This window comes from Acinetobacter sp. YH12068_T, from assembly GCF_024606005.1.
Taxonomy (GTDB): Bacteria; Pseudomonadota; Gammaproteobacteria; order Pseudomonadales; family Moraxellaceae; genus Acinetobacter; species Acinetobacter amyesii.
On sequence record NZ_CP094555.1, the window covers coordinates 1,035,845 to 1,092,808 of the forward strand.

Here is a 56,964-nt window from a genome sequence, read left to right on the forward strand (position 1 = left end):
TGCATCAAGCAATGCAATTCTGACTCTTAAGAATACCGCGAAAAACACCAACTCCTCTTCTAGCGGCGGTGGCTCAATGGGAGTATTTGGACTGTTGGCATTGATTGGTTTAGGTGTGTATCGTCAGCGTCGGTTGAGCAAGTAATACAATAAAAAAGCCTCGATAAGAGGCTTTTTTATGGCTTAACTAATGGATTTGATTTTTCGCAACATGCTGCTGTTTTAGATTAGTGAGCGACAGCGATAGGCTGTAAATATTTGTTGATATATTCATCGCGAATAGCAGGTCTTTCATCAGGACTAGCTTTTTGCATACGTGTCGCGAGTTCTTTACGTTCTAAAGTACTCATTTTTTGCCATGTTTCGCGCATACGCTGCTTTTCACTATCTGGAAGTTGGGTGAACCAATCCATGCGCTGTTGCAAGCTGACACGTTGATCTGCAGGAATCTCTTTGAGAGCCTGATACTTTTTAATTAAAGCCTGTTGTTCTGCTTCAGATAGCGAATCCCAAGTTTCATTGACTTGAGTATCTGCATCTTTTGAAAATATCCAAAAGCGATCAAAGCCAGCAAAACTGGTTTGCAAAAAACTAAAAGCACAGAATGCAATTGCTAATTTTTTAGCTGCCATGTGGAACTTTGTCCTCACCCAGAACCATCAACATTTCAAGATCTTCCACCATTTGAGGGGAGAGCTTAGGGGTTGAAATCACCTGATTTTGTGGTTTGTCATCCAGTACAGTCGCATTCGGTAAAATGACAAAACCTGCAATTGCTGCTGCAAGTGCAAAGCCAGACATTTTCCAGAAACCATAACGAGAAGTTTCGCGCTGATGAATATCTTCAAGCACGTTATTCATGACAGTTGCTTTGTCTTTATGGTGCTGTGCGAGTCCATCAAGTTTGGAAGTTACTTGCTTTAAGAAATCATCTTGTTTCATTCGGATGATCCTCCCATATGTGGATTCAAATGTGCCAAAGCGGTACGTAAACCTTGAATGGCACGGTGGTAATGTGTTTTCACACTGCCTTCGGAACAATTCATAATTTCTGCAGTTGTATGCGTATCAAAGCCTTCCCAAGCTCGCAACATAAATGCTTGTTGCTGGCGGACTGGAAGTTCTGCGATAGCATCTTGTATTTCCTCTGCAGTGACAGCCTGATCCAGAAAGTCGAAAGGGTTTGGTGTAGTTTCATCTACCACATCCTGTATCTCGACATCGTCGTCATCTAGGCTGACTTTTCTAAATAGGGAAAACGGCTGTGAACGACGTGCTTCTTTTCGACGCCAGTCTTGCAGCTTGTTATTTAAAATGGTGTAAAACAGGGGATACCATTCCTCTGTGGACTTTTCAGCATAAGCTTTATGTAAGGAAATAAAGGCTTCTTGCACCAAGTCCATGGCAATGCCATGTTGACCGTGCGTTGCACTTTCCATCATTACTAAAGCACGCCCCGTCACTTCATTCATGAAGTTTTTCAGGCGAGACTCAGCCGTGCTTTTTAAAACACTGCTGTCTTGCGTCTCGGACTTTTTGGGTGCTAAATCCATAGAGATGGAAAATCCTGTCATCGGATACCCACCATTATTTCCATATTCATATACAAATAACGATGGAAATAACGGTTAGGTTGACAAAAAGAATTATTATTTTTTCTAGTGTAGTCTATTTTTTTCAGGCTTAAGCGCTAAATACAATAAAATAACGATTTTACTGACGCTGACGTACCATTTCAAAAAAACAGATCGAGCCAGCAATGGCTACGTTTAATGATTCTTGACCACCCGGTTGAGGAATCGCAACGGCTTCTGCATGTTGTAATGCATATTCAGAAACACCTTGACCTTCATTGCCTAAAATCCACACACATTGTTTGCGTAAATTTTTGCTATATAGGTTTTCAGACTGATGTGAGCTTGTTGCATACACTGGAATTTTGAATTTCGTCAAAATATCTTCAAGGGCAATATTTTCAAAGGTATTTAATGAAAAATGTGCGCCCATACCTGCGCGTAATACACGCGGTGACCAGAGCGATGCAGAGCCTTTGGTACAAACAACTTGCTCAATACCCGCTGCGGCAGCAGAACGGAGTAGGGTGCCTACATTACCGGGGTCTTGAATGTTGTCTAAAATTAAGGTGTCTTCACTGAAGTTAAGCGCTTCACTTGAACTTGGTAAATCCACAATCGCTAAGCAAGCAATAGATGTTCCAAGTGTACTGATATCTTTATATAAAGATTCACTTAGAATGAACACCGCACCTTGATATTGTTCCGCAATGCGGTCGAAATCAGCATGGTTAATTGCTTGTTCAGTGGTGAAAATCGATTTGATTGGACGTTTTGAGTCTAACCATGACAACACCAAGTGTGTGCCTTCCAAAACAGTTTGACCTTGTTTTTTACGGTAGGCATTTTGTTCGATTAAGCCACGAAGGTGCTTAATTTTTGGGTTGTCTTTTGATTCGAGATAAATCAGAGCCATGAGGGAGATATCCACGAAAGTCAGCAAAAATACTGACTTTCGTTATAAGAAATTAATTATGGTATGACGTAACTAGGTCAACTTCGTTTTTAGAACCAATAATCACAGGTACACGTTGATGAAGTTCTGTAGGTTGGATGTCTAGAATGCGGACACGGCCTGTTGTAGACGCACCGCCAGCTTGTTCCATCAACATACTCATTGGGTTTGCTTCGTACATTAAACGTAGACGACCTGCTTTTTTCGGATCTTTGAAGTCGTATGGATACATGAAGATACCGCTACGGCAAAGAATACGATGAATATCACCCACCATACATGCGACCCAACGCATATTGAAGTCTTTTTCACGCGGGCCAGTTTTACCTGCAAGAAGTTCGTCGATATAACGTTTTACAGGTTCTTCCCAGTGACGTTGGTTCGATGCATTAATTGCATATTCTTTAGTGTCTGCTGCAACCGCAATCGCATCTTTAGTTAATAAGAATTCTTTGCTTTCTGGATCAAAAGTAAAGAAGACTACGCCAGCACCGACAGTTAGAGCCATCATTGTTGATGGGCCATACAGTACATAACCTGCAGCCGCTTGGTTAACTCCCGCTTGCATGAAATCTTCAGCTTGCGTTACGGCATTTTTTGCAGGAAGAATTGAGAAAATTGTGCCAACACACATGTTGATATCGATGTTGCTTGAACCATCTAATGGGTCGAACAAGACAAGATAATCACCATTTTCTTGAGCTGGCGTGAATTCATCTAATTCTTCAGATGCCAGACCGCCGACATGTGGATGAACTTTTAATGCATCGATGAGGTAATCATTTGAAATGACATCAAGTTTCTTTTGTTCTTCACCTTGAACGTTTTCGTGTTGCGCGCTACCCAATACACCAGCCAAAGCACCTTTTTGTAAAAGAAGGTCGATGTCTTTGCATGTATTACCAATTGTTTCAATAACTTGTGCTAATGCAGGAGTAAGATTACCACTTTGTTGTTGTAGAAATTGGGAAAGGGTGAGATTTGACATAACCGGAAAACTCCAAATATTAATTTATCAAAAATGATAAAAATGTGATTGTGCAACATTTTAGATGAGAACGAAGGAAAAGAAAAATTAAACTAGACTATTTGTCGTGATTTTACCCTTGCAAGTCCTGAATAACATGCTATGTTGAATCTAATGTATAAATCGAAAGACAGGGAGCACAACAATGACCACACAAAAATTTGATGCGACTCCGACTGCAACTGAGGGATTGAATTTAGACGATATTTCTGCGGATACCGTAAAAGCTGCGTGGAGCAGTTACGAATCAAAAGCAGAGTATAAAAAGTTCAATAAACATGACCTCATTGAGTCGATGCAAACAGAAAAAGAAAATGCTGAACATCCAGAAGCAGAAGCGTAATGATTTGGATTGTTAAGCTAATTTTCTAGTTGGTAAAGCTAAGGATCTCGTTTTAAAAGTCGTTCATTTGCATTTTTAATTGGATATTTTCTTAAGTTCTAAAGCCGCTAATCGAATTTATCCTGAGTTAAAGGGCTAAATTGAGTTAAAGCAAAGAACGTTGAATAGAACGGTGCAAATGAAACGATATAAATTAAATGATACGGGTTAAATAAAAAAGCACTCATTAATGAGTGCTTTTTTTAGCTCAGACTTTTTCAAGTCTTATTTAAGTAGCGGAGGAACAGCTTCGTAGTTAATTTCTACGCGGCGGTTTTCTTTCCATGCATTTTCATCATGACCCGCATTGATTGGCATTTCTTTACCATAACTAACTGCTTCAAGCTGATTTGGACTTACACCCGTTGTAATCAGGAAGCTTTCAACAGCTTTGGCACGACGTTCACCAAGTGCCATGTTGTATTCACGAGTACCACGTTCATCGGTGTGACCTGTTAAAGCAACGCGTGAGTTTGCATTAGCAACAAGGAACTGTGCATGAGCTTGAAGGGTTTGTAAGTCTTCATTGCTTAGCTCTGTACTGTCGTAGTCAAAGTGTACTACGCGCTTCGCTAAAAATGCTTTATTCGCTTCAGTTACACCTTTAGATGATGCACCCGCTAGGTTTTGTGCATTGAGTGCTGCATCTTCACTTAAACCAGAAGTGTTTACAGTGGTTGAGCTATTTGGGTTTTGTCCTGCTTGTACGTCTGCTGTAGGTTTACGGCTGGCACAACCAGTCATTACTAATGCTGTAGCTAAAACAGGTAATGCAATCAGTTTCATCGCGTTCATATTGATCTCCATGACGGTTATTTATGATGTTTCATTAAAAAGTTATTGTTGAATAAATCATGCAGTGTTTATTTCGGTGCCCAAGCTGGTTCACGAACTTCACCTTGTTCACTTGGTAAGTTCATGCGGAAACGACCATCTAAAGACATGATCGAGAGCAAACCACGGTTTGCTTCACGTGTTGCATACACCACCATTTGACCATTTGGAGAGAAGCTTGGGGATTCATCTAAACTTGTTGGTGTTAAAATATTGGTTACACCAGAACCAATGTCTTGAACCGCAACTTTATAGTTACTACCGCTAGGACGATGCACCAAAGCTAATTTTTTACCATCAGCACTTAAAGTGCCACGGGCATTAAATGCACCACGGAAAGTTAAACGTTTTACACTTTCAGCACTTAAGTTGTAGGTATAAATTTGTGGAGAGCCACCACGGTCAGAGGTGAAAATAAATGATTTACCGTCAGGGGCATAACGAGCTTCTGTATCAATCGCTGTGTCATTGGTCATGCGTTTTAATTGGCGAGTCTGTAAATCCATTTGATAGATTTCAGGATTGCCATGCATTGAAGCGGTAAACAACATCGATTTACCATCAGGTGAGAAGCTTGGAGCACCATTTAAACCACGGAAACTTGCAACTTTTTCACGGCTACCAGTTGCTAAGTCTTGAATGTAAATTGCAGGGCGTTTGGTTTCAAAAGAAACATAAGCTAGCTTTTTAGCATCAGGTGTCCAAGCAGGGGAAAGGATTGGATCACGTGAAGTCAAAATGGTGCGTGGCTGCTCCCCATCTGTGTCGGCAATTTGTAGGGTATAGCGTTGATCTGGAGTTGCTGCATTACGCAATACATAGGCAATACGTCCGCTGAAGTCACCAGGAATGCCAGTTAAAGCTTGATAGATCGCATCACTGATCATATGCGCTGCTTGACGGTAACGTGAAGCAGGTACAGTGAGTAGTTCATTTAACAGGTATTGTTTTTTTTCAACATCATACAGTTGGTAATGAATTTCATAAGAGCCATCTGCAGTTGTTTTTGATGTACCTGTCACAACATAGGGTACGCCCGAAGCTTTCCATGCTTCTGCATTAGGTGAATTTATTGTTGCAGTTGCAGGTAAGTTTTTAGAGGCACTGGTAAATTTACCTGAGCGGTTCAAGTCATTTTCAACCACAGGATAAATATTTGAGTCATTACTAAAAGGCACGATCGCAATTTTAGGTGCCTCTTCAGGCGCCTTGGTGATTTCAAGATGAAGCTGTGCATGTGTTTGAGTGATTAAAACTGGACTCAAAGCGGTCATAATTGCTAAGCAAAGAAGATGTTTACGCGTCATTTCCATCATTCGCTAACTACTCTAAAAATGTGAGTTATTGTCTGTATTAGGTTGTGTCACATAATGGCATGATTTTGGATTATTAAAAGCATGAAAATATGACTGAACTGTTATAACACTGTGAAAAATGCAGAGATTTTATTCGAGTTCACTGAAGTTTATCTTAAAATTGGTGCAGACAACATCACATTTTGAATTTGAAATGATAATTCTATATAGTTGAAATTTAATTTTTGAATCAAATGTTTAGAAGAAATAAGTAGCTCTTAATTAGGCTGAGCTAGTAAAACTTATATATATGTCATTTTATGAAAAGTGTCGACCAAATAGAATTTGTTTCATTCAAAAAATCAGTGAATGAACCCATCTAATCAATAAATTTTCCAAAGTTTGCCATATTCAGAAGAAATATAAAAAAATCCCCGCAATCAATGCAGGGATTTATCAAACTTAATTTGAAGATCTAAATGTAGAGGTAAAGCTTTGTGCTTCACGTCTAGCATCAGGGTCGCTTGGCATTGGGTACGGTGCTGCAGCACGAACCGCGGCTTCAATACTGGCTTTCATATCAGGGTCACTAGAGTTCACAATAACTGATCGGACTGAACCACTTTCTGATAATGTCACCCGAGCAGTTGCCGATTTACCCGCAGAGTCAGAAGGTGTGTCCCATGCACGACGGATTTTATTTTCAAAATCTTTCTTTGCAGTAGATGCAATCTTCTTCGCTTCAGCCTTTTTCTGTGCGGCTTCTTCAGCTGCTTTTTTAGCTGATGAAGCTTTGGCTTCTTCGGCTGCACGTTCGCGTGCTTCGGCATCGGCTTTAGCCTTTGCATCTGCCTTGGCTTTTGCATCGGCATCTGCTTTACGTTTTGCAGCTTCTGCATTGGCCTTGGCTTTCGCATCAGCATCTGCTTTACGTTTTGCAGCTTCCGCATTGGCTTTAGCTTTTGCATCGGCGTCTGCTTTACGTTTTGCAGCTTCTGCATTGGCCTTAGCTTTTGCATCAGCATCTGCTTTACGTTTTGCAGCTTCTGCATTGGCCTTGGCTTTCGCATCAGCATCTGCTTTACGTTTTGCAGCTTCCGCATTGGCTTTAGCTTTCGCGTCTGCATCTGCTTTACGTTTTGTAGCATCCGCATTTGCCTTGGCTTTTGCCGTTGCTGCAGCTTTGGCTTTGTGAGCTTCTGCTTTTCTTAAAGCATCGGCACGGATTTTTTCAGCCTTGGTTTTGGCATCAGCATCTGCTTTACGTTTTGCTGCTTCAGCATTGGCTTTCGCCGTAGCATCTGCTTTTGCCTTAGTCGCATCCGCTTTGGCTTCTTGTTGTGCTTTTAGTTTTGCAGCTTCAGCCGCTTTAGCTTGTTCTTGAGCACGCTTTGCATTGTCCGCAGCTTTTTGTTCAGCAAGCTGCTGTGCTTTTGCCGCAGCGAGTGCCTGTTGAGCAGCAACCTGTGGATCTGCCTTAGGTGGTTCTGCTGGTTTAGGTGGTGCAGCCGTTGGAATCTCGGGTGCTGGTTCAACGCTAGGTTCTGCTGTTTGCGTGATTTGTTCAGCTACATTTTCATGCGCGGTTTCATCAAACTCTGTGACTTCACGAGTTACAGGTTTCAAATCTTCCGGTTTTACCAAAACAGTGGTTATTTTTTTAGGGGGCTCAGGTGGTTTACTCATGCCAAGATAAAGTAAGCCAACCACAGCGACGATATGAACACCTAGTGTGAAACCAATCGCAACGGCTTTTTGTTTAAAAGGCGGCTTGTTGAAATCTTTCATAAATTATTTTAATGGCTCAGTCAGTAAACCTACTTGTGTTAAACCTGCATCTTGAAGGGCAGACATGAGTTTCATGACTTCACCATAAGGACGAGATTCACTGCCGTTAATCAGGACACTCATTTGCTTTTTCTGTTTGTTCGCTTCATTTTGTGAAGCAGTTAAAACAGATTTTAGTTCATCAAGTGTGAGTACATCATTCTGATGATTTTTATCTTCGAGTTTGATCGTTCCATCCGCCTCAAGTGTAACAATCGCAGGGCGATCTTCCGCTTGCATAGGCGTGCCATTTGCCTGTGGTAAATCGACTTTGACACCTGTGGTGATCATAGGTGCCGTGACCATGAAAATCACCAAAAGAACTAACATGACATCAATATAAGGTACGACGTTCATGTCACTTTTTAATGGTTTTTTGATGCGCTCAAAGCGTCCAGAACGTTGAATAGCCATTAGTCATTGTCCTGAGTTGAACCTACAGACTGGCGTTGTAATAACGCAACCATTTCTTCGGCAAAAAGCGCACGATCGTTATAAACTGCTTCACCTTTGGCTGTGAAATGGTTAAATGCAAGTACAGCAGGAATTGCCGCAAAAAGACCAATGGCCGTTGCAATCAATGCTTCTGCAATACCCGGAGCAACCGTAGCAAGGGTAACTTGGTCAACATCTGCCAAACCAATAAAAGCGTTCATAATGCCCCAAACGGTACCGAATAAACCAACATAGGGTGCAACCGATCCAATACTCGCAAGCGCGCCTAAACCATTTTCTAAATGTCCTTGGTCACGGCTTAAACCTACGCGAAGAATACGTTCTGTACCTTCAATTGATTGTTCTGCGCTGGCATTACGTTTTTTAAGTTTGAAAAACTCGCCTAAACCTTGATAGAAGACATCTTCAAGGCCAACACGTTTCGAGTTGAGTTGAGCATTGTTGTATAAAGTGTTGAGTTCGGCGCCAGACCAAAAGATTTTTTGGAAATGTTCATCATCGGCCTGCGCTTTTTTATAACTCATGTGTAACTTGGCAATCAGATACCAACTGAATAACGAAGCTAAGAGCAGCAGGAGCATTACCAGTTGTACGACAGGACTTGCTTGTAAGATGAGGTCTGAAACTTTGAGTGTTGATTCTAGTTGAGTTGCCATAGTTACTACATGTGCCAAATAATTTTTTTAATCTTGTTCCAATTCTTTCAGAATCAGTTCACGTATTTCATCAGGAAGGCGACGGGGTTTCATCTCTGCACTGATACATGCCAATTCTACCTCACCTGATGCCAGCATAATATCACCACGATAAATATTTTGTTGCAACACAAATGACGTAGCCTTACACGAAACTACACTTGCTGTAACAGTAATCAGGTCATCCATTAATATAGGGCGTGAATATTTCACATTAATTTTATGAACAACAAAGTTGTAATCTTTTTGATGCCAATAATGGTCTACACCTGAAGCGCGTAGCCATTCTGTGCGGGTACGTTCCATAAAGCGAATATGATTTGCGTGGTAAACAATGCCACCTGCATCTGTATCTTCAATATATACACGAATGTTGAATTCGAATTTATTCGCCATGAGAGTGTTCCGTCTTTATAAAATCTGAAAAAATATTGTTCTGCACTTCAGCATAGAATTAGAGCATTTAAAAATGGCGATAATTCAATGATTCGTCAAGTGCTTCAATGACGGGCAGTTTAGCACCGTGAGTCATCAGTCCAATGGCACAAGGTTTCAACTCACGTAATTCTTTAACTTTCGTAGTTGTCATTATTGGTTAAAAAAGAGACTACTTTTAATTTGTTTGTTCATCTAATTTAAATTTTGCATCGACAAAATCCTGTAGATGAGCTGCTAAATATCCCGCAATATGAAAGTGAGTTTCTTCCATTTTCTTTTTTTGTTGCTTTGGGAGTAATGCCTTTAAAGATTCATACATATACGTTAAGCAGCAAAAGCCAAGGCCAATAACTAACATAAGTAAAAGTTTATTAGCTAGATCTATCCAGAAAAACACATAAACGAGTATGACTAAAGCAAAGAGTGAGAGGCTGAAATAAAATGTATTAATTTTTGCTGGCTTAAAGTTTTCCTTGACCAAAACTTGTACGTCGTCGTGATAGTACGTCCCAATAAAAATGAGGGCAGAAGTATAGTTGAAGCTCAGGTTTTTTATACGATATGCAGAAGGCGATTGTTTAATAGTTAAGATATTATCTTCACTTACTTCTATGGTTTCTTTGCTAAGAATGTTTTCACATTCGACAGTGATAAAATAATTGTATTCGGTGTGGAATAAGCTTTCAAAATCACTCATTTGTTTAGGGCTAAATGAACTGATGGGTTGTTCTCTGGGAATGTTTTCAATGGCACTGTCTAATGGAAGGTTTTGAATGTATTCGCTATTAATTTTGTTAATTATTCTATTCTCAAGATTTATCATTTTAGTTTGCTGTTTGTAGTGGATTGAATTTATTTAAAAATTTAAATAAACATTCAGGGAGAATTTAACTCCCTGAAGTCGTTCAGTGAATAATCGTCTATTTATCTTTCGGCTCTGGTGGTGTCATCCCAAACTGTAAATAAGCCATATTGGTGGCAATACGTCCACGTGCAGTACGCATGACATAACCTTGCTGAATGAGGTAAGGCTCGATCACATCTTCTAGCGTCCCTGAGTCTTCTGCCATAGCTGCAGCCAAAGCTTCAACACCTGCAGGGCCGCCGTCAAAACGTTCTAATAACATTGAAAGATAACGACGGTCTAAAGTGTCTAAACCATCTTTATCCACATTCAACATATCTAAAGCACGTTGCGCCATTTCTTGGGTCACTTCGCCTGTACCTTTGACTTGGGCATAATCTCGAACACGGCGTAATAAACGGTTGGCAATACGTGGCGTACCACGTGCACGACGTGCAACTTCCAGTGCGCCATCTTCAGTAATCGGTACATCCATTAAGTTGGCTGAACGAGTCACAATATGCGTTAAGTCTTTGACAGAATAAAACTCTAAACGTTGTACGATACCGAAACGGTCACGTAAAGGAGAGGTCAGTAGGCCTGCACGAGTCGTCGCTGCCACAAGGGTAAAAGGTGGTAAATCCAGTTTGATCGAACGGGCAGCAGGGCCTTCACCAATCATGATATCCAGTTGGTAATCCTCCATCGCTGGATAGAGAATTTCCTCGATGACAGGTGAAAGACGATGGATCTCATCAATAAATAAAACATCACCTTCTTCAAGGTTGGTCAGCATTGCAGCCAAATCGCCTGCACGCTCAAGGACTGGGCCTGATGTCGATTTTAAGTTGCCACCCATTTCACGGGCAATAATATTGGCTAGTGTGGTTTTACCTAAACCCGGAGGGCCAAAAATTAAGGTGTGATCCAGCGCTTCTTCACGGCCACGTGCAGCACCAATAAAGATTTCCATTTGTTCACGGACGACAGGCTGCCCGATGTAGTCATCGAGGGATGTTGGACGGATGGCACGGTCGAAGTGGTCTTCGGGTTTTTCTGAACCACTGATAAGACGGTCTTGCATAATTATTTAACTAATCTCTATATCGTTGTGGAAGAATCACAGCCTCAAAAAACGATTGAACTTTAAATGCCATTGTATAGGCGATTCTCACTTTTGACTGGGCAAAAGTGACAAAACCCATTTGTTAAACTGATGCTACGTCCTTGTAGCACAGTTTAACGGCGACATCCTAGTCGCCTGCGTGATTCACATACTGTCTATAACCCTAAAAGGCAAAGGATGCAGTGCTCATTAGAAACTAAAAATTATTTATTCATCGACTTAAGTGCTGCACGGATAATGTCGCTGGCTTCAGTAAAGTCACCTTTGGCAGCATTCACTAATTTTTGTGCTTCAATTGGTTTGTAACCTAATGATTGCAATGCCGCTTCAGCTTCAGCCACAGCAGAGTTGCCTGTAAATTGAATTTGTTCAACAGTTGAATTGGTTGGTGCAGTCCCTGAAGCCATGGCTTTAAAGCGATCACGTAACTCAATCATGAGGCGTTCAGCGGTCTTTTTGCCTACACCCGGAACTTTGACTAAAGTGTTTACATCTTCATGTTCAACCGTGTGAATCAGCATTTCAACACTTAATGTTGATAAAATGCCCAGTGCCATTTTAGGGCCTACGCCGTTGACTTTTAATAGTGTGCGAAAAATCAGTTTTTCTTGAGCATTGCTAAATCCATACAGCAGTTGTGCATCTTCACGAACAGCCAGATGTGTCCATAGGGTAATTTTTTGACCTTTTTGTAGTTGGCAAAATGTAGAAAGTGGGGTGTCAATCTCGTAGCCCACACCATTTACATTGAGTAATACTGTTGGTGCTTCCAATGCCAGCACTTCACCAATTAAACATCCGATCATGTCATTTATTCACTTTATTTAAGTTCAGACTATATTTAAGTTCACTGTGGGCATTCCCCACATGTTCAAGTTTGTTGTGAGATTAGCGTGAAGGATAGTGAATTGCTAGCCTTCGATATTTTTAATGGTTTAAAAGAAACCAACTTTATTCCCTTGTAACTCTTGCGCTAAATTATAGGCTTGATGGTCTGAAAACTTAGAGATGATATCGAGTACTTGCATAATATTGTCATAATGCGACATACCAAAATGTGCTCCTGAACGATGTAAGATAGACATCAATCGTTGCTCTTTAAAGCTCAAAGTTTTATTGGGCGTGGTCAGTGGAATAAAGGCATCCAAAATATTTTGCAAACTTTGGTGTGCAATAATTTCCAAACCTGCCTTATGCGGATGTTCAAAGATTTTATCACGAGCCAGTTCTTTGGCACGGTTAATCCCGATTTCAATATCTTCACTGCAATATTGCAATAAACTGCCTTTAAGTTGGCCAGACAAAATTTCATTATGATGACGTGCAAAAGCTGTAGTTACTTCTTCAACCAAACGCTTCATCACACGGCCACGTAAAGCGGCAATTTTCTGCTGCCATGTGGTATCCGTCATTGCAAGTTCGGCAGGAATACCATAATCACCAATCAGGTCAAGGAAAATTGGCTCAACTTCATTATAACTCAACATATTGAGAATAATGCCATCTTCCAAATCAATCAGGGCATAACAAATATCATCTGCGGCTTCAAGCAAATAGGTCAACGGATGACGACAGTAGTGATATTCGCCCAGTTGAATTAAACCCAATTGTTCTGCAATTTGCTGCAAGATTTCTTTTTCTGCTTGATAACAACCAAACTTTGCTCGTTGGCTTGCAGGTTTATTGCCTTGCGATGCAATGGTTTTTGAAAGCCACGGGTATTTTAAATATGCACCTAAAGTTGCATAGGTTAAACGCATACCACCATCATTCGGGTGATAGTCAATTTTAGTCAGTAAACGTAAGCCTTGTGCATTACCTTCAAACTGACGCACATCGGCTTCTTCTTCAGGGCTTAAGTCCTGTAAAAAGTTGGTATGCGATGCGTCATCAAACCATTCTCGAATGGCATATTCGCCTGCATGGCCAAAAGGTGGATTACCAATATCGTGTGCCAAGCACGCAGCTTGAATAATTGCACCGACATCGGCAGGTGAAATCCACATCGGGAGTTCATCTTTAATTTTTTCAGCCGCCAGCATCCCCAATGAACGTCCAATACAAGACACTTCTAAAGAGTGAGTCAGGCGAGTATGAATACCATCGTGTTGGGTGAGGGGATGGACTTGGGTCTTGCGGTTTAATTGTCGAAAGCTTTGCGAAAAAATAATGCGGTCGTAGTCTTTGTGGAAGGGGCTACGTGCCTGTTCAGAACTGTGTTTATTGCTACCAATACGAACTGTAGAAAGAAGTTCAAGCCAACGCATTTGAGTCATTTATCATTATTCAATTATTACTTGAATTGAATAATGCCAAACTTAGCAGAAAAGCACTAGTGTGGGACGACACAACTTGTCTTAAAAGATGTATGAGTGCTTTACCTTAATGAAATGCAAAACAAAACAGAAATTTAAAAATGGGTTGTTAGTATAGATGGGCAAATTTTACCTTTTATCCCATTTTTTAATTTTTAATGAGAATAATTTAAATGTATAGAAAACAATTTCTTCCTACGTTGACTGCTCTAAGTTTGGGCGTGACATTTTTTTTGTCAGGTTGTACAAGTTTCAACACAGAAAAAAATATAACGAAAGTGCAGCCAAACCAAAATGTTGCTGCATCAGAAAATAGCATGATGCATCATTTACAAACATTTGAAGAAATTGCGGAACAAAATGGTGGCAATCGTGCAGTAGGTACAGCAGGTGGATTGGCTTCTGCACAATATATTCTTAAACAAGCCAAGAAAGCAGGCTTGCACGCGCAAATGTTGCCATTTGAAAATCGAGAAAAGACCGGTGGGCAAAATATTGTGATTGAGATTGAAGGGCAATCCAAAGATACCGCTGTGATAGTCGGCGCGCACTATGATTCGGTGAAAATGGGGCCTGGGATTAATGATAATGCTTCAGGCGTTGCAGTATTGTTAGCATTATTACAAGACTATGCAAAGCAAAAGGTAAAACCTAAACACACACTATATCTTGCCTTTTGGGATTCGGAAGAGGTTGGTATTGCAGGTTCACAAGCTTTTGTGAAATCACTCAGTGAGAAACAGATTCAAGGCATTCAAGCCTATATCAATGTTGATATGGTGGGAACAAAGAATCCGAATATCATGATTGCCGATGGTGACCATTCATCAATTGCAGAAATGGCGGCACAGTTTAAAGCCAATGGACTTATACAAAGTGATTATCAGCCAATCTTAGACAGCATGAGCCAATTACCTAAGCACCCGCAGGATGCTGCATTAGAACAAAGCATGCGTCAATATTTTAAAACCAATAATATTCAGATTAAAGATGATGTAACGACTTTAACAGCAAGCGATACTTTGCCATTTTTAGGGAAAGTTCCCGTTACTTCACTAATTTTATTTAATGAGCAAATGAAAGGTGATGAACTCGAATTTGCACCGTGCTACCACAAGGCTTGCGATACGATTGATGGTGTAGATGTAAACTCACTGAACTTAGCCCTTAATGTTATTCAACATCTATTGTCAGATTTGAATAAATAAAATGTTTCAATTTCAAATGTGAATTGATTTTAGTCTTTATGAATTTCAGGTTTAAATCTCACACATTTAGACCTGAAATTAATTTTCAAATATGGTTTGAACGCTTGATTAAAAAGTGAGTTGTTGTTGAAAAATAAAACATTTTTATAGTTTGAATATTATTCTTAGGGTGAAATGAAAAAATCAGATAATTTTGTGTTAATCTGTGCGACTAAATTCAATTTTATTATTTAAAAATAAAAGCATTATTGCCTAAACTTCCCGATATAAGCACTACAATTTCACTTTCACATCTAGCTGATTTAACTAATACACAGTAGAATATGCGCTCTCTCAAGTCACATTGTGGCATGGTCTTTTCGATCATCCCGTGGAGCCAAAATCAGCATGTTTATCGTTGCCGGTGCACCTGCACATTCTTCATTTAAGAAAACTCAACTATTATCACGTTTAACGTCAATTAGTTCTGTTCAATCAATTGAAAGTCAATGGGTTTACCTTTTTGACCAAGCGCTCAACGAGCAACAACAGCAATCCGCTTTACAGCTTCTCAACGATGGTCAATCTTTTGAATTGCACCAAGCAGCAAGTGACGAAGTCCAAATTTTAGTGACGCCACGTGTTGGAACCATCTCTCCGTGGTCGTCTAAGGCAACAGACATTTTTGCCAACTGTAATACACCGGTTCATCGCCTTGAACGCGGTGTTTTGTTTACTTTGAAGGGTGTAAATGCTGTTTCTGATGAAGTAAAACTAGCATTACATGATCGCATGACAGAAAGCGTTTTCAATGCTATTGAAGATGCTGCGGCACTTTTCTCTGAAACTGAGCCAAAGCCTTTAAACTCAATTGATATTTTGGGTCAAGGTAAAGAAGCGTTGGTGAAAGCTAACTCTGAATTTGGTTTTGCGCTTTCTGATGAAGAAATCGATTATTTAACCGATGCATTCACAAAAATGGGTCGCAACCCGCATGACATCGAATTGATGATGTTTGCTCAAGCGAACTCAGAGCATTGCCGTCACAAAATCTTCGGTTCTGAATGGACAATTGATGGTGAAGTTCAACCATTGTCATTGTTCCAAATGATTAAAAACACCTATAAAGAATCACCTACAGATGTATTGTCGGCATATAAAGACAACGCTTCTGTAATTGTTGGTTTTGACACACAACGCTTCTATCCAAAACAAGACGCTGAAACAGGTCACCACGTTTATAAATACAAGAGTCAAGCCGCTCACATCTTGATGAAAGTGGAAACACATAACCATCCGACAGCGATTGCACCATTTGCTGGTGCAGCAACAGGTTCGGGCGGTGAAATCCGTGACGAAGGCGCAACAGGTCGTGGTGGTAAGCCAAAAGCTGGTTTAACAGGTTTTACCGTATCTAACTTGAATATTCCAGGCTTTGAACAGCCTTGGGAAGAAAACTACGGCAAACCATCTCGTATGGCATCTCCACTTCAAATTATGATTGAAGGCCCATTGGGCGGTGCAGCCTTTAACAACGAATTTGGTCGTCCTGCGTTAAACGGTTACTTCCGTACATTTGAACAAAATGTAAATGGTGATGTAAAAGGCTTCCATAAGCCAATTATGATTGCCGGTGGTTACGGTAACATCCGTCCTGACCATGTAGAAAAAGATGCGATTCAACCAGGCGATTTACTCATCGTACTGGGTGGTCCTGCAATGCTCATCGGCTTAGGTGGCGGTGCAGCGTCTTCTGTAGACAGCGGTAAGTTGGGTGAAAACCTAGACTTTGCATCTGTACAGCGTGAAAACCCAGAAATGGAACGCCGTTGCCAAGAAGTGATTGATGCGTGCTGGCGCATGGAAGATCATAACCCAATCGTGTCTGTACATGACGTAGGCGCGGGCGGTATCTCAAACGCAATGCCTGAACTTGTGAACGATCACGAGTTAGGTGCGGTACTTGATCTGCGTAAAATTCCATCGCTTGAAAAAGGCATGTCTCCAATGGAGATTTGGTCGAATGAAGCGCAAGAACGTTATGTATTGGCCATCCGCCCAAGCTCATTAGAATTATTTGAATTACTGTGTGCACGTGAGCGTTGTCCGTTTGCGGTATTGGGTGAAGCGACTGAAGCGCGTCATTTGACTGTTGAAGATCCATTATTCGGCAACAAAGCTGTGGATATGCCAATGCAAGTGATGCTTGGCGGCACACCGCGCATGAGCCGTTCATACGAAACGATTGAACGTAAAGGCGATGACTTCACTGCTGAAACAGTAACAGATTTGAAAGATGCGATTTACCGCGTTCTTAAGAATCCAACTGTTGCATCTAAATCGTTCTTAATCACCATTGGTGACCGTTCGATTACAGGTATGGTTGCACGTGATCAGTTCGTCGGTAAGTGGCAAGTGCCTGTAGCGGATGCTGCGGTAACAACAACTAGCCTTGTAGGTTATACAGGTGAAGCAATGGCAATGGGTGAACGTCCACCAGTTGCATTGTTAAATCCTGCTGCGTCTGCACGTTTATCAGTAGCAGAATCCATTTCAAACATCATGTCTGCAAAAATCGACCAGATCAGCGACATTAAATTGTCTGCAAACTGGATGGCTGCTGCAGGTCAACAAGGTGAAGACCAAGCATTATTCGAAGGTGTTAAAGCCATCGGTATGGAAATGTGTCCTGCACTAGGTATTGCAATTCCAGTAGGTAAAGACTCATTGTCTATGCGTACAACGTGGAATGACGAAGGCATCGATAAATCTGTAACTTCTCCAATGTCAGGCGTGATCACTGCATTTGCACCTGTGACTGATGTTCGCAAAACACTTACACCTGAACTTAAAAATATCGAGTCTGTACTGGTACGTATTGATTTGTCTAAAGGTCAATTCCGTCTTGGCGGTTCGATCCTTGCTCAGGTTTATAAAGCCATCGGTTCTGTAACTCCTGATGTGGACAGCTTCGATGATTTCAAAGCATTCTTTGCATTGGTTCAAGACTGGAACAACCGTGGTCTCATCAAGGCTTACCATGACATCGGTGATGGTGGTTTGGTTGCTACTGTTGCAGAAATGATGTTCGCTTCACGCCTAGGTGCAGCACTTGAAGATCAATCTACTGCAAGCTTGTTTGCAGAAGAAATTGGTGCAGTGCTTCAAATCAGCAAAGTGGATTGGGCTGCCTTAGAAGCTGAAGTTGCAGCGTCTAGCCTTAAAGATGCAATTGCAGTTGTAGGTACTGTAAACAATACAGATACTTTAACTGTAAATGGTTTGAGCTTAGACCGTGCTGAATTACAGCAAGCATGGACAGAAGTGTCACATCAAATCCAACGTTTACGTGACAACGTAGAAACTGCGGATCAAGAATATGCGCTGATTGCTGACAAAACACATGCAGGTTTAATTGCAAAACCAACATTTGATTTGAACGAGCCAATCGAAGCACCGTACATCAATGAGCGCCGTCCAAACATGGTGATTCTGCGTGAACAGGGCGTAAACGGTCATGTAGAAATGGCTGCTGCATTCGATAAAGTCGGCTTCAACACTGTAGACGTACACATGAGCGACTTGCTTGCTGGCCGTATCAGTCTTGATGACTTTGAAGGTTTAGTCGCATGTGGCGGTTTCTCTTACGGTGACGTATTGGGTGCAGGCGGCGGTTGGGCTAAATCTGTATTGTTTAACCCGAAACTTCGTGACCAATTTGAGAAATTCTTCAACCGTGATGAAACTTTCTCTCTAGGTATTTGTAACGGCTGTCAAATGCTGTCTCAGCTTGCACCATTAATTCCGGGTGCAGAAGCTTGGCCTCGTTTCCACCGCAATACTTCAGAGATGTTTGAAGCACGTGCTGTCAACGTACGCGTTGAAAAATCTAACTCTGTATTGTTAAAAGGTATGGAAGGTTCGATTCTTCCTATCGCTGTAGCACATGGTGAAGGTCGTGTAGTGGCTAGCGCGGAAAACATTGCAGCATTGAATGCTGGCGATCAAGTGATCTTGCGTTATGTAGATAGTCAAGGCAACCCAACGCAGCATTACCCAATGAACCCGAATGGTTCGCCAGAAGCGATTTCAGGTGTAACGTCTAAAGACGGTCGTGCAACGATTATGATGCCGCACCCTGAACGTAACTTCCGTGCGATTCAGCATTCTTGGAAACCAGAAGATTGGGATCAAGATGGTGCTTGGTTACGTATGTTCCGTAATGCACGTAAATTTATTGGTTAATCTTAGATAGATGAATCATAGAAAAGAGCCGCCTTCGGGTGGCTTTTTTATGGTTAAAATTCACCAAAAGATATATTAATTATTGTGAATGCTTGTTTTTACACATATAATCGCTTTCGATTTTTAACCACCTACGGGTGGTTTTTTGTTGGTTTTTAAATTTTATTTCTCCCGCTGAACTTGGTTTAGATTTTGCTTTTATATTTGTGGAATCATGCTAGTGTGTATTTTATGCACAATAACTATGCAAGATAAAAGATAGCAAGATAAAAGAAAGATGGATAACTAAACGAGTTCAGTATCAACACTCATGATGAGGTGATGACATGATTAAAACAGTGGAATATTCGGCAGTGGATAAGTCTGCGTTGCGTAGAAAGGGCTGGAAGCTTTTTGGTGCAGTCGTGTGTTTGCAGTTGGTGTTTTTAGTTTTGGGTTATGTTTTACAGATGTAATATTTGAACAATTGAAACCGCCGTGAGGCGGTTTTTTATGTAAACTAATGCATAATTAAAAAACTGCAAAAATTAATAATGAGCTTTAAACAATTTGTATTATTAAAAGATATAAAAATATTTTTACTTTTAGGCTTTATGTTTCCGTCAACATTGTTAAGTGGGTGCTTTCCTATTTTAAAAACGAAGCATCCGAAAATTAATATAACTGTTATCAATGAGCAAAATGAAAAGTTGGACGATGCAGAAGTATTTTTAAATCTTACAACATGGCAAGGCAAGTCTTTTACTGAATCTACATTAAAAAAAACACAGGACGGAATTGCTACATTTTCTGCAGAGAAAAGTTTGCAATTTATTCATATATTTCCAGCAAAATATAGTTGGTCGATTTGCGTTTATAAAAATGGATATAGTCAAAATAGTTTTGTGCCAAAAAGTTCAAATAATCGAACACAAAATTTAGTATTGTTGTTAGATAAAGCTGAATTAGGTGTAGAAAAAAAACAACATTGTTGGAAAGAAAAATCCTAAAATATTGAATTAATAAAACCACCCGAAGGTGGTTTTTTGATTAAACAGCCAATTGAATCTGCTTCAGCACCGCCTTCAACGTATTTTCAAAATCAAAAGCAGTATTGGTACTGTCTTGGTATCGCCAAGCCACATAACCATCTGGACGAACTAAGACAGTGCCTGATTCATGAATTTCAGATTTAGCATTCCACGTACCGTACACATCACGGTATTCACGGGAACCAATTTGAATCACATCTAAATAAGGTAGATTCAACGATTCAGCAGCAGATTTCCAACCTTTTCCTGAAAGACCTGTCAGTAGGGTGAAACGACCATGCCCTGTAATATCTAAAGTTGATTGCTTATCGCCTTTGGCATCAATAATCCAAGTATGTGGAACTTTAGCCCCTGGACGCGTGGTTGCTTGCAAGTAAAGCTGTTGATCTTTGGCAAAGATCTCAGGCTCAGATTCAGCAATTATGGCATTGGATGTATAGCGCTGATTCAACTCTACACCTTGGGCATTAAATTCAAAGTTTTTAATTTCTAAGGCTTGATATAGCTTTTGACGAATTTCTGCAGCTTGTTCATCTTTCGCAAAAATACGTTGCATCATTTGAGCTTGAGTTGTGATGCCTTGGTCAAAACCAAATACCTCTTTGAGATGCTTATAGTCAAAGCGAGATTGATTGGCACGCGCCACGATTTGCTTGCCAACAGGCGCACGCTCTAATGTATAAGAATCAAGTAGAGTAGGAGCAGCCCAACCTTTAATGGCATATGCCAATTTCCAACCGAGGTTAAAAGCATCTTGCATACAGGTATTTGAACCTAAGCCACTTGATGGTGGATGACGATGTACCGCATCACCGCCGCAGAATACACGACCTTTCGAGTATTCAGTTGCCCATGTTTGGTTCACATACCAATAAGATAGTTTTTGAATCTCGACATTTTCAACTTCAGCACCGACAAAGGCATTTAGACGCGCACGAACTTGTTCTTCGGTGACTTGTGGTTCGCCCTTGGAAATATCAAAGCCCCAACCCATAATCCATTCATTCCAAGGTGTAATGGCACGGAGTAAGCCCATACCCAGATCACCAAAGCTGGCTTCAGGGTTAACAATCCATTGCAAAATAGCAGGGCGGTGTTGCACGTATTTAGAAAGATCAGCTTTAAAGGTTACATAGACTGTACCTGCACGAGACATCACCCCTTCAAGGGGTAAATCAAGCTGTTCAAGGACTCTGGATTTTGCCCCATCCATACCGACCAAATATTTGGCACGTAAGCTGAATTCAGTATTTGTAATACGATTTAAAAAGGTTGCTGTTACGCCATGTTCATCTTGTATATGTGATAAATATTCAGTATTAAAATTATAAATCGCACCACGTTCAGCCGCATTTTTTACCAACAAAGCTTCCATTTTCGGCTGAATGAGATCGACCAATGGACAAGGACTGCCTTTAATATAATCGCCATGACGTTCATCACCGGTTCCCCAAGCACTCATACGGGCAATTTCTTCACCGACAAGGCTCGTGGTAATGAGGCTTTCACCCATCTGTTCCCAAGGCGTTGCAATTTTTTTGACCTGTTCTTCGATACCTAAGTCACGTAACACTTCCATCGCACGTTGGTTGGTAATATGGGCACGAGGACTATTGGCTAACCAATTAAATTGGGTAAAAAGCTGAACCTGAATACCGTAATTTGCCAAGGCTAAACCTAAAGTAGAACCTGCAGGCCCTGTGCCAATAATCAGAACATCGGTATCGTATTGCTGTGTCATACAAAACTCCATGTGTATGTGAAGCGCAAACTTGGAATAGTCCGCAGTCTAGGCAAATGATTTTCCGAGTAGAATGGATATTCATATAAACTATAGATCTATTGGTATTTTGACTGCATGACACGGGTGATGTAGTGAGTGTGTGGAGTGAAGCGAATGGAATTACGACATTTACGTTATTTTGTGACGGTGGCGAAAGAACAGAGTTTCACTAAGGCAGCGGAAAAACTATTTACAGCACAACCATCGCTCAGTCAGCAAATTAAAGACTTAGAGCAGGAGGTTGGGGTGCAATTATTTGAACGTTCTGCTCGTAAAGTCTTACTGACCGACGAAGGGCAGGCTTTTCTGAAATATGCAGAGCAAGCACTTGAAAATGCCAAACAAGCTATAGCTGCAGCTCGCCACGTGGCGCAAGCCAAAAATAATCAAATACATATTGGCTTTTTAAATGTCGCAGAATTGAAAATTATGCCGAGTATTTTGGCGCAATTAAAACAACATATCCCTGATTTGAAAATTCATTTACATAGCTTGACGTGTACAGAGCAGATTCAAAAACTAAAAAATACTGAATTGGATATTAGCTTTACTCGTTATCACTTAAGTCATGACGACTTTACCAATATTCAGGTTTTAAGTGAGCAGATCTATCTAGTCGGTGCAGCGCATCTGCATCCATCAGATCGAATCTTAAAACTTCAAGAATTAAAAAATCACACCATTATTATGTGTGAGCAAAATGCTTCTCCTGTGTTTTACGATACCTTAAATGCCTTGATTCCTTTTGATCAGCATCAACATGATCATATGCTGTGGGTAACAAATGTCATGCAGCATTTAAATTTGATTAATATGGGAATGGGCCTGAGTTTTGTGCCCGAATATTTACTCAAGTTTTTAAATGATTCGGTTAAAGTTATTCAAACAGATGTGGAATTACCGAAACTAGGTTTATATGCAACCTATCCGCATGCATCGAATAATGTTGCATTGAAAATGATTTACAGTGCTTTAAATAATGTAACTGCACAATAGCGTCTGGAATAGCCAATGTTAAAACTGATTTATTATGTACCTGAGTCTCACTTAGAGTCGACTAAATTGGCCGTATTTGAAGCGGGTGCAGGCGGTATTGGTAACTATGAACACTGTGCTTGGCAAGTGCTAGGTACAGGGCAATTTAAACCTGTAAAAGGTGCAAATCCATTTATTGGTGAGTTGGAGCAGCTAGAGTCTATCCCTGAATGGCGAGTGGAAACGATTGTGCCTGAAGGAAAGGCGAGTGAGGTCGCAAGGGCTTTAAAAGTAAGTCATCCTTATGAAGAGCCGGCATTTGAGTTTATTCAAATGGTGGATATTCAATTTTAATGATGCTTTTAAATTTTTAAGTTATAGAAAAAAGTAGATACACGAAGGGTGACATGGATGTCACCCGTTAGACAGAGATTCAAGGATGAATCTTCTGTCTAACAAGGGATTTTGGTTACTTTGATCCTTCAAAGTAACGTAATACCTACGCGTTATACACTAAAGTCACGTAGCTAATTGAGGTTGTGAGTATTCAATTGAAAGCAAGTTAAACCTTCTGAATAAATAAATCACGGTCAAAACGATACTGCGGGAAGAACACACCATCTTTAGCACGTTCACCTGCACCAATCACCATCACTGGGTATTGCTGGGCATTTAATCCTAAAATCTTCTTCACCAAAGGTTCATCAAAACCTTCCATCATACAACTGTCAAAACCATAGGCACGTAAAGCCAAAACTAAGTTTTCACAAGCCAATGCTGTGGTTTTGCTCGCCCAAAGTTTTGCATCTGCTTCATTAAAAGCTGTTACAGGCAATTGTTTATCCAGTGTACGTGCAACTTTGAAAGCAACTTTCTTAAAGTTACCTAGGGCGTTGAAGTAACCAGTTTTATAGTTATAAGGAATAAACTTGTAATACTTCTGTACCGCTGCAGGTGCTTCAGGAAATGGAAATTCCGAAATATTCCGTTTTGCCATTTCATCTACACGGTCGGTACGCGCGACACAGACAATCAATTCAGCAGCAGTTTTTGCAGCTAGTTGCCCTAAGCAAGCTTTCACTAATTGTTTTTTCTTTGTAGGGTTTTGAACGACGTAGAATGTCCACGGTTGTAAATTCGATGAATTGGGTGCAAGTAAGGCGAGGTCTAAGCATTCATCTAAAACGTCGTTTGGAATGGCCTTGTCGGTAAACTTACGTACAGAACGACGGCTTTGTACAACTTTTTTAAAATTCTCGATATCGATGCCTTCAGGCGCAGGCTCGTAGTAGCGTTTCTTTTCAGGTTTAGTTTCAGTTTGTGATACTGCAGTCATGTGGAAACATCCAGTTTTTTAATTTAGAAAATAGATTGGGGCTGAGATGAAAAAAACCACCCAAATATGAGTGGTTTTTTAGTTCCATTAAAACATTAATTGAACTGAGAGAAGTCAGGTTTGCGTTTTTGCATAAAGGCGGCAACAGCTTCCATCATTTCTGGAGAGCCTACTCGATCCATGAAAATTTCAGCTTCATGGTCAATCCATGCCACGATTTCATCTACATTATGTTTCATTAATGCTTTTGATTGAACCAAAGATGCTAGTGGAAGTGCAGATAACTGTGCTGCTTTTTTCGCAGCTGTCGCATAAGCATCTTCTTCAATGCTATTGACCAAATTTGCTGAAAGCGCTGTCGCACTATCAAACTTCTGAGCAGTTAACAGTAATTCCGCCGCTTTATGGTAGCCGGCTTGTTGAACCAATAGCTTGCTCGATGCACCTTCAGGCGATAGACCAAGGCTCACAAACGGAATTTGGAATAGGGCAGTATTGTCGCTGTAGACAAGATCGCAATGAAGCAGAATCGTAACACCAATCCCAATGGCAACACCGCGAACCGCAGCAATCAGCGGCTTAGAAAATTGAGCAGCAGATTTTAACAAAATAAAAGGTGCGCCTTCTGAAGCTGGAGCTTGTCCTTTTTGAGCAGCAGATTTAATAAAATCTTGCATGTCATTGCCCGCACTGAAGTCTGCATCTTGACCACGGAGTATTACTACACGCACTGAAGTATCTTGATCAGCTTCATCTAATGCTTTTGCAATCCACAGATATAATTCTGTATACAGCGCGTTCTTCGCCTGAGGTCGGTTAATGGCTAAGGTCAGTACGCCATTGTCCAAATTCGCATTCAAATGTTCATGGGGTTGTTGAATACAGCTCAGTGTCATCGTACTATCCTTGCGTAAAAGTTTCGTTTTGATTTTATGCTCGACATTATGTCGCATATTTCAGCCTGTGGCACAACTGCTCAGTTCATAAAAAGTTTGATTTGATATGAAATATACATTTGATTATTTGGTTTTCATTGGGCGTTTTCAGCCGTTCCATTTAGCGCATTTGCAAACCATTAAAATTGCCTTACAACAAAGTCAATATGTGCTTTTAGCACTGGGTTCGGCGCAAAATGAACGTAATATCAAAAATCCATTTTTAGCGACAGAACGTGAGCGAATGATCTTGTCGAATTTTTCAAAGCAAGATCAGAAGCGAATCAAGTTTGTGCATGTGATTGATGTATATAACGATGAAAAATGGCAAAAGTTAGTCAAATCTTTGGTAGATGATGTAGTTGAAACGAATGCAAAAGTCGGTTTGATCGGGCATTTTAAAGATGATTCTTCTTATTATTTAAAATTCTTCCCCGAGTGGAAAATGGTTGAGCTGGATAGTCTAGAAGGGGCGATTTCTGCGACACCAGTACGTGAAGCGTATTTTCGTGGTGAAATTGAACGAGATGCCTTTCCTAAAGGTACCATTGATTTTTTGCAAAAATTTCAACAGACAGACATTTATAAACAACTTCAACACAAATTTATGACTCAGGATAAAACAAATCTGCTATAAAAAAACGCTAAATTTCTACCACCACAATGGAGTAAAAAAATAAACATTGCAGTGATTTTAGGCTGTGTTTTATTCAGGAGAAAAACATGAATTTGCGTCACGGAACGTTAGCAAAATATATGGGAGCCTTCGCTTTATGCTGCGTATTTCCCCTACATGCTGCTGAATGGACGCTAACGCCTAATAGTCAGGTCACATTTGGCATTAAATCTGTGGGCTTATCTATTGTTGAAGGACGCTTTAATAAGGTTCAGTCGAATCTTAAGTTTGATCCTGAAGTTCCGCATAAAGGTTCAGCGCATTTAGTGTTAGATGTGGATAGCATCAGTTTTAGTAACCCAAGCTTGAAAGGATTAATCTTGGGGAGCGAATATTTTGATGCTGCTGAATTTAAGCAAGTGAAGTTTGTCAGTAAACAAATCGAACCAGTCGCTTATGCCAAGTATATGATTCGAGGGGATCTCACCATTCGTGGCATCACTAAACCTGTGATCTTTGATACCACACTTGCCCCTAGTCCACAAAATCCAAAAGTGTTGGATGTTCAATCTTTAGCAACCATTAAACGTAGTGATTTTGGTATGCGTAAAGCACTTGGTGGTGTAGGGGAGCAAGTATTAATACAACTTAAAGGCCAATGGCGGATTGAATAACCCTATTTTGCTGGCTTCAACACATATGATCTTTGGCGTGTTGTAGCATAACAGCAGTTATTTTCTGTAATTGAATTGATTGTTGGTTCCAATGATGCCAATACAAGGCTAAATCAATACTGAGTTCTGTTGAAAGCTCTATCAATTTTCCCGCTGCTAATAAGTCTTTGCTTTGATAGTCGGGTAACCATCCATAGCCCAAGCCCATCGTAATGGCATCAAAAAATGCAGTTGAAGAGGGAATGAAATGATGCGGATATTGTGAAGGATTGAGCCCGAAATTCTTCTGAATCGATTGCGTATGTAGGTCATCTTTCTCATTAAAAATCAGTGCAGGCGCAGCCCTTAAGGCATTTCGCGTCACGCCTTGACCGAACCATCTTTGGATAAAATCAGGGGTTGCTACAAATCGATAATGCATTTCACCCAGATATTCTGCAATGCAGCCCTTCATGGCTTCCGATTCTGTTGTGACACAGGCATTGACTAGTCCTGCTTCTAATAAATGATGTGTTTGTGACTGATCATCGACCTGAAAATGAATCACGATTTTTTCTTCAATTAAGAGATCTTTGAGTAGCGGAAGCAACCATGTCGCAAGTGAGTCAGCATTGGTTGCAATATTGACTTGATAGAAAGCATTCGCCGTTTGTCCTGTTAGATTTTGCAGAAAATTATGTTCTAGTAATTTGCTGTGTTGTAGATAATGCAATAAAGATTGGCCTGCGAGTGTTGGGCGGCAGGGCCGTTCACGCACAATGAGTACATGACCTAATTTCTTTTCTAAGGTTTGCAGCCTGAGCGTGACCGCAGATGCCGTAATGTTTAAACGCAGTGCCGCTTGTTCAAAGCTTCCTGTTTCAGCAACTGCAAGAAAAGCTTCGCTATGTTTGCTTTGTAACATGAGTCACCTATGAGCATTAGAAATTTCACAAACTAAGAAAAACTTAGTTATATTGATATTTATTTATAAATACTTATTTTTAGCAATTAGCTTGGATAATAGCAACATTCATTTAAAGCTTTGAAAGTGTAGTTAAAAATGTTGCACAGTTATATGCAAGGGCTCGCAATTGGATTTAGCCTAATTATCGCGATTGGTGCGCAAAATGCGTTTATTCTCAAGCAAGGGTTAAAAAAGCAGTATGTCTTTTGGCTTTGCGCAATTTGTGCTACTTCTGATTCGATACTCATCTTACTGGGAGTGCTCGGATTCTCCCAATTGGTTGAAAGTCATCCGGAAATTGTGAGTGTAGCGAAATATTTGGGCGCAACCTTTTTAGCAGTTTATGGAGCACAACATTTTCTGCAAGCCTTTAAAACTTCGAGCAGTTTAGCGCCCAGTGAGAAGAATGAAACCAAATTATTGAAACTGGTACTGATTTGCTTGGCTTTAACGTGGTTAAATCCACATGTATATCTCGATACGGTTGTGCTGATTGGGTCTATTTCAACGAAGTTTGAGTCGACTGCTGTATATTTTGCGGTTGGGGCAATTACAGCTTCATGGGTATTTTTCTTTGTCCTCGGATTTGGTGCGCGCTATTTATTACCGCTCTTCCAAAGTGCAAAGGCATGGAAGGTTTTAGACTTTATTATTGGCGTTGTGATGTGGGGAATTGCAATTTCATTATTGCTCTAGTTAGAAGCTCTTATTAAGTTTGAGCCCATTCCTATAGGAGCAGGCTCAAATCATTTATTTTATGCTGCTTGTAGTGCTTTTAAATCTTCTAAGACTTGTTCTGCATGGCCTGCAGCTTTGACTTTGCGATATTCTTTTACCAGCTTGCCATGATGGAAAATAAAGGTTGAACGCTCGATGCCCATGACCTTTTTGCCATACATATTTTTTTCTTTAATTACATCAAAATGCTGACATAGTACTTCTTCTTTATCACTGATTAAATCAATGCTTAGATTTTGCTTTTCAGTGAAGTTTTGATGGGCTTTAACTGAGTCACGAGAAATGCCGTAGATTGGTGTATTAAGGGCATCAAACTGATCTTTTAAGCATGAAAACCCAATGGCTTGCGTCGTACATCCCGGTGTTGAATCTTTAGGGTAGAAGTAAACAATCAGCCAGTCATTGTTAAGTTCCGCAAGGTTAACTTCACCTGAGGTAGTTGGAAAGGTTTGATTTGGTAAGCTAATTTCAGTCATGAAGATTTCCTTTTTCGTGTCTTATCCCTAAAGGGGCTTAAACAAAGTATGTGAAATATGACCATCATACAGAATTTACTTTGAACTTAAAGCAATAAAAAAGCCTGCAATTGCAGGCTTTTTTGAGACGAAAAATTATTTTTTCGTTTGAGCTGATTTCATTGCTTCTTCAGTTAAAGTTTTTAATTTACCTGTTAACTGAGGACCGAAACATGCTTGAAGGTCTTTATTTTGTTTTTGAACAAAAGCGAGTGTTGCAGGGCTTTTCTTCTGGTTGATTGTGCTTTGGATTTCCCATTTTTGAGCATTGGTTAAACGACCATCTGCTTCAACAGCACAAGTACAGTATTTGCTAACTTCAGCGGCAGTTAGTTTTTTACCTTTGCCAGTTTCTTCTTTACAAACATTAATTAACGAAGATTTTACGTTAGTGCTCTTATATGCTTGTTGAAGCTTGTCGTTGTCAGCGTGTGCAACTGAAGCAAACAACGCAGCTGCAGAGAAAGCAGCAGAAAGAATAATGTTTGATTTTAAATTTTTCATAAACCCTACCTTGTTATTTCGGTATGTAACGTGTCGGATCTTCAACACCTGCGTCAACGAAACCTTGTTTACGAAGACGGCAGCTATCGCATTTACCGCAAGCACGACCTTGGTCATCTGCTTGATAGCAAGACACCGTTTGACTGTAGTCTACGCCATGTTCTATACCTAAGCGAATGATATTTGCTTTGGATAAATGTAACAGAGGTGTTTCAAATTTAAGTGGTTTTCCTTCAACGCCAACCTTTGTTGCAAGGCGAGCCATGTTGGCAAATGCTTCGATAAACTCTGGACGACAGTCTGGATAGCCTGAGTAATCAACTGCATTAATACCAATCACAATCGCTTCTGCACCAAAAACTTCCGCCGCAGCTAAAGCATATGACAAGAAAATCGTGTTACGCGCTGGTACATAAGTTACAGGAATACCGGCTTGTTCATGATCAGGAACTTCAATGCTATGGTCAGTTAACGCAGAGCCACCTAAGTTACCTAAATCGATATTAATGACACGATGTTCTACACCAGCCTGCTCAGTTAACTCACGAGCAGCATCCAGTTCTGTCGTAGAACGTTGACCATACATAAAACTTAAGGCAATACATTCATAACGTGCTTGAGCCCAAGCTAAACAAGTGGTTGAGTCTAAGCCGCCAGACAATAAAACTATGGCACGAGGGCGCATATGCATTACTCCAAATAATTCTTTAAAACTTAACGACCAGTTTCATCGTTCCAAAGCAACTTATGTAATTGCAATTGGAAGCGAACAGGGAGATGGTCTTCTAAAATCCATTGTGCTAAATCACGTGCAAGCTGAGGTAAGCGAACAGCGCCTTTCTCAACGGCAAAGGCCGGAGAGAACCAAATAGTGCTGACCTTTTCGTTTAGCTGATAGCGCTCAACTTGCTGTTTTGACCATTCGTAGTCTTCACGATTACAAATCACAAATTTGATTTGATCATGTTGTTTTAAATGGTCGAAGTTGCTAAGCAAGTTTCGTGCAACTTCACCCGATGTCGGGGTTTTTAAATCCATAACCTTTGAAACACGTGGGTCAACTTTAGACACATCTAAAGCACCGCTGGTTTCTAAAGACACTTCACAGCCTAAATCGGCCAGACGAGTCATGAGGGGAAGGGCGTTCGGTTGAGCAAGCGGCTCACCACCCGTCACGCAAATATAAGGGGTTTTAAAATCTAAAGTAGTTTGAATAATTTCTTCTAATGATTGGCGTTCACCGCCTTCAAACGAATAGGTTGTATCACAATAAGTGCAACGTAACGGACAGCCCGTTAAGCGGATAAAGACCGTAGGCAAACCTGCGGTATTGGCTTCACCTTGCAATGAATAAAAAATCTCCGTAATACGTAAACCCGCAGACGGATCAGAAACAGGAATAGCGGAAGATCGAAGGGTACTCATAACAAAATTAACCAGATATAAAAAAACAAAAAATCTCTACGATTATTGCTAACCGTAGAGACGAGGAGCGATAGAAGCTCCACGGAACACGAATGCTCCGCTGAAATAAAGACTTAGTCTTCGCGTAATAATTCGTTCAAGCTTGTTTTCGCACGAGTTTTCGCGTCAACTTTTTTCACGATTACTGCAGCATATAGGCTGTATTTGCCGCATTTTGAAGGCAGGCTACCAGAAACCACAACAGAGCCAGCAGGAACACGGCCGTAGTGGATTTCGCCAGTTTCACGGTCATAAATCTTAGTCGATTGACCAATGAATACGCCCATAGAAATCACAGAACCTTCTTCTACGATTACGCCTTCAACGATTTCAGAACGTGCACCGATGAAGCAGTTATCTTCAATAATTGTTGGATTCGCTTGAAGTGGTTCAAGAACGCCACCAATACCAACGCCACCAGATAAGTGAACATTTTTACCAATTTGAGCACATGAACCAACAGTTGCCCATGTATCAACCATTGTACCTTCGTCAACATATGCACCAATATTGACATATGAAGGCATCAATACAACATTTTTTGCTTGGAAAGAACCTTTACGTGCTACAGCAGGTGGTACTACACGTACACCAGCAGCTTTAAATTGTTCTTCAGTCCAGTCAGAGAACTTAGTGTCAACTTTGTCATAGAAGCGTAAGTCACAAGCTTCCATTGGTTTGTTGTCGTTCAATTTGAATGAAAGCAAAACGGCTTTTTTCACCCATTGATGAACAATCCATTCACCATCAATTTTTTCAGCAACACGTAATGTACCGTTATCTAGGCCAGCGATCACTTCTTCTACTGCTGTACGTACTTCAGCAGGACAGTCAGCTGCAGTGAAATTAGCACGGTCTTCAAACGCTTGTTCAATGATTGTTGAAAGCTGAGACATGTTCTTCCATCCAGAAAAAAATTTTCCAAGATTTTACACTAAATCGAGTTAAAAATAGATGGTAAATCGGCCTAGGATCGGAATTAATTATTAAGCAAGTACTAAAACCAAGAAATTAAGAGTGATGAATTTAGCATTTTCATAAGGTTTGTATAAAAAATACGCAAAATATACAGAATTGTTCCTTAACATCATTATTATATTTAAAAAAATGAAACAAAAACTCTTTATTAATCAATATTAAAATCTAAATGTATCAAAAGTTAACAAAAAATCAGTAAATTTGCATAAATGTTGAGCTGTGTTTCCTTTTAACATGTGCCATATAACAAGTCTGTAAAATCTGAATAAAAGTTTATTTTGAGGAGAAACACATGAAATCATTACGTTTATTAACAGTAGCTGCTCTACTTACTGCTGCAGGTACTGCAATGGCAGATACCTCTGTAGTTCATGATGGCTATGCATTTGATCAAAACCAACTTATCCCAACTGGCGCTCGTCTAGAAGTGGGTACGACTGGTTATGGTGGTGCGTTACTTTGGACTGCGAACCCATACGTCGGCCTTGCATTAGGTTATAACGGTGGTGATATTTCATGGTCTGATGATTTATCTGTCGATGGCGTAAAATACGACATGGATATGGATAACAAAGTTGGTTACTTAAATGCAGAAGTTCGTCCTTGGGGTGCAAGTGCTAATCCATGGGCTCAAGGTCTTTATGTTGCTGCGGGTGTAGGTTATATCGACACTGAATATGGTTTGAAATCTACAGCGAAAAGCGGTGAAATCGAAATTGATGGTAAAGAAACTTCTTTCGAACGCCTAAACGGTAAAGTGTCTTACGATAACGATATCGCACCATACCTAGGTTTTGGTTTTGCACCAAAATTAAATAAAAACTGGGGCGTATTCGGTGAAGTAGGTGCTTATTACACTGGTAATCCAACTGCAAAATTAACGGCTGTTGGTGGTACTGCTGCTGACCGCGAATTACTTGCTGACCATGAACGTAGCATCGAACAAGATGACAAATATGAATGGCTTCCAGTAGGTAAAGTAGGTGTGAGCTACCATTGGTAAGTTCTTACTGAAACAAAAAAAACGAGCTTCGGCTCGTTTTTTTTGTTTTTAGAAAGCGTTTAAAATCTGTGACCAAATTTCAGACCATAGATCATGGCATCATTGTCTGAGACACTTGCAAGACCTGAAATATGAGATGTTTCAGTATTCGATGGTTTTGATAGTTTCATATAATACAAGCCAGTCGCTAGAAAATTGTTCGGGTTAAGTTTATGCATCATACCTAAACCTAAACCTCGATAGCCATCACTTGGGTTTAAGGTAGACGCCGCATTTCCTGTCCCGTTGTCCCAAATAAACTCTGCAGCAGCGAGCCAACTCGGATTCAATTGATGTGCAATCCCTAACTTTCCTGACCATTGATCTTTCTGATATTCCACCAATTGGATATCAGCTAAATCACGGTAATGTGGATCGAGTGCTGCGTATTGAAGCACGGCATTAAACTGCGGTGGCTGAATGTTGAAATCTTTCCAATTAATCCACCGAACTGTGCCATATACAACATTGTGTGGGCTAATGGCTGTTTGAAAATCAAAATTGACGCTTTGTGGCGTTTGAATTGAGGTATGGGTGTCAAGTACTAATTGAAAAGGACCATTTGAATATAAAGTTGATTCAGAGGTCTTATTTTCATGTTTGATTTTTGAACGATAGGTTATGCTAGTTTTAATAGCGTATTCAGGGATTTGATAACTGAATCCGAGCAGCCAACCAAGCGCTTCATCTTGTTTAAAATCAGCATGGTAGCCATTGAGAGCAGCATATTGTTGCCCAGATATTTTTAAATCAGCCTTAAATGTTTGTAGGCTTAAACCGCTATAAATATTCCAATTTTTATTAGGTTGATAGCCTACCAGCCCAGTTAGGTTATGCGTTCTAAAGTTAATATCGGCGCTTTCAATATCGATATTTGAGCTATCTGGTAAGCGAGGACTATATTGATAACTGATATCAGTATGAAAAGGTTGCTCATAAATTACTCCCGCAGAAATATTTTTATGTGCTTGAATTTTGAGTGCCAATTTCCCAGAAAATTGTTGATGGGCGAGATTCCCTGTAGAAAAATCAGTTACGCCTAGTTCACTAATTGAAGCTTGGTTCTGTACTTTCCCGTCAATTTGAGCATCAACATAAGCGAAACTGGCTTCAGTATAATTTCCGGGTTCAAGAAAGGCCGAGATCGATTGATCCGAGTTTTCTATCCCTGCTGCATACATGATTTGTATGGGGCAGACGATACCGACTGCCACTGCGACGAATTGATTTTTCATAAAGTCCTGGCTTATGGGTCGGAAGTAATGAGGTTTTAATTTTTATTGTGTTGGATGTATTTTAATCACATTTAAAAATAAAGCCAAGAAAACCTAGATAAAATATGTGTTTACCAAAAAAAGAGGACAGCAGGTGTCCTCTTTAATTCGTTAATTGGCCTATCAGTCTTCTGGGTAAGCGACTTTTTTCAACGCTTTGATGTCGGCATCTGGTGAACATAAAGAAATAAACTCATAGCCATAACCGCGTAGTAAATGTCCTTTGCGAACAGCAATCCAAGTGGTATTAACACCAAAAATATCGGTAGGAATTTGTTTTAAACGGTAATCTCGTTCTGGGTCATATGCCACATCGTTGACAATACCCACTCCCATATTAAGTTCAACATAGGTTTTAATAACGTCTGCATCAAGTGCGGACATCACGATATCAACATCAAAGCCTGAATCTTCAAAGGCTTTATCAATTTTTGAACGACCTGTAAAACCACCGTGATAGGTAATAATTGGATAGTTCGATAAATCTTCAATGGTGATATTTGATTTTTGGGTCAGTGGGTGCTCTTTAGGCGTAATGATGCTGTGTTGCCAGTTGTAGTAAGGCACGCTTGCCAGGTTATCTTCATTGGTTAATGATTCGGTTGCGATCCCGATATCCGCTTCACCTTGAAGGAGCATTTCTGTAATTTCAATAGGGCTTGCTTGTTGCAAAATTAGATGAACTTTTGGAAATTCTTTTTTAAATTGGTTCACAATCGGCGGCAAGACATAACGTGCTTGCGTATGTGTAGTCGCAATCGTCAATGTCCCTTCATCTACTTTGTTGAAGTCATCTGCTAGACGTTTAATGTTGTCTGCATCTACAAGCATGCGTTCAACGATACCCAATAATGACTGGCCTGGTTCGGTTAAACCGAGTAAACGTTTACCTTTACGGATGAACAGCTGTACACCAAGTTCATCTTCTAGATCTTTGATGTGTTTACTCACGCCTGACTGCGAAGTGTAAAGTGCAGCAGATGCTTCTGTTAAATTAAAATTCTGACGTACGGTTTCTCGAATAATTCTTAATTGTTGGAAATTCATAATTTTATTTTACCTTAAAAGCAAGTGGGGCTTGTGACGGCCCCAACTTTTTGTTTTATGCAACTTGGTTTTCAAATAAATGCAAGTTTGTTGCACTTAACCATACCGTTTGATTTGGGCGGAATTGATGCGCTTTCGCTTCATCAGCCGTTAATGAAATTTCGATCAGATTGCCTTGGCGGTCATGCAGTTCAGCAATGACTTTACCTGCAATCCAAAGCTCACGTACAAAAGTCGCTTGGATGGCATTTTCTTGCGGCTGTGCATGAATACGCAGTTCATCCGGACGAGCAAAGGCAATGACATTGCCTTGCGGTGCATTGGCATTTTGTGGCAACAAAATTCGGTCTTCACCAATTTGAAAAAGGCCATTGCTATTTTGACCTTCAAAACGGTTGGCTTGACCTAAAAAGTCAAATACAAACGGTGTTGCAGGTTTTTCATAAACTTCACGTGGCGAGCCAATCTGTTCTACGTTGCCTTTATTCATCACAATGATTTGATCGGCCACTTCAAGCGCTTCTTCTTGGTCATGGGTCACGAAAATAGAGGTGATGTGGAGTTCGTCATGTAAGGTACGTAACCAGCGGCGTAATTCTTTACGAACTTTGGCATCCAATGCACCAAAAGGTTCATCCAGTAATAACACACGCGGTTCAACCGCTAAAGCACGTGCTAGTGCAATACGTTGACGTTGACCACCTGAAAGTTGAGCAGGGTAACGGTCAGCCAAGAAACCAAGCTGAACAAGATCAAGCAAACGAGTAACCCGCTTTTTGATCTCGGCTTCAGATGGGCGTGTTGCACGTGGGCGTACACGTAAACCAAAAGCAATGTTGTCAAATACGGTCATATGACGGAACAGTGCATAATGCTGGAATACAAAACCAACTTCACGTTCACGGACATGAACTTTAGTGGCATCTTCACCTTCTAGAATGACTTGACCGCCATCGGCAGATTCAAGACCGGCAATGATACGGAGCAGGGTAGTTTTACCACAGCCTGATGGGCCAAGCAGCGCAACGAGCTGGCCATCAGGAAAATCTAAAGAGATATTTTTAAGTGCATGGAATGCACCAAAGTGTTTTTCAATATTTTTTACTTGAATACTCATGAGGTCATTCCTTAAGAAACTTGTGAATCTTCTTTACGCTTGTCTTGTCGTTCCTGACGTAGTTCAACCCATGTTTTTAAAATCAGGGTGACAATCGCCAAGAGTGCTAATAGTGAAGACACAGCAAAAGCAGCACTAAAGGTATATTCGTTATAAAGGATTTCTACGTGTAGCGGTAAGGTATTGGTTTCGCCGCGAATGTGACCTGAAACCACAGAAACAGCACCAAACTCACCCATTGCACGTGCATTACATAGAATCACGCCGTAGATTAAGCCCCATTTGATATTTGGAAGAGTCACTTTCCAGAAGGTCTGCCAACCTGAAGCACCCAATACGATTGCCGCTTCTTCTTCCTCTGTCCCTTGAGCTTCCATTAATGGAATCAACTCACGTGCAACAAAAGGAACGGTAATAAACACAGTGGCAAGGACGATGGCTGGAACGGCATACAAAATTTTGATGTCGTTATCCATCAGCCAGCCGCCTAACCAACCTTGAGTACCGAAAATCAATACCAACATTAAGCCAGCAATAACTGGAGAGACTGAAAATGGCATATCAATAATCGTGGTTAAAATAGATTTACCACGGAAATTAAACTTGGCAACAGACCATGCCGCAGCTACACCAAAGACGACGTTCAACGGTACGGCAATCACAGCTGTAAGTAACGTAAGTTTTACTGCTGATAATGTATCTGGATGTACCAGTGCTTGGAAGTAAACGCCAACACCTTGTTTAAAGGCTTCAACGAAAACCAAAACCAATGGCAGAATCAGGCAGCTTAAGAAGAAAATTAAAGCAATGATGATCAGGGTATAACGAACCCATGTCGGTTCACGCGTTGCATCACGCGACTGTAATTTTTCCGCAAGCGCATTACTGTTCGTATTCATCGTGCAGTTCTCCCTGTACGGCGGCTTGCCCATGCTTGAACCAAGTTAATTAAGAATAAAATGGCAAAAGAAATCACCAGCATCACAACAGCAATCGTGGTCGCGCCTGCATAATCATATTCTTCAAGGCGAGAGATGATCATCAATGGGGCAATTTCAGTTTTGAAGGGTTGGTTACCTGCGATAAAAATCACCGAACCATATTCACCCACACCGCGTGCAAAGGCCAAAGCAAAACCTGTTAACAGCGCAGGAAATAGAATAGGTAAGATCACTTTGGTCACGATCTGAAAGCGGTTTGCGCCCAGTGCCGAAGCTGCTTCTTCAAGTTCAGTTTCTAGATCACTCAGTACAGGCTGTACAGTGCGAACCACAAAAGGAATACCAATAAAGATGAGGGCCAAGGTAATACCGATCGGGGTATATGCGACTTTAATGCCAATGGGTTCAAGGTACTGACCGATCCAACCAGTCGGTGCATATAACGAAGTTAATGCAATACCCGCAACGGCAGTTGGCAATGCAAAAGGTAAATCAACCAAAGCATCGACAATACGTTTACCCGGGAAGGTATAACGAACCAAACACCATGCTAAGAGCAAACCAAAAACCACATTAACTAACGCAGCAATAATGGCGGTACTAAAACTCAGTTGTAACGATTTTAAAATACGTTCTGAGCTTAAAATCTCCCATAGTCCGTCCCAACCGATACCTAAAGATTTAATAAATACGGCTGAAAGGGGAATGAGCACAATTAAGGATAAATACGCTAGGGTAAAGCCTAGAGAAAGACCAAATCCTGGCAGCACTCGGGATCGCTGCGACATGTTGACTCCTCAAAATGAGAAAAGCTGACTTACAAGGTCAGCAAAATTGAATAAATGATTTTGCGACAAGCTTAATGCTCAGTACTTAAAAAGCAAATTGAAATAAATACTTGTTTTCATCAGTAAAGCTGATATGTTTCATGTGGTTTTCTGAAATTAAGTAATTGAAAATTTCAGGAAACGGTCCAAAACCTGATGCAACATTAATGTGACCCACAGCGCCCATATTCACAGGGTAGAGCTTCCAAGCATCAGCAAGTTGTTTTGCATCTTCAAAGCCAAGCCAAGGATCATTTTCACTAATCAACATCGTTGTTGGCACACGAATACTCAGCTGATGAAAAAATGCTTTGTAATCCGTTGTACTGTCGCGTGCAAAGCCTTTTTCTCTAAAGCGTGCTGGATTGGCTGGCGCAACCAAAACTAAATTTTTGATTTTTTTATTGAGTTCTGGATACAAGGCCAATGCTGCCACCGTGGTTAAACAACCAAAGCTATGCGCCACAATTTGAATTTCACCCTGTAAAGGTCGTACGGTTTTAACGAATTGTTTAATCCAGTCCTTGAGTACAGGATGATTCCAGTCTTTTTGCTGAACACGAGAGCTAGACATGAGCTGACGTTGTAACCAAGATTGCCAATGTGCGTGTTCACTACCGCCTACACCCGGGACAATTACTGTATGTGTCATGTCAAGTTCTCCTGATTCAGTCAATGAATGGTCTTATTTTCCATTGTTGGCTTTGACGATTTGGTCAAACACGCCGCCATTTTCAAAGTGTGCTTTTTGGACTTTATCCCAACCACCAAATTCTTTATCAATGGTTACGAGTTTAAGTGGTTTAAAGACTGATGCGTATTGTGCAAGTGTTGTAGCGTTACGTGGACGGTAAAAGTTCTGAGCTGCGATTTGCTGACCACGTGGTGAATAAAGGAAGTTTAAATAGCCTTTGGCTAAATAAAGATTGCCTTTTTTCTCTGCATTTTTTTCTAAAACAGCAACAGGGGGCTCAGCTAAAATTGAAAGTGAAGGGGTCACAATTTCAAATTTACCCGGTTGTTCACGAATCGCTAAATGTGCTTCATTTTCCCAAGCCAGCAATACATCACCAATACCACGTTCAGCAAAGGTCGTAGTCGAACCACGTGCGCCTGAATCGAGTACTTTGGTGTTTTTATAAATTTTACGGACAAATTCTTGAGCCGTTGTATCATTACCACCCGCTTGATGTTTTGCCCAAGCCCATGCTGCTAAATAGTTCCAACGCGCACCGCCTGAGGTTTTCGGGTTTGGGGTGATAATACCCACGCCTGGTTTAACTAGATCGCCCCAATCTTTAACTGCTTTTGGGTTGCCTTTACGGACTAAGAACACAATGGTTGAAGTATATGGCGTTGAGTTTTGTGGAAGTTTCTTCTGCCAATCTGCAGGTAAAAGTTTGGCTTTTTCTGCAATCACATCAATATCCGCTGCAAGTGCTAAAGTCACTACATCGGCATCTAAGCCATCAATGACGGCACGCGCTTGTTTACCTGAACCGCCGTGAGATTGTTTAAAATTAATTTTTTGACCTGTACGGCTTTCCCAATATTTACTGAAGTCTTTATTCACACTTTCATAGAGTTCACGCGTTGGGTCGTAAGATACGTTTAAAAAATCTTTTGCAGCTGCGCCAAAAGAAACTGTCGAAATGACTGCAGCAAGAACACCCAATTTTAACTTTGCGGAAATACTCATGTGAACCTCAATAATTTTTACTTTATCTGTAACATGGGTGAAGAATAGCGCCAATCTTTATGCATAAAAAATAATTAAAAACGAATTTTATATGAATAAAAAAGATAAAAGGCATGTCTATGAAAAAAAAGCATCGACCTTATGCGAAAGGAAGATGCTTTTCAGTATTTAAAGCATTATTTTGAATTATTGATCTTCACGATTTGATCAAAGACACCACCATTTTCAAAATGTTTTTTCTGCACTTTGCTCCAACCACCAAACTCTTTATCAATCGTGACGAGTTTTAAAGGTTTAAAAACATTTTTATATTTTGCTAAAACTGCCGCATTACGTGGACGATAATAGTTCTGTGCGGCAATAGTTTGACCTGCAGGTGAGTACAGATAATTTAAATACGCTTTGGCTAAATTTTCATTGCCATCTTTCTTAGCATTTTTTTCTACAATCGCAACAGGTGGCTCGGCCAAGATAGAAAGTGAAGGGGTCACAATCTCAAACTTACCTGGCTGTTCACGAACTGCCAAATGTGCTTCATTTTCCCAAGCCAATAACACGTCACCAATACCACGTTCAGCGAATGTAGTTGTTGCACCACGAGCACCTGAGTCGAGGACTTTGGTTTGCTTATAAATTTGACGGACAAATTCTTGGGCTTTTGCATCATTACCACCTGCTTGGTGTTTGGCCCAAGCCCACGCAGCTAAATAGTTCCAGCGCGCACCACCGGATGTTTTTGGGTTCGGGGTAATAATGTCGACACCCGGTTTAATTAAATCGCCCCAGTCTTTAATGCCTTTCGGGTTGCCTTTATGCACTAAGAAAACAATGGTCGATGTATAGGGGGTTGAGTTTTGCGGAAATTTCTTTTGCCAGTCTTTTGCAACTAAACCACGTGCAGCAATTTCATCAATATCTGCAGCCAAAGCCAACGTAACGACATCTGCATCTAGACCATCAATAACTGCACGAGCCTGTTTGCCTGAGCCACCATGAGATTGTTTAAAGTTAATGTCTTGGCCTGTGGTTTTTTTCCAGTAAACACTAAAGTCTTTATTGAAGTTGTCATACAATTCACGGGTTGGATCATATGACACATTTAAGAAATCTTTGGCAGATGCACTAAATGCTGTGGCAGAAATGAATGCAGCCAAAACCCCAAGTTTTAATTTCGATAGATTCATGTTGTCCTCAATTTTTATACATGTTTTGTTGGATGAGGCAAGAATATCTGTAGTTTTTATGCAGAAAAAATAATTAAAAAAGAATTTAATATGAACAAAAAAGAAATATATGCTGAGCGATTATTTTTTAAAATAAAGTGATGTAATTGGGATGACGACGTATGCAGTGTTTTAAAAATGCGCAGCAAATAGAACAAGTTAATTTACTTGATCGAGCCTTTCACTATGGCGATGGCTGTTTTAGCACGGCACGTATTCGCCAAGGACAAATAGAACTTTTAGCTTTGCATATTGCACGATTAAAACTGAGCAATGAGCGATTAAAGCTAAATGCAGATTTAAACCTTATTGAAGACACTTTAAAATTGTTACGTAAACAAGATATCGTCAATGGCACTTTAAAAATTGTGTTGAGTCGTGGTATTGGTCAGCGTGGCTATAGTTTACCTGAGCACCCAGCAGATGTTTGGGTGTTTTATTACCCCAAAACCGTTGCAGATTTTGAGTACGAAACTGTCGAAAGTGGTGTATTACATCAAGCTATTGGGTTAACCATGCCAAGTTTGGTGGGCTTAAAGTCCTTAAATCGATTAGAACAAGTCATGCTCAAAGCAGAGTTGGATCAAACCCCATGGGGCGAAGCTTTGGTGACGGATGTGCAAGGTACAGTTGTTGAAGGTGTGAGCAGTAATTGTTTTATTCGCACAAATGAAGGATGGATTACACCCGAACTTCGTTATAATGGCGTGCATGGTGTTATGCGTGCAGAAATTTTAAAACGGATGCTGCAGCATCAGATTCCATGTACTCAACGTCACGTCAATATGGATGAAATTACGCATTTTCAGAGTGTTTTTTTCTGTAATGCCTTAAGTCCTATGAAAATTGCATCAACTCTGAATGGGGTTGAGTTAGATGTTCAAGCTTGTATTGAACTTTTCCGAACACTTCAATTAAGTCAGATTCGTTAATATGTCCACCGCGTCTAAAAAAACAAATAAGAAAAAATCTGCCAAAGCAGGTTTTCCATTTAAAGCATGTTTGGTTGTGCTACTTGGTATCGTTGTACTTGTGGCGATTTTACTGTGGTCGAGTTTATTTAAAGCCTATCCCGTGGAAGGCAAAAAGCAAATGTTGGCGATTGGTGCAGGGGATACCTATTCAGGTTTTATTGACCGACTGGCCAAAGAGAAACAAGTTCATTTTCCTATTATTTTGAAGTTGTACCAAAAGTTCATGATTAATGACACCTTAAAAGCAGGTGTGTATGAAATTCATGAAGGTATGAGTGTACGAGAAGTTATGGAGTTGATTTCGAATTCTGAAAATGCGCAAATGAATCGAATTTTAGTGATCGAAGGGACGACATTTAAGCAACTGATAGATGCTTTAAAAAATGACCCTTTGGTGACGCATGACATCAGTCATTTACCGTATGCAGAAATCTTAAAAGAGCTCGGCATTCCGTATTCACACCCTGAAGGATTATTTGCACCGAATACGTATTTCTTTGCAAAAGGCGAGTCTGATCGAAAAATTTTGAAGGATTTATATAACCGACAAATCAAAGCCTTAGATCAGGCTTGGACTAATCGAGCTCAAAATTTACCGTACAAAGATAAATATGAAGCCTTGATCATGGCATCGATTATTGAAAAAGAAACCAGTATTGATAGTGAGCTTGAACAAGTGTCTGGTGTATTTGTGCGTCGTCTCAAACAAGGGATGCGTTTGCAAACAGATCCAACTGTGATTTACGGTATGGGCGATAAATACCAAGGCAATATCACTCGCCAAGATTTACGTACACCTACAGCATATAATACATATACGATCAATGGCTTACCGCCTACACCGATTGCTTTGCCAAGTCAAAAAGCTATTGAAGCCGCGATGCATCCAGATGCGTCAAATAACATCTATTTCGTGGCAACAGGTAACGGTGGTCATAAATTTAGCAGTAATTTGTCAGACCATAACCGAGCGGTACAAGAGTATTTATCGGTAATTCGTGCGAAAAATTGAGGAGTGAGCATGTTTATTAGTTTTGAAGGCACGGAAGGTGTGGGTAAAACCACATTGATTCGTAAACTACATGAGCATTTCCAAAACTTAGCGAAAGATGTGGTATTAACCCGTGAGCCGGGTGGTACTCCTATGGCAGAGCAAATTCGCTCATTGTTGCTTTCAGTGAACCACGAAGAAACTATGAGTAATGATACTGAGTTATTGCTGATGTATGCGGCACGTGCGCAGCATTTAGAAGCCGTGATTCTGCCGGCGTTGGCTGCAGATAAAATCGTTTTATGTGACCGTTTTACAGATTCGAGTTTTGCATATCAGTGTGCAGGTCGTGGTTTGGACCGAGAAAAACTGAAAGTTTTAAATGACGGTTTTGTGGCGCGTATGCCAGATATTACCTTTTGGTTAGATGCACCGATTGAAACGGGCATGTTACGTGCGCGTGAACGAGGCGCTTTGGATCGATTTGAGCAAGAGAAAGCAACGTTCTTTGAGAAAGTGCGTTCAGGTTTTGCTGAAATTCATGAAAATGAGCCTGCACGCATGAAGCGCCTCGATGCGACGAAAACACCTGAACAGGTTTTTCAACAGGCTCTATTGCATTTGCAACAGATCTAAAATGCCATAGTAATCTTTGGGTATTTGATTTAAAAATCATTCATAGCATAAGTTATGGATGATTTTTTTATGCCGCATCGAAAGCAGGCGATTATTGATTTTTTACAACGTGAATTTGCCCCAAGTTTAAAAAACTGCACGATTAAAAAAGTTGGACAGCAAACCGCGACCTTAATTTGGCATGTCACAGAACAAGATCTAAGACCGGGCAATACGATTTCTGGCCCGACTATGATGACTTTGGCTGACTTTGCGCTATATGTGGCAATATTGGGGGAGATCGGGATTGTAGGGCTTGCGGTCACGACCAATATGAATATTAATTTTTTAAGAAAACCAGAAGCCAATCAAGATTTAATAGGCGAGTGTCGATTGTTAAAAGTGGGCAAAAGTATAATTTATGGTGAAGTGTTGGTGTATTCAGTAGGTGTGGATGAGCCCGTTGCACATATAACAGGGAGTTATTCGATTCCTCCGCAGCGACATTGAACTGAAAATATGCAGTTGATCCATTAGATTGGATTAAAATGCAGCAGTCTGTCTAAATAAATTGTGCATTGGTTGGTGAATTTTCTGCGTAGTGTATTTTTATTTGCATAATTTCAAGAGCTTAGTGGAAATCAATCAACTCATAAGTGTTATTTTAAATCTATAATTGAATCACAGATTTGATTGGTTAAATACATGACTGCTACTGCACATGAAGTTGTTCGGCTCTTTCAGGAGTATACATATCCTTTGTCAGAAAAATTGACAGAAATGTTGAATGAGCATTACTCACATCAAACTGAACGGCGTGGCTGTGGCTATACCCAAGCCACACGTGTGTTAGCTGAATATATTAATTTGCCGCGTGCATCACATGAATTTCAAGATCTCAAACTCTTTGATCAATATGACACGCATGGTTTACGCAAAATTTTAGATCATAGTCGTGCTTATCATTTAGATTTGTCTAGTTGGCGTCATCTAGATTTAAATCAAAATATTCAGCAATTGAAACAATCCCCAGACTTTTACGAGGTTTTACAGAAAGAATTGCATTTTCAAAAAAGTTTGCGTCAAATTCAGCAACATGCAAATTTGGAAGAAAGTAAGCTTATTTGTACCTTGATTGAAGATCTGATTTTGCCAAAATCGTCAACTGAAAACCAAATCGTTGAAGTACAAGCACTGGCTAAAAAGCCAAAAGTTGGCTCTTGTCCAATGGCTGAAAATTTCTTTTTAAAAATTGCACATCGACGTGTATTTCGTAGCGGTGAAATTAATATTTTTGTAGATGAATACGGTCAGCCCTTATTTATGGAAAAATTAAATATGGGGGATAACCATTCTTGTATCAGCTTGAAACCTGTACTCATGAATGGTGTTCGTATTCCAGCGGGTTCACTTTTTTCCGTGAGTTATGATGCAGAACAATTAGTTGAAAAACGACAAAATCGTGAGTTTAAAGGTTTTGTGATTCCTTATCAGGCCATTTCTGGGTGGTGGTTTTTACGCTTAACGACTTTGTCAGTGTCGCCTCAAAATCGAAAGCGTGCCTTCAGTACACATTTTCAGCAGCAAGTGGATAATGGTCTGTATAGCCCAGGTACGACTGAGCTTCAGCAATTAATTGATGTGGCAATAGCGCAACTTTGAGTGTTTCCATCATGTTAGATGTATGCTTTTCGCCAAAATATTTTGCTCATACTCATACCAATAGTATGGAAAAATTATTAGCAGTTGGAACAGCTTTAGAACAATGGCAGAACATCAGAATACATGAGCCTGAGTGTATCGACGCTGAAATTTTAAGCCAAGTACATGATCCTGTTTATGTGGATGCTTTTATGACAGGGCAGCCCGCTAAGCTTGCGACCTTTTCAGGTTTTAAGCCTTGGAATACTCAGCTTCGAGATGCCGTGTTGAGAATCAATGCAGGGCAGTTGATGGCAGCAGATTTGGCTTTAAAAAAAGGTATCGCAGCGAATGTTGCACAGGGTTTTCATCATGCAGTGTATGAATATGGCGGATCATTTTGCACATTCAATGGTTTGGCTATTGTGGCACAGCAAAATCCGAATAAAAAAATCTTTGTACTCGATTGCGATCAACATGGGGGGAATGGCACAGCTGAGTTTACTAGACGGTTAGATAACCTTTTTAATTTTAGTATTTATGGGCTACATTTTGGTTGTCCTACTTATGAACGTTCTTTAACACGGCATGTGCATAAAGATCGTGGAAATTTTACACAATATACCTTGGCTATACATGAGGGAATACAGCATGCCAAAGCATGGGGTGCAGATTTAATCATTTATCAAGCAGGAATGGATTGTCATCAAGCTGACCCATTTGGCTCATCATGGTTTAGTACCGCTTTGATACAGAAACGCGAAGAAATGGTCTTTAAATTGGCTAAACGTGCAGATATTCCGCTGATGTTTGTATTGGCTGGGGGCTATCAAAATATGAATGATCTTGTAAATCTGCACTTAGAAACTTTCAAAGCGGCATTACATATTTATGGGTAGTAAAATCAAAAAAAAGCCGACTTCATGTGCGGCTTTTTTTGATTTAAAAGTTTTAAGAGACTAACTCAGTATTAACTACAGGGCAATCAACCGTGAAATCGGGTGGACTTAACACCGTTTTACGTAGTTCGTCTGCTTGTTCAGGATAGTCTAAAGTGAAATGCAGACCACGAGACTCTTTACGTTCCATTGCACAGCGCACAATCATTTCTGATACCAATACTAAGTTACGGAGTTCAATCAGATTTTTACTGACTTGGTAATCTTGGTAATACTCGGTGATTTCACGCTTAAGCATTTCAATGCGGTGTAGGGCACGTTGGAGGCGCTTGGTTGTTCTGACAATACCGACGTAGTTCCACATGGTTTGGCGAAGTTCATCCCAATTCTGCAAAATCACCACGTCTTCATCAGGGTTGGTCACTTGCGAGTCATCCCATTCTGGGACATGAGGCGCCTGATAAGTTCCTTGATGCTGTGCTGTGATATGTGCTGAAGCACTCATACCATAGACAAAACATTCCAGTAAGGAGTTACTCGCCATACGGTTTGCACCATGTAGGCCGGTATAAGAGGTTTCCCCAATGGCATATAGGCCTGGAATATCGGTCTGACTGTTTTCATCAACCACAACGCCACCACAGGTGTAGTGTGCTGCCGGAACCACCGGAATCATTTCTTTGGTAATATCAATACCGAGTTCCATTAAGCGTGCATACAATGTTGGGAAATGTTCTTTGACAAATTCTGCAGGTTTATGGGTGATATCAAGCCAAACATGACGGATTCCTAGACGTTTGATTTCATAATCAATAGCGCGCGCTACGATATCGCGTGGTGCTAATTCGGCACGCTCATCAAAGCGCAGCATAAAGCGTTCACCATCTGGAAGACGTAAATAGGCACCTTCGCCACGCATCGCTTCGGTAATTAAGAAAGAGCGAGCTTGAGGATGATATAAACAGGTTGGATGGAATTGGTTAAACTCCATATTGGCAACACGGCAGCCTGCACGATACGCCATGGCAATACCATCACCCGTCGCAATGTCGGGATTTGATGTATATAAATATGCTTTCATGGCACCACCACAGGCAAGGGCAGTGAAGGGTGCTAAAAAGGTATGTACTTTTTCGGTTTTTTCATCTAAAGCATACAGACCGAGAGCACGGTTTTCAGTTTCAGGATTTAATTTTTGTGCCGTGATTAAATCGATTGCAATAAAATTTTCAAAAATATGAATATTGGCTTTTTCTTGCGCACGTTCAACCAATGTTGTGGAAATAGCACGACCTGTGGCATCTGCTGCATGGATAATCCGCCGGTGAGAGTGACCACCTTCACGTGTCAGATGTAACTGTTCTTGTTCGTCTAAAGTAAATTGCACACCCTGATTCAGTAGAAAATCGACAGAAGATTTACCACCTTCAACGGTTTGTTTTACCGCCGCCATTTCACATAAATGCGCACCGGCAATCATGGTGTCATTGATATGCTGTTCAATGGAATCTGTTTTATCGAGGACGGCAGCAACACCACCTTGGGCATAATATGTGCTGGCATCCGTCAGCGTCGATTTAGCTAAAACAGCAATATTAAAATGATCTGGTAGCGATAGGGCTAAACTTAGGCCTGCACCGCCACTTCCCACAATAATTACATCAAATTGATGTATCGTGTTTAAATTAGACATGTCCATCAGCTAATTTTAAAAATGTCCGATCATCACAACTGTTTTTGCCTAAAAACGCAATGACTATAAATTAACTAAATAATGAAAAATATTCATAGATCTGTAATATTTAAGGAATGTTTAAGATTGTTTATCATAAATAATCATCAAACATTTTATTACGAAGCTTAGACTTGCATTGTGATAAAAACTAACGTATTTCAAATGATAAGCACAATTGAGTGAATGCTAACAATGAATAAATCGTATTTACAAAAGGGACTCTATGCAGCTGTGTTTACGGTTGCTAGCGTGCAGACTCAGGCAGCGGGTCCTGTTGATTTTTCCAATTTGGTTGAACAAGTCAGCCCAGCTGTCGTAAGCGTGAATGTGGTTAAAAAGCTTAGTCAAGAAGAGCTTTTGCAGCAACAAGTCCCAGAAATATTACGACGCTTTTTCGGTAATCAGGTGGTTATTCCGCAGCAAAAAATGCCGCAAGAAAAGACCGGTTATGGAAGCGCATTCTTTATTAGTAAAGATGGTTATTTATTGACAAATCACCATGTGGTAGAAGATGCCTCGAAAGTCACCATTGTACTGAATGACCGCCGTGAAATTGATGCCACAGTTGTGGGTAGTGATGAGCGGACTGACGTGGCTTTGTTAAAGGTCAAAGGTTCAAATTTTCCTGAGCTACGCACAGGCAATGTTGACCGTTTACGTGTAGGTGAGCCAGTGTTGGCCATTGGTTCACCATTTGGCTTTGACTATTCAGCTTCAGCAGGAATCGTTAGTGCTAAAATGCGTAATATGATGGGAGAAACCTCGGTTCCATTCATTCAAACCGACGTGGCATTGAACCCGGGTAATTCTGGTGGTCCATTATTTAATCAGTCTGGTGAAGTGGTTGGGGTAAATTCTCGTATCTTTAGTGGTACAGGCGGTTATATGGGGTTATCGTTCTCGATTCCCATTGATGTTGCAATGGATGTTGCAGACCAATTAAAGAAAAACGGCAAGGTAACACGTGCTTATTTAGGCGTCATGCTACAAGATATCGATCGTAATCTTGCAGAGTCTTATAACCTTTCAAAACCAGAAGGTTCTTTGATTACTCAAGTTGCACCAAATTCACCTGCTGCAAAAGCTGGCTTTAAAGTGGGTGATGTCATTTTGAAGTTTAATGGCACACCAATTTCACGTACAGGCGAACTGCTGAATTATCTTAATCGTACAGGTCCAAATCAAAGTATTCAGCTTGAAGTACTGCGTGATGATAAACGCCAAAATATTTCAGCAACCTTGATCACAGCACCAGATGATACGCCTGCAAAAGCTGAAACGACATCTGTGAAAAAAGGTCCAGTGATTGGGGTGTCAATTCGCAACTTAAACGCAGATGAATTAAAACAACTGAGTCTAAAAGGCGGTGTCTTAATTCAAGATGTACGTGCAGGAGGTATAGCTTCACAAGCACGAATTCAGCCGGGGGATGTTGTCACCCAAGTTAATAATAAAGTCGTAAACAATGCTGAAGATTTTGTTAAAGTTATTTCTGAGTTGAAAAATGGTAGCATTGCACGTGTTTCTTTGATTCGTCAGGGACAGCGTGCGATTGTGGGCATGCGTATTCAGTAATGAGTTACTAAATGAAAACCACTCCAAGCGAGTGGTTTTTTAACTTTAGCGTTTTTGCAATTCACCCTTAGATAAAAATGGGTAGACTGTGGGCCACAATTTAAAATTTGCAGGACGCTATGAGCGATATCTTTGATTTAAAAATTACAGTTCAAGCTGAACATATCGACACATTAAATCATGTGAATAACGTGGTGTACGTCAGTTGGATGCAAGATGTCGCGACAGCACATATTGAAGCTTTGGGTTTAGGCTTAAAAGAATATATTGAATTGAAGCATGCCATGGTCGCTGTTGAGCATCATGTGCAATATCGTAAAGCAGCGCTCGAAGGTGAGGAGATTATTTTACGAACTTGGCTAAATGATATCAATGCATTGTATTCGTTTCGGCAGTACGTATTTTATCGCCCTAAAGACAAAGCGATATTATTTACAGGCAATACACAGTGGGCATGCATTGAAATTGCTACAGGCCGTCCAAAGCGCATGTCGCCAACATTTACCCAAGCTTATCAACCCATCGCAGATAGCATAAATCCGCTTGATTTTAGTGCTTATGATTTCTGATTTTTAATTGAAACCTCATATTAAAGCGAAGACTAGTTAAGTTCTACACGCAGGATAAGTGGTTAGCATAAAAGCAATGCATTATTTTCGATACTTTGAAAAATCCATCTGCTATAATCCTCGGCAATTTCTATTCGGCTTTTGCTATGCATAAAGAATTGCATGCATAGCGCTTTTATTTTTCCAAGGTAGCCCATGGCGCAAGCTAAAAAATCTGTTGATATAAAAAACATTCGTAACTTCTCGATCATTGCGCATATCGACCATGGTAAGTCGACGCTTGCCGACCGATTTATTCAAACTTGTGGTGGCCTGCAAGATCGTGAAATGCAGGCACAGGTTCTAGATTCTATGGAATTAGAACGTGAGCGTGGTATTACGATTAAAGCTACATCTGTGACTTTGTATTACACTCATCCTAACGGTGAAGAATACCAGCTTAACTTTATTGACACACCTGGGCACGTTGACTTTTCTTATGAAGTTTCACGTTCACTTGCTGCATGTGAAGGCGCATTATTGGTTGTCGATGCTGCACAAGGTGTCGAAGCACAGTCTGTTGCTAACTGCTATACAGCAATTGAACAAGGTTTAGAAGTCCTACCTGTTTTAAATAAAATTGATTTGCCGCAAGCAGAGCCAGAGCGTGTTATTCAAGAAATTGAAGACATTATTGGTATCGAAGCGACTGAAGCACCTACATGTTCAGCTAAAACCGGTCTAGGCATTGAAGGGGTGCTTGAAACACTAGTCAATGTCATTCCTGCACCCGAAGGCGATCGTAATGCACCATTACAAGCCTTAATTGTTGACTCTTGGTTCGACAACTATTTGGGCGTGGTTTCTTTAGTTCGTATTAAAGAAGGTCGTGTGCGTAAAGGCGATAAAATGTTGATGAAATCAACTGGTCAAACGCACATTATCACCTCAGTAGGTATTTTTAATCCTAAACATACAGAAACTGACATGCTCGAAGCAGGTGAAGTTGGTTTCGTGATTGCGGGTATTAAAGATATTTTTGGTGCTCCAGTTGGTGATACGATTACCTTGGCAACTACACCAGAAGTTGAAAGCTTACCGGGTTTCAAAAAAGTGAAACCACAGGTCTATGCAGGTTTATTCCCAATCGATTCAAGTGAATTTGAACCGTTCCGTGAGGCGCTGCACAAACTGCAAATTAATGACTCAGCGTTGTTCTTTGAACCTGAAAGTTCAGATGCACTTGGTTTTGGCTTCCGTTGTGGCTTCTTGGGTATGCTGCACATGGAAATTGTACAAGAACGTTTAGAACGTGAGTATGATCTGGACCTGATTTCTTCAGCACCAACCGTAATTTATGAAGCGGTGATGAAAAATGGTCAAACCATTTATATCGACAGTCCTTCTAAAATGCCTGATGGTTCAACAGTTGAAGACTTACGTGAGCCAATTGCTGAATGTCACATTTTAGTACCGCAAGAATACTTGGGTAATGTGATGACTTTATGTGTTGAACGTCGCGGCGTTCAAAAGAATATGAAGTTTATGGCGAACCAAGTGGCCATTACGTTTGAAATCCCAATGGCTGAAGTAGTGATGGATTTCTTTGATAAATTGAAATCATGTTCACGCGGTTTTGCATCGTTAGATTATAACTTTGTGCGTTTTGAGAGTTCATCTCTAGTTAAGGTGGATGTGTTAATCAACGGTGAAAAAGTTGATGCCTTGGCCATGATTTGCCACCGACAAGATGCTCGCCATCGTGGTATTGCACTTGTGGAAAAAATGAAAGATTTAATTCCACGTCAAATGTTCGATGTGGCTATTCAAGCAGCGATTGGTGCACAAATCATTGCACGTTCAACTGTAAAAGCGATGCGTAAAAACGTTTTGGCTAAATGTTATGGTGGTGACGTGTCGCGTAAGAAGAAACTTCTTGCGAAACAAAAAGAAGGTAAGAAACGTATGAAACAAGTGGGCAGCGTCGAAATCCCACAAGAAGCGTTCCTTGCTGTATTGAAAGTAGAAAGATAATAAATAGAGGTTTATGAGCTCATGGATTTTGACTTTAATTTGATCCTTGTTCCTGCCACAGTCATTTTTTTCTTAATTTGGCTGTTGGATAAGTTTGTCTGGAAGCAACGGCAGACCAAAGGTAAAGGAAATGAAAATGTCGTTATCGCATGGGCTTATGATTTCTGGCCGATTCTAGCGATAGTTTTGGTGATGCGTTCATTCTTATATGAGCCATTTAATATTCCATCAGACTCTATGGTTCCAACTTTAGAGACAGGTGATTTTATTGTGGTGAATAAATATCAGTATGGCGTACGTTTACCTATCGTCAATAAAAAAATTCTTGATGTCGGTGAACCTGAGCGTGGAGATGTAATTGTATTCCGTTATCCACCACAACCAACCATCAGCTATATTAAACGTGTAGTTGGTTTACCAGGTGATCATATTATTTACGATCATGGTCAACTGAGTGTAAATGGTCAAAAAGTGGCAAAAGTTCCAGTTGAATTTAGTCGTGAAAAAGATCAACTCGATACACCTACATCGATTTATCATAAAGAAACCATGGGTAAGCATACGTTTACCATGCGTGAGCTTGAAGGCGTCAATGTCGCGCGCCAAGCACCATTTATCAACTATGTTGAAAATGGTAAATATTCAACAGAAAATGGTTTATATTGGGAAGTTAAGGTTCCTGAAGGTCACTATTTCGCGATGGGGGATAATCGCGATCAAAGTGCGGACAGTCGTTTTTGGGGCTTTGTGCCTGAAGAAAACCTCACTGGACGTGCTTTTTACAAGTGGATGCATAAGGAATCTGGTTTAAAACTGCCTTCATTTAGTCGTAATGGCAGTATTGATTAGTCTTACATCAGGAAAATAAAATGAGACATCAACGGGGAACGTCTTATATTGCAATTTTAATTGCTGTGATTGGTTTTGCTTTTTTAGCTAAAGCTTTAATTGCGGTTTGGGGACCGTATGTTGACGATCGTCTCGTCAACAATGAAATTGAAGAATTGATGAAGAGCAGTCCTAAAAATATTGCTCCGAGTAAGTTTGAGTCACAAATGTCACAGCGTTTAGATATGAATGGTGTACGTGATTTAAATTTTAAAGATATTGCACAAGTAAACAATGATAATGGTTTACGAGTGGAAAAAAATTATGAAATAAGAAAACCTTTCTTATTGAATATTGATATTGTGTTGAAGTTCGAGAAAAGTTTTGATCAAAGCTCAGTCCAAGCTAAATGAAGCTCGTTTAGCAAGTCGTATCGGTTATCAGTTTAAACAACCTGAATTGTTGCAACTGGCCTTGACCCACCGATCGGTGAGCCATAAATACAATTATGAGCGCCTAGAATATCTGGGCGATTCATTATTGGGTATGATAATTGCCAATTATCTGTACCATGCCTACCCGCATGAAAATGAAGGGCGTCTAACGCGTATGCGTGCGACACTGGTTCGTCAGGAAGCGCTAGGAAAAATTGCCAATGACTTAAAACTCAGTCAAGAATTAATCTTGAGTACAGGTGAGTTGAAATCTGGCGGTCATCATCGTGAGTCTATACTTGCGGATACCGTTGAATCGATCATTGGTGCAATCTATGTCGATTGTCAGGATTTAAAAATTCTGGAACCGATTGTTCTTAAATGGTATGTGCCATATTTAGATCATATTGAACCAACTGATCAACTGAAAGATCCTAAATCACGTTTGCAGGAGTATTTACAAGCACGTAAAAAACCTCTCCCGGTTTACGAGGTTGTAGATATTCAGGGTGATGCTCCGAACCAACATTTTAAAGTTGAATGTACAGTTGAAGGGCTCCCTGTTAAATACGGTGAAGGTTCAAGCCGTCGCTTTGCTGAACAGGCAGTAGCGGCAGAAATCTTAGAAATTTTGGAGAAAAAGTCTTAATGACTACTCATTCCGATCACGTAGATGCTGATCACGAGTCGCAAGGCGACAGTAACGATTTAATTAGTCAGTTTTTTAGTGCACAAGGCACTGAAATTCCTGCCGATTTTAAAAGTGGGTTTGTGGCGATTGTTGGTCGTCCAAACGTGGGTAAATCAACGTTGATGAACCATATTTTGGGTCAAAAACTTTCCATTACCTCTCGTAAACCACAGACCACACGTCATAAAATTGTGGGTATTGACTCACGCGAAAAATCTCAAGCGGTATTTGTAGATACCCCGGGGATGCACAAAAAAGAAGTCCGTGCCATCAATAAAATGATGAACCGTGCGGCACATTCTGCACTTCGTGATGTGAACTTAGTTTTGTTTGTGATTGATGCAGACAAATGGACACAGAATGATGATTTAGTGTTAGAAAAGCTAAAAAATGCCGATATGCCGGTTATTCTTGTGATCAATAAAATTGATACACTAGAAAATAAAAACCATGCATTACCCTTGATACAAGAGCGTGCAAAATTGATGAATTTTGCAGAAATTGTTCCTGTATCAGCGTTGCGCGGTGCAAATTTAGATCATTTGCGCAGCACGATTGAGAAATATTTACCATTTCAACCACCACTGTATTCACTTGAGCAATTAACGGATCGTTCAGAGCGCTTCCTTGCGTCTGAAATTATTCGTGAAAAAATCATGCGTCAATTGGGTGAAGAGCTTCCTTATGATTTAACGGTTCAAATTGAGTCGTTTAAAACAGAAGAAGCAACAGTTAATCCAAAAACTGGTCGTCCTAAAGCGGCGTGTACCTATATTGATGCGACGATTTTCGTCGATCGCTCTGGCCAAAAAGCCATTGTTATTGGTGAGAAGGGTGCCAAACTGAAGAAAATCGGTATGGATGCACGTGTAGATATGGAAAAAATGTTCGAGCAAAAGATCATGTTGACGCTTTGGGTGAAAGTCAAAGGTGGTTGGTCTGATGATGAACGTGCATTGAAAAGCTTGGGTTATAGCGATATCTAATCGTTAAATAACAAACTTTGAGGGAAGAGTAATGATGAAAGTATTAGCTGTAGTGGCATGTGTTTTGTTTCTACAAGGGTGTATTCATAAAATCGTTACTGTTCCTGTCAAAGTGGCTTATAAAACCACAAAAGGCGTGGTTAAAGGTACTGCTGCAGTTGTGGGTGCAGTCATTCCAGATGGGGATGAAGATGAAGACGACAAGAAAAAGAAAGACAAGGATTAATATTTTAAATCATGCGTAATGAGATACTGCATGGTTATTTAATTCACCATCGTAAATATCGTGAAAAAAGTCATATTGTGCACTTGTTTACTCAGGAGCATGGTCGAATTGATGGTATTCTCAGGCAAACGCCACCTCCCCAGTATCAACCAATTTGCTTGCAAGCATCTGGTAAGTCCGAACTTAAAAACTTTAGTAAACTCGAAATTGTAAATCAACCGATTTTCTTTTTTGGTGATGCTTTTTTTTCAGGATTTTATCTAAATGAAGTCTTATTGAGGCTATGTCCGTTAGAGGTTGAGATGCCTGAGACATTTGCTCAATATGCACACACCTTGGAAAAACTTCAATGCATGTCTGTCCAGGCCTACCCTGATCTATTCTTACGGCAAATCCTTAGACAATTTGAGTATGTGCTGCTTGAAGAGTTGGGTTTTGCGTTGGATTTTTCAACTGATGCAAATCAACAGCAAATTCAGCCTCATGAAAATTATCAATTTCATTTAAACGAAGGTTTTCAACCTGTCATTAAAGCCTCACGTGCTACATTGTCAGGTCAACATATTTTAAGTATGTGTGATTATGAAAAAGGTGGGGAATTTAATCCTGAACAGTTACAATTACTGTCTAAGTTGTACCGACAAATGATTACTTCCTTGCTTGGCGATCGTCCATTAAAAAGTCGTCAATTGTGGATACAGAATTCTCAAACTCAACGTCATTAGGAAAGAATTATGGCAGCTTTGCTTGGTGTAAATATTGACCATGTGGCAACACTACGAAATGCACGTGGGACAACTTATCCAGATCCTGTGAATGCCGCAATTATTTGTGAGCAAGCGGGGGCGGAAGGGATTACGCTGCATTTACGTGAAGATCGTCGCCATATTAAAGATGATGATGTACGTCGTATGCGTTCTGTATTAAAAACCCATATGAATCTTGAAATGGCAGTGACCAATGAAATGGTTGAATTTGCCAAAGAGATTCAGCCGCATCATGTATGCTTTGTTCCTGAAAAGCGTGAAGAAGTCACGACTGAAGGCGGTCTAGATGTGGTTGGGCATTTTGAAGATGTAAAAAACGCGACTCAAGCACTTGCGGCGATTGGTTGCGAAGTTTCATTATTTATTGATGCTGACTTTGCTCAAATTGATGCAGCGATTGCCTGTGGTGCGCCTACGATTGAGTTGCATACAGGTGCATATGCAGATGCTGAAACACCTGAAGCGCAGAAGGCAGAGCTGGAACGTATTATTCAAGGTGCTGAATATGCCGCATCTAAAGGTTTGATTGTGAATGCTGGCCATGGCTTAAATCTTGACAATGTCACTCCGATTGCGCGCATTGCGCAAATTCATGAACTAAATATTGGTCACTCGATTATTGCTGATGCAGTGTTTATTGGATTGGCACAGTCTGTAAAACAAATGAAAGCTGCGATTAAATCTGCACGTTAATTTTTAAGTAAAGTATATGTCAAATATTGATTATGATGCCCTAATGAAGCCAGTCATTGGCTTCTTGGGGTGTGAAACACCAAAAGCATGGTTAGATGAAGCTTTAAATAATTTGGGTATCCTGATGCAGGATCATGCCAATTGTGAAAAGAAAGCAGCAAGTACAGCAATGAATTTGATGTTTCGTTATAGTTTTTTCTCGAATTTACAAATCAAACTGGCACAGCTAGTACGTGAAGAAATGCTGCACTATGAGCAAGTGCTGGAACTGATGGCAAAACGTGGTCAGGAATGGACTGCAATCAGTGCTGGTCGGTATGCAGGTGGTCTACGTAAAGAAGTGCGGACTTACGAGCCAGAAGCGTTAATTGATATCTTGGTGATTGGCGCATTTGTTGAAGCACGGTCATGTGAGCGTTTCTATGCGCTTGCACCACATGTGGATGAAGAGTTGGGGCGTTA

At 40.4% G+C, this 56,964-nt stretch carries 63 protein-coding genes (2 of these 63 only partly in view); 29 read left to right on the forward strand and 34 right to left on the reverse strand.

What is annotated here, in order from left to right; translation table 11 throughout:
- Positions 1-145, forward strand: the end of a protein-coding gene (locus MST18_RS05065) for a CSLREA domain-containing protein (protein WP_180132905.1). It extends 2,270 nt beyond the left edge of the window; only the last 145 of its 2,415 coding nucleotides appear in the window; its start codon lies off the left edge, out of view; its stop codon occupies positions 143-145.
- Between the two features lie 82 nt (positions 146-227).
- Here the strand turns inward: MST18_RS05065 and MST18_RS05070 are convergent, their stop codons facing one another.
- From MST18_RS05070 to MST18_RS05090, 5 genes are all read right to left on the reverse strand, one after another.
- Complete coding sequence (locus tag MST18_RS05070) at positions 228-632, reverse strand: DUF3106 domain-containing protein (RefSeq protein WP_078192044.1); 405 nt, start codon at positions 630-632, stop codon at positions 228-230.
- Positions 622-942 (reverse strand): hypothetical protein, encoded by a 321-nt coding sequence (locus tag MST18_RS05075; protein WP_078190377.1) that lies wholly within the window; start codon positions 940-942, stop codon positions 622-624. The genes MST18_RS05070 and MST18_RS05075 overlap by 11 nt, the downstream gene beginning before the upstream one ends.
- Positions 939-1,553, reverse strand: coding sequence for an RNA polymerase sigma factor (locus MST18_RS05080; protein WP_180034434.1), 615 nt, complete (start codon positions 1,551-1,553; stop codon positions 939-941). Before MST18_RS05080 ends, MST18_RS05075 begins: the two co-directional genes overlap by 4 nt.
- A gap of 160 nt (positions 1,554-1,713) precedes the next feature.
- Positions 1,714-2,490, reverse strand: coding sequence for an RNA methyltransferase (locus MST18_RS05085; RefSeq protein WP_078192042.1), 777 nt, complete (start codon positions 2,488-2,490; stop codon positions 1,714-1,716).
- A 52-nt stretch (positions 2,491-2,542) separates the two neighbouring features.
- Positions 2,543-3,517: a class 1 fructose-bisphosphatase gene (locus MST18_RS05090; protein ID WP_078192041.1), complete on the reverse strand. Its 975-nt coding sequence runs from the start codon at positions 3,515-3,517 to the stop codon at positions 2,543-2,545.
- A gap of 184 nt (positions 3,518-3,701) precedes the next feature.
- Here MST18_RS05090 and MST18_RS05095 point away from each other — a divergent pair, with 184 nt between their 5' ends.
- Entirely contained in the window at positions 3,702-3,899 is a 198-nt protein-coding gene (locus tag MST18_RS05095; RefSeq protein ID WP_180132904.1) for an NF038105 family protein, read from the forward strand.
- Between the two features lie 264 nt (positions 3,900-4,163).
- On the opposite strand, the gene pal is transcribed toward MST18_RS05095, so the two are convergent.
- The 11 genes from pal to MST18_RS05150 form a co-directional block, all read right to left on the reverse strand.
- Positions 4,164-4,733 (reverse strand): peptidoglycan-associated lipoprotein Pal, encoded by a 570-nt coding sequence (gene pal / locus MST18_RS05100; RefSeq protein ID WP_180132903.1) that lies wholly within the window; start codon positions 4,731-4,733, stop codon positions 4,164-4,166.
- Positions 4,734-4,801: 68 nt separating this feature from the next.
- Positions 4,802-6,085 (reverse strand): Tol-Pal system beta propeller repeat protein TolB, encoded by a 1,284-nt coding sequence (tolB, locus tag MST18_RS05105; protein WP_180132943.1) that lies wholly within the window; start codon positions 6,083-6,085, stop codon positions 4,802-4,804.
- A gap of 444 nt (positions 6,086-6,529) precedes the next feature.
- Positions 6,530-7,855: a cell envelope integrity protein TolA gene (gene tolA / locus MST18_RS05110; RefSeq protein ID WP_180132902.1), complete on the reverse strand. Its 1,326-nt coding sequence runs from the start codon at positions 7,853-7,855 to the stop codon at positions 6,530-6,532.
- A gap of 3 nt (positions 7,856-7,858) precedes the next feature.
- Positions 7,859-8,308: a protein TolR gene (gene tolR / locus MST18_RS05115; protein WP_180132901.1), complete on the reverse strand. Its 450-nt coding sequence runs from the start codon at positions 8,306-8,308 to the stop codon at positions 7,859-7,861.
- Entirely contained in the window at positions 8,308-9,006 is a 699-nt protein-coding gene (gene tolQ / locus MST18_RS05120; RefSeq protein WP_078192037.1) for a protein TolQ, read from the reverse strand. Before tolQ ends, tolR begins: the two co-directional genes overlap by 1 nt.
- Before the next feature lie 27 nt (positions 9,007-9,033).
- The gene (ybgC, locus tag MST18_RS05125) at positions 9,034-9,441 is read right to left on the reverse strand and encodes a tol-pal system-associated acyl-CoA thioesterase (RefSeq protein WP_078190367.1); all 408 of its coding nucleotides are present in this window, start codon (positions 9,439-9,441) and stop codon (positions 9,034-9,036) included.
- Between the two features lie 67 nt (positions 9,442-9,508).
- On the reverse strand, positions 9,509-9,634 hold the full coding sequence (locus tag MST18_RS05130) for a hypothetical protein (protein ID WP_257222542.1): 126 nt from the start codon (positions 9,632-9,634) through the stop codon (positions 9,509-9,511).
- A gap of 24 nt (positions 9,635-9,658) precedes the next feature.
- A complete protein-coding gene (locus MST18_RS05135) occupies positions 9,659-10,306 on the reverse strand; it encodes a hypothetical protein (protein WP_180132900.1) in 648 nt (215 codons plus the stop codon).
- 97 nt (positions 10,307-10,403) lie between these two features.
- The gene (ruvB, locus tag MST18_RS05140; protein WP_180093671.1) at positions 10,404-11,411 is read right to left on the reverse strand and encodes a Holliday junction branch migration DNA helicase RuvB; all 1,008 of its coding nucleotides are present in this window, start codon (positions 11,409-11,411) and stop codon (positions 10,404-10,406) included.
- Between the two features lie 245 nt (positions 11,412-11,656).
- The gene (gene ruvA / locus MST18_RS05145; protein WP_168378057.1) at positions 11,657-12,259 is read right to left on the reverse strand and encodes a Holliday junction branch migration protein RuvA; all 603 of its coding nucleotides are present in this window, start codon (positions 12,257-12,259) and stop codon (positions 11,657-11,659) included.
- A 129-nt stretch (positions 12,260-12,388) separates the two neighbouring features.
- Positions 12,389-13,729 (reverse strand): deoxyguanosinetriphosphate triphosphohydrolase, encoded by a 1,341-nt coding sequence (locus tag MST18_RS05150; protein WP_180093667.1) that lies wholly within the window; start codon positions 13,727-13,729, stop codon positions 12,389-12,391.
- A gap of 212 nt (positions 13,730-13,941) precedes the next feature.
- On the opposite strand from MST18_RS05150, the gene MST18_RS05155 reads away from it, so the two are divergent.
- From MST18_RS05155 to MST18_RS05170, 4 genes are all read left to right on the forward strand, one after another.
- Positions 13,942-14,976 carry a M20/M25/M40 family metallo-hydrolase gene (locus MST18_RS05155; RefSeq protein ID WP_373685046.1) on the forward strand — a complete coding sequence of 345 codons (1,035 nt, stop codon included), beginning with the start codon at positions 13,942-13,944 and terminating at the stop codon, positions 14,974-14,976.
- 387 nt (positions 14,977-15,363) lie between these two features.
- Positions 15,364-19,200: a phosphoribosylformylglycinamidine synthase gene (purL, locus tag MST18_RS05160; RefSeq protein WP_180132899.1), complete on the forward strand. Its 3,837-nt coding sequence runs from the start codon at positions 15,364-15,366 to the stop codon at positions 19,198-19,200.
- 326 nt (positions 19,201-19,526) lie between these two features.
- The gene (locus MST18_RS05165) at positions 19,527-19,655 is read left to right on the forward strand and encodes a KGW motif small protein (protein WP_257223191.1); all 129 of its coding nucleotides are present in this window, start codon (positions 19,527-19,529) and stop codon (positions 19,653-19,655) included.
- 78 nt (positions 19,656-19,733) lie between these two features.
- Positions 19,734-20,189 carry a hypothetical protein gene (locus tag MST18_RS05170; RefSeq protein ID WP_180007616.1) on the forward strand — a complete coding sequence of 152 codons (456 nt, stop codon included), beginning with the start codon at positions 19,734-19,736 and terminating at the stop codon, positions 20,187-20,189.
- Positions 20,190-20,229: 40 nt separating this feature from the next.
- On the opposite strand, the gene MST18_RS05175 is transcribed toward MST18_RS05170, so the two are convergent.
- The gene (locus tag MST18_RS05175) at positions 20,230-21,972 is read right to left on the reverse strand and encodes an FAD-dependent monooxygenase (RefSeq protein WP_180132898.1); all 1,743 of its coding nucleotides are present in this window, start codon (positions 21,970-21,972) and stop codon (positions 20,230-20,232) included.
- Between the two features lie 156 nt (positions 21,973-22,128).
- On the opposite strand from MST18_RS05175, the gene MST18_RS05180 reads away from it, so the two are divergent.
- Together MST18_RS05180 and MST18_RS05185 are read left to right on the forward strand one after the other, a co-directional pair.
- Positions 22,129-23,010 carry a LysR family transcriptional regulator gene (locus MST18_RS05180; protein ID WP_180083924.1) on the forward strand — a complete coding sequence of 294 codons (882 nt, stop codon included), beginning with the start codon at positions 22,129-22,131 and terminating at the stop codon, positions 23,008-23,010.
- Positions 23,011-23,025: 15 nt separating this feature from the next.
- Positions 23,026-23,343 (forward strand): NGG1p interacting factor NIF3, encoded by a 318-nt coding sequence (locus MST18_RS05185; protein WP_180132897.1) that lies wholly within the window; start codon positions 23,026-23,028, stop codon positions 23,341-23,343.
- A gap of 208 nt (positions 23,344-23,551) precedes the next feature.
- Here MST18_RS05185 and MST18_RS05190 read toward each other — a convergent pair whose 3' ends face one another.
- Both MST18_RS05190 and MST18_RS05195 read right to left on the reverse strand, forming a co-directional pair.
- Positions 23,552-24,325 carry a nitroreductase family protein gene (locus MST18_RS05190; protein ID WP_180132896.1) on the reverse strand — a complete coding sequence of 258 codons (774 nt, stop codon included), beginning with the start codon at positions 24,323-24,325 and terminating at the stop codon, positions 23,552-23,554.
- A 95-nt stretch (positions 24,326-24,420) separates the two neighbouring features.
- Complete coding sequence (locus MST18_RS05195; protein WP_180132895.1) at positions 24,421-25,221, reverse strand: enoyl-CoA hydratase-related protein; 801 nt, start codon at positions 25,219-25,221, stop codon at positions 24,421-24,423.
- A 106-nt stretch (positions 25,222-25,327) separates the two neighbouring features.
- On the opposite strand from MST18_RS05195, the gene MST18_RS05200 reads away from it, so the two are divergent.
- Complete coding sequence (locus MST18_RS05200; protein WP_180132894.1) at positions 25,328-25,897, forward strand: nicotinate-nicotinamide nucleotide adenylyltransferase; 570 nt, start codon at positions 25,328-25,330, stop codon at positions 25,895-25,897.
- An 86-nt stretch (positions 25,898-25,983) separates the two neighbouring features.
- Positions 25,984-26,550 carry a YceI family protein gene (locus MST18_RS05205; protein ID WP_078192027.1) on the forward strand — a complete coding sequence of 189 codons (567 nt, stop codon included), beginning with the start codon at positions 25,984-25,986 and terminating at the stop codon, positions 26,548-26,550.
- A 16-nt stretch (positions 26,551-26,566) separates the two neighbouring features.
- On the opposite strand, the gene MST18_RS05210 is transcribed toward MST18_RS05205, so the two are convergent.
- Positions 26,567-27,454, reverse strand: coding sequence for a LysR family transcriptional regulator ArgP (locus MST18_RS05210; protein ID WP_078192026.1), 888 nt, complete (start codon positions 27,452-27,454; stop codon positions 26,567-26,569).
- A gap of 138 nt (positions 27,455-27,592) precedes the next feature.
- Between MST18_RS05210 and MST18_RS05215 the strand changes: the two genes are divergently transcribed.
- Positions 27,593-28,192 (forward strand): LysE/ArgO family amino acid transporter, encoded by a 600-nt coding sequence (locus MST18_RS05215; RefSeq protein ID WP_180132893.1) that lies wholly within the window; start codon positions 27,593-27,595, stop codon positions 28,190-28,192.
- A gap of 59 nt (positions 28,193-28,251) precedes the next feature.
- On the opposite strand, the gene MST18_RS05220 is transcribed toward MST18_RS05215, so the two are convergent.
- The 5 genes from MST18_RS05220 to dapD all read right to left on the reverse strand — a co-directional run bounded on the left by MST18_RS05220 (position 28,252) and on the right by dapD (position 31,613).
- On the reverse strand, positions 28,252-28,710 hold the full coding sequence (locus tag MST18_RS05220; RefSeq protein WP_111883962.1) for a peroxiredoxin: 459 nt from the start codon (positions 28,708-28,710) through the stop codon (positions 28,252-28,254).
- A gap of 135 nt (positions 28,711-28,845) precedes the next feature.
- Entirely contained in the window at positions 28,846-29,253 is a 408-nt protein-coding gene (locus MST18_RS05225; protein WP_180132892.1) for a hypothetical protein, read from the reverse strand.
- 13 nt (positions 29,254-29,266) lie between these two features.
- Positions 29,267-29,938 (reverse strand): 7-cyano-7-deazaguanine synthase QueC, encoded by a 672-nt coding sequence (queC, locus tag MST18_RS05230; protein WP_180022497.1) that lies wholly within the window; start codon positions 29,936-29,938, stop codon positions 29,267-29,269.
- A 29-nt stretch (positions 29,939-29,967) separates the two neighbouring features.
- Positions 29,968-30,678: a 7-carboxy-7-deazaguanine synthase QueE gene (queE, locus tag MST18_RS05235; protein WP_180132891.1), complete on the reverse strand. Its 711-nt coding sequence runs from the start codon at positions 30,676-30,678 to the stop codon at positions 29,968-29,970.
- A 113-nt stretch (positions 30,679-30,791) separates the two neighbouring features.
- Positions 30,792-31,613 carry a 2,3,4,5-tetrahydropyridine-2,6-dicarboxylate N-succinyltransferase gene (gene dapD, locus MST18_RS05240; RefSeq protein ID WP_078192022.1) on the reverse strand — a complete coding sequence of 274 codons (822 nt, stop codon included), beginning with the start codon at positions 31,611-31,613 and terminating at the stop codon, positions 30,792-30,794.
- Between the two features lie 374 nt (positions 31,614-31,987).
- Here dapD and carO point away from each other — a divergent pair, with 374 nt between their 5' ends.
- Positions 31,988-32,698: an ornithine uptake porin CarO gene (carO, locus tag MST18_RS05245; protein WP_180023341.1), complete on the forward strand. Its 711-nt coding sequence runs from the start codon at positions 31,988-31,990 to the stop codon at positions 32,696-32,698.
- A 59-nt stretch (positions 32,699-32,757) separates the two neighbouring features.
- Here the strand turns inward: carO and MST18_RS05250 are convergent, their stop codons facing one another.
- The 8 genes from MST18_RS05250 to MST18_RS05285 form a co-directional block, all read right to left on the reverse strand.
- Positions 32,758-33,972, reverse strand: coding sequence for an OmpP1/FadL family transporter (locus tag MST18_RS05250; RefSeq protein ID WP_257227499.1), 1,215 nt, complete (start codon positions 33,970-33,972; stop codon positions 32,758-32,760).
- A gap of 162 nt (positions 33,973-34,134) precedes the next feature.
- Positions 34,135-35,058, reverse strand: a complete 924-nt coding sequence (locus MST18_RS05255; RefSeq protein ID WP_078192020.1) for a CysB family HTH-type transcriptional regulator — start codon at positions 35,056-35,058, stop codon at positions 34,135-34,137.
- 55 nt (positions 35,059-35,113) lie between these two features.
- Positions 35,114-36,175: a sulfate/molybdate ABC transporter ATP-binding protein gene (locus MST18_RS05260; protein WP_180007626.1), complete on the reverse strand. Its 1,062-nt coding sequence runs from the start codon at positions 36,173-36,175 to the stop codon at positions 35,114-35,116.
- An 11-nt stretch (positions 36,176-36,186) separates the two neighbouring features.
- Positions 36,187-37,074, reverse strand: coding sequence for a sulfate ABC transporter permease subunit CysW (cysW, locus tag MST18_RS05265; protein WP_078192018.1), 888 nt, complete (start codon positions 37,072-37,074; stop codon positions 36,187-36,189).
- On the reverse strand, positions 37,071-37,904 hold the full coding sequence (gene cysT, locus MST18_RS05270) for a sulfate ABC transporter permease subunit CysT (protein WP_180102948.1): 834 nt from the start codon (positions 37,902-37,904) through the stop codon (positions 37,071-37,073). Before cysT ends, cysW begins: the two co-directional genes overlap by 4 nt.
- Before the next feature lie 85 nt (positions 37,905-37,989).
- Positions 37,990-38,595: an alpha/beta hydrolase gene (locus MST18_RS05275; RefSeq protein ID WP_180132890.1), complete on the reverse strand. Its 606-nt coding sequence runs from the start codon at positions 38,593-38,595 to the stop codon at positions 37,990-37,992.
- 33 nt (positions 38,596-38,628) lie between these two features.
- Positions 38,629-39,642 carry a sulfate ABC transporter substrate-binding protein gene (locus tag MST18_RS05280; protein WP_078192016.1) on the reverse strand — a complete coding sequence of 338 codons (1,014 nt, stop codon included), beginning with the start codon at positions 39,640-39,642 and terminating at the stop codon, positions 38,629-38,631.
- 176 nt (positions 39,643-39,818) lie between these two features.
- Positions 39,819-40,826, reverse strand: coding sequence for a sulfate ABC transporter substrate-binding protein (locus MST18_RS05285; protein ID WP_180009950.1), 1,008 nt, complete (start codon positions 40,824-40,826; stop codon positions 39,819-39,821).
- Between the two features lie 161 nt (positions 40,827-40,987).
- On the opposite strand from MST18_RS05285, the gene pabC reads away from it, so the two are divergent.
- From pabC to MST18_RS05315, 6 genes are all read left to right on the forward strand, one after another.
- Positions 40,988-41,797 (forward strand): aminodeoxychorismate lyase, encoded by an 810-nt coding sequence (pabC, locus tag MST18_RS05290; RefSeq protein WP_180132889.1) that lies wholly within the window; start codon positions 40,988-40,990, stop codon positions 41,795-41,797.
- 1 nt (position 41,798) lies between these two features.
- Positions 41,799-42,851, forward strand: a complete 1,053-nt coding sequence (gene mltG, locus MST18_RS05295; RefSeq protein ID WP_180132888.1) for an endolytic transglycosylase MltG — start codon at positions 41,799-41,801, stop codon at positions 42,849-42,851.
- A gap of 9 nt (positions 42,852-42,860) precedes the next feature.
- Positions 42,861-43,466, forward strand: coding sequence for a dTMP kinase (tmk, locus tag MST18_RS05300; RefSeq protein ID WP_180132887.1), 606 nt, complete (start codon positions 42,861-42,863; stop codon positions 43,464-43,466).
- Between the two features lie 69 nt (positions 43,467-43,535).
- On the forward strand, positions 43,536-43,955 hold the full coding sequence (locus tag MST18_RS05305) for a PaaI family thioesterase (protein WP_180132886.1): 420 nt from the start codon (positions 43,536-43,538) through the stop codon (positions 43,953-43,955).
- A 195-nt stretch (positions 43,956-44,150) separates the two neighbouring features.
- Positions 44,151-45,107: a hypothetical protein gene (locus MST18_RS05310; RefSeq protein WP_180132885.1), complete on the forward strand. Its 957-nt coding sequence runs from the start codon at positions 44,151-44,153 to the stop codon at positions 45,105-45,107.
- Between the two features lie 11 nt (positions 45,108-45,118).
- Positions 45,119-45,985: a histone deacetylase gene (locus MST18_RS05315; protein WP_180132884.1), complete on the forward strand. Its 867-nt coding sequence runs from the start codon at positions 45,119-45,121 to the stop codon at positions 45,983-45,985.
- A gap of 52 nt (positions 45,986-46,037) precedes the next feature.
- Here MST18_RS05315 and nadB read toward each other — a convergent pair whose 3' ends face one another.
- Entirely contained in the window at positions 46,038-47,684 is a 1,647-nt protein-coding gene (nadB, locus tag MST18_RS05320; protein WP_180132883.1) for an L-aspartate oxidase, read from the reverse strand.
- A 228-nt stretch (positions 47,685-47,912) separates the two neighbouring features.
- On the opposite strand from nadB, the gene MST18_RS05325 reads away from it, so the two are divergent.
- The 11 genes from MST18_RS05325 to MST18_RS05375 all read left to right on the forward strand — a co-directional run.
- On the forward strand, positions 47,913-49,295 hold the full coding sequence (locus tag MST18_RS05325; RefSeq protein WP_111883975.1) for a Do family serine endopeptidase: 1,383 nt from the start codon (positions 47,913-47,915) through the stop codon (positions 49,293-49,295).
- 119 nt (positions 49,296-49,414) lie between these two features.
- Entirely contained in the window at positions 49,415-49,864 is a 450-nt protein-coding gene (locus MST18_RS05330) for a thioesterase family protein (protein ID WP_180003252.1), read from the forward strand.
- 195 nt (positions 49,865-50,059) lie between these two features.
- Complete coding sequence (gene lepA, locus MST18_RS05335; RefSeq protein WP_111883977.1) at positions 50,060-51,877, forward strand: translation elongation factor 4; 1,818 nt, start codon at positions 50,060-50,062, stop codon at positions 51,875-51,877.
- 21 nt (positions 51,878-51,898) lie between these two features.
- Entirely contained in the window at positions 51,899-52,726 is an 828-nt protein-coding gene (gene lepB, locus MST18_RS05340; RefSeq protein WP_180132882.1) for a signal peptidase I, read from the forward strand.
- 20 nt (positions 52,727-52,746) lie between these two features.
- Positions 52,747-53,118 (forward strand): DUF4845 domain-containing protein, encoded by a 372-nt coding sequence (locus MST18_RS05345; protein WP_180132881.1) that lies wholly within the window; start codon positions 52,747-52,749, stop codon positions 53,116-53,118.
- A complete protein-coding gene (gene rnc, locus MST18_RS05350) occupies positions 53,090-53,788 on the forward strand; it encodes a ribonuclease III (RefSeq protein WP_111883979.1) in 699 nt (232 codons plus the stop codon). The genes MST18_RS05345 and rnc overlap by 29 nt, the downstream gene beginning before the upstream one ends.
- Complete coding sequence (gene era / locus MST18_RS05355) at positions 53,788-54,816, forward strand: GTPase Era (RefSeq protein WP_067765139.1); 1,029 nt, start codon at positions 53,788-53,790, stop codon at positions 54,814-54,816. Before rnc ends, era begins: the two co-directional genes overlap by 1 nt.
- A gap of 31 nt (positions 54,817-54,847) precedes the next feature.
- Positions 54,848-55,042 carry an NF038104 family lipoprotein gene (locus tag MST18_RS05360; protein ID WP_078192000.1) on the forward strand — a complete coding sequence of 65 codons (195 nt, stop codon included), beginning with the start codon at positions 54,848-54,850 and terminating at the stop codon, positions 55,040-55,042.
- An 8-nt stretch (positions 55,043-55,050) separates the two neighbouring features.
- Positions 55,051-55,767: a DNA repair protein RecO gene (gene recO / locus MST18_RS05365; RefSeq protein WP_180132941.1), complete on the forward strand. Its 717-nt coding sequence runs from the start codon at positions 55,051-55,053 to the stop codon at positions 55,765-55,767.
- Positions 55,768-55,776: 9 nt separating this feature from the next.
- Positions 55,777-56,502: a pyridoxine 5'-phosphate synthase gene (gene pdxJ, locus MST18_RS05370; protein ID WP_180132880.1), complete on the forward strand. Its 726-nt coding sequence runs from the start codon at positions 55,777-55,779 to the stop codon at positions 56,500-56,502.
- Between the two features lie 16 nt (positions 56,503-56,518).
- Positions 56,519-56,964 carry the 5' portion of a tRNA-(ms[2]io[6]A)-hydroxylase gene (locus MST18_RS05375; protein ID WP_180132879.1) on the forward strand. The gene runs 208 nt beyond the window's last position, so the window shows 446 of its 654 coding nt (coding positions 1-446); it begins with the start codon at positions 56,519-56,521; its stop codon lies beyond the right edge, outside the window.

Excerpts from the sequence above, each read along its gene's own strand:
- MST18_RS05070 (WP_078192044.1), bottom strand. The coding sequence starts at position 632 with ATGGCAGCTAAAAAATTAGCAATTGCATTCTGTGCTTTTAGTTTTTTG.
- MST18_RS05075 (WP_078190377.1), bottom strand. The coding sequence starts at position 942 with ATGAAACAAGATGATTTCTTAAAGCAAGTAACTTCCAAACTTGATGGA.
- MST18_RS05080 (WP_180034434.1), bottom strand. The coding sequence starts at position 1,553 with ATGGATTTAGCACCCAAAAAGTCCGAGACGCAAGACAGCAGTGTTTTA.
- MST18_RS05085 (WP_078192042.1), bottom strand. The coding sequence starts at position 2,490 with ATGGCTCTGATTTATCTCGAATCAAAAGACAACCCAAAAATTAAGCAC.
- MST18_RS05090 (WP_078192041.1), bottom strand. The coding sequence starts at position 3,517 with ATGTCAAATCTCACCCTTTCCCAATTTCTACAACAACAAAGTGGTAAT.
- MST18_RS05095 (WP_180132904.1), top strand. The coding sequence starts at position 3,702 with ATGACCACACAAAAATTTGATGCGACTCCGACTGCAACTGAGGGATTG.
- pal (WP_180132903.1), bottom strand. The coding sequence starts at position 4,733 with ATGAACGCGATGAAACTGATTGCATTACCTGTTTTAGCTACAGCATTA.
- tolB (WP_180132943.1), bottom strand. The coding sequence starts at position 6,085 with ATGGAAATGACGCGTAAACATCTTCTTTGCTTAGCAATTATGACCGCT.
- tolA (WP_180132902.1), bottom strand. The coding sequence starts at position 7,855 with ATGAAAGATTTCAACAAGCCGCCTTTTAAACAAAAAGCCGTTGCGATT.
- tolR (WP_180132901.1), bottom strand. The coding sequence starts at position 8,308 with ATGGCTATTCAACGTTCTGGACGCTTTGAGCGCATCAAAAAACCATTA.
- tolQ (WP_078192037.1), bottom strand. The coding sequence starts at position 9,006 with ATGGCAACTCAACTAGAATCAACACTCAAAGTTTCAGACCTCATCTTA.
- ybgC (WP_078190367.1), bottom strand. The coding sequence starts at position 9,441 with ATGGCGAATAAATTCGAATTCAACATTCGTGTATATATTGAAGATACA.
- MST18_RS05130 (WP_257222542.1), bottom strand. The coding sequence starts at position 9,634 with ATGACAACTACGAAAGTTAAAGAATTACGTGAGTTGAAACCTTGTGCC.
- MST18_RS05135 (WP_180132900.1), bottom strand. The coding sequence starts at position 10,306 with ATGATAAATCTTGAGAATAGAATAATTAACAAAATTAATAGCGAATAC.
- ruvB (WP_180093671.1), bottom strand. The coding sequence starts at position 11,411 with ATGCAAGACCGTCTTATCAGTGGTTCAGAAAAACCCGAAGACCACTTC.
- ruvA (WP_168378057.1), bottom strand. The coding sequence starts at position 12,259 with ATGATCGGATGTTTAATTGGTGAAGTGCTGGCATTGGAAGCACCAACA.
- MST18_RS05150 (WP_180093667.1), bottom strand. The coding sequence starts at position 13,729 with ATGACTCAAATGCGTTGGCTTGAACTTCTTTCTACAGTTCGTATTGGT.
- MST18_RS05155 (WP_373685046.1), top strand. The coding sequence starts at position 13,942 with ATGTATAGAAAACAATTTCTTCCTACGTTGACTGCTCTAAGTTTGGGC.
- purL (WP_180132899.1), top strand. The coding sequence starts at position 15,364 with ATGTTTATCGTTGCCGGTGCACCTGCACATTCTTCATTTAAGAAAACT.
- MST18_RS05165 (WP_257223191.1), top strand. The coding sequence starts at position 19,527 with ATGATTAAAACAGTGGAATATTCGGCAGTGGATAAGTCTGCGTTGCGT.
- MST18_RS05170 (WP_180007616.1), top strand. The coding sequence starts at position 19,734 with ATGAGCTTTAAACAATTTGTATTATTAAAAGATATAAAAATATTTTTA.
- MST18_RS05175 (WP_180132898.1), bottom strand. The coding sequence starts at position 21,972 with ATGACACAGCAATACGATACCGATGTTCTGATTATTGGCACAGGGCCT.
- MST18_RS05180 (WP_180083924.1), top strand. The coding sequence starts at position 22,129 with ATGGAATTACGACATTTACGTTATTTTGTGACGGTGGCGAAAGAACAG.
- MST18_RS05185 (WP_180132897.1), top strand. The coding sequence starts at position 23,026 with ATGTTAAAACTGATTTATTATGTACCTGAGTCTCACTTAGAGTCGACT.
- MST18_RS05190 (WP_180132896.1), bottom strand. The coding sequence starts at position 24,325 with ATGACTGCAGTATCACAAACTGAAACTAAACCTGAAAAGAAACGCTAC.
- MST18_RS05195 (WP_180132895.1), bottom strand. The coding sequence starts at position 25,221 with ATGACACTGAGCTGTATTCAACAACCCCATGAACATTTGAATGCGAAT.
- MST18_RS05200 (WP_180132894.1), top strand. The coding sequence starts at position 25,328 with ATGAAATATACATTTGATTATTTGGTTTTCATTGGGCGTTTTCAGCCG.
- MST18_RS05205 (WP_078192027.1), top strand. The coding sequence starts at position 25,984 with ATGAATTTGCGTCACGGAACGTTAGCAAAATATATGGGAGCCTTCGCT.
- MST18_RS05210 (WP_078192026.1), bottom strand. The coding sequence starts at position 27,454 with ATGTTACAAAGCAAACATAGCGAAGCTTTTCTTGCAGTTGCTGAAACA.
- MST18_RS05215 (WP_180132893.1), top strand. The coding sequence starts at position 27,593 with ATGTTGCACAGTTATATGCAAGGGCTCGCAATTGGATTTAGCCTAATT.
- MST18_RS05220 (WP_111883962.1), bottom strand. The coding sequence starts at position 28,710 with ATGACTGAAATTAGCTTACCAAATCAAACCTTTCCAACTACCTCAGGT.
- MST18_RS05225 (WP_180132892.1), bottom strand. The coding sequence starts at position 29,253 with ATGAAAAATTTAAAATCAAACATTATTCTTTCTGCTGCTTTCTCTGCA.
- queC (WP_180022497.1), bottom strand. The coding sequence starts at position 29,938 with ATGCGCCCTCGTGCCATAGTTTTATTGTCTGGCGGCTTAGACTCAACC.
- queE (WP_180132891.1), bottom strand. The coding sequence starts at position 30,678 with ATGAGTACCCTTCGATCTTCCGCTATTCCTGTTTCTGATCCGTCTGCG.
- dapD (WP_078192022.1), bottom strand. The coding sequence starts at position 31,613 with ATGTCTCAGCTTTCAACAATCATTGAACAAGCGTTTGAAGACCGTGCT.
- carO (WP_180023341.1), top strand. The coding sequence starts at position 31,988 with ATGAAATCATTACGTTTATTAACAGTAGCTGCTCTACTTACTGCTGCA.
- MST18_RS05250 (WP_257227499.1), bottom strand. The coding sequence starts at position 33,972 with ATGAAAAATCAATTCGTCGCAGTGGCAGTCGGTATCGTCTGCCCCATA.
- MST18_RS05255 (WP_078192020.1), bottom strand. The coding sequence starts at position 35,058 with ATGAATTTCCAACAATTAAGAATTATTCGAGAAACCGTACGTCAGAAT.
- MST18_RS05260 (WP_180007626.1), bottom strand. The coding sequence starts at position 36,175 with ATGAGTATTCAAGTAAAAAATATTGAAAAACACTTTGGTGCATTCCAT.
- cysW (WP_078192018.1), bottom strand. The coding sequence starts at position 37,074 with ATGAATACGAACAGTAATGCGCTTGCGGAAAAATTACAGTCGCGTGAT.
- cysT (WP_180102948.1), bottom strand. The coding sequence starts at position 37,904 with ATGTCGCAGCGATCCCGAGTGCTGCCAGGATTTGGTCTTTCTCTAGGC.
- MST18_RS05275 (WP_180132890.1), bottom strand. The coding sequence starts at position 38,595 with ATGACACATACAGTAATTGTCCCGGGTGTAGGCGGTAGTGAACACGCA.
- MST18_RS05280 (WP_078192016.1), bottom strand. The coding sequence starts at position 39,642 with ATGAGTATTTCCGCAAAGTTAAAATTGGGTGTTCTTGCTGCAGTCATT.
- MST18_RS05285 (WP_180009950.1), bottom strand. The coding sequence starts at position 40,826 with ATGAATCTATCGAAATTAAAACTTGGGGTTTTGGCTGCATTCATTTCT.
- pabC (WP_180132889.1), top strand. The coding sequence starts at position 40,988 with ATGCAGTGTTTTAAAAATGCGCAGCAAATAGAACAAGTTAATTTACTT.
- mltG (WP_180132888.1), top strand. The coding sequence starts at position 41,799 with ATGTCCACCGCGTCTAAAAAAACAAATAAGAAAAAATCTGCCAAAGCA.
- tmk (WP_180132887.1), top strand. The coding sequence starts at position 42,861 with ATGTTTATTAGTTTTGAAGGCACGGAAGGTGTGGGTAAAACCACATTG.
- MST18_RS05305 (WP_180132886.1), top strand. The coding sequence starts at position 43,536 with ATGCCGCATCGAAAGCAGGCGATTATTGATTTTTTACAACGTGAATTT.
- MST18_RS05310 (WP_180132885.1), top strand. The coding sequence starts at position 44,151 with ATGACTGCTACTGCACATGAAGTTGTTCGGCTCTTTCAGGAGTATACA.
- MST18_RS05315 (WP_180132884.1), top strand. The coding sequence starts at position 45,119 with ATGTTAGATGTATGCTTTTCGCCAAAATATTTTGCTCATACTCATACC.
- nadB (WP_180132883.1), bottom strand. The coding sequence starts at position 47,684 with ATGGACATGTCTAATTTAAACACGATACATCAATTTGATGTAATTATT.
- MST18_RS05325 (WP_111883975.1), top strand. The coding sequence starts at position 47,913 with ATGAATAAATCGTATTTACAAAAGGGACTCTATGCAGCTGTGTTTACG.
- MST18_RS05330 (WP_180003252.1), top strand. The coding sequence starts at position 49,415 with ATGAGCGATATCTTTGATTTAAAAATTACAGTTCAAGCTGAACATATC.
- lepA (WP_111883977.1), top strand. The coding sequence starts at position 50,060 with ATGGCGCAAGCTAAAAAATCTGTTGATATAAAAAACATTCGTAACTTC.
- lepB (WP_180132882.1), top strand. The coding sequence starts at position 51,899 with ATGGATTTTGACTTTAATTTGATCCTTGTTCCTGCCACAGTCATTTTT.
- MST18_RS05345 (WP_180132881.1), top strand. The coding sequence starts at position 52,747 with ATGAGACATCAACGGGGAACGTCTTATATTGCAATTTTAATTGCTGTG.
- era (WP_067765139.1), top strand. The coding sequence starts at position 53,788 with ATGACTACTCATTCCGATCACGTAGATGCTGATCACGAGTCGCAAGGC.
- MST18_RS05360 (WP_078192000.1), top strand. The coding sequence starts at position 54,848 with ATGATGAAAGTATTAGCTGTAGTGGCATGTGTTTTGTTTCTACAAGGG.
- pdxJ (WP_180132880.1), top strand. The coding sequence starts at position 55,777 with ATGGCAGCTTTGCTTGGTGTAAATATTGACCATGTGGCAACACTACGA.